The 55,046-nt window shown below is 69.5% G+C and carries 56 protein-coding genes, 1 pseudogene and 2 riboswitches (2 of these 59 running past the window's edge); of the genes and pseudogenes, 25 read left to right on the forward strand and 32 right to left on the reverse strand.

What is annotated here, in order from left to right:
• On the reverse strand, positions 1-634 hold the 5' portion of the coding sequence (locus AC2D10_RS05050) for a DUF817 domain-containing protein (protein ID WP_484710855.1). The gene continues 287 nt to the left of window position 1, outside the view; 634 of the gene's 921 nt are visible here — the first part of the coding sequence; it begins with the start codon at positions 632-634; its stop codon lies beyond the left edge, outside the window.
• A 67-nt stretch (positions 635-701) separates the two neighbouring features.
• A complete protein-coding gene (locus AC2D10_RS05055; RefSeq protein WP_484710857.1) occupies positions 702-1,577 on the reverse strand; it encodes a PHP domain-containing protein in 876 nt (291 codons plus the stop codon).
• Positions 1,578-1,677: 100 nt separating this feature from the next.
• On the opposite strand from AC2D10_RS05055, the gene AC2D10_RS05060 reads away from it, so the two are divergent.
• Positions 1,678-2,700 carry an endonuclease/exonuclease/phosphatase family protein gene (locus AC2D10_RS05060; protein ID WP_484710859.1) on the forward strand — a complete coding sequence of 341 codons (1,023 nt, stop codon included), beginning with the start codon at positions 1,678-1,680 and terminating at the stop codon, positions 2,698-2,700.
• A gap of 37 nt (positions 2,701-2,737) precedes the next feature.
• Entirely contained in the window at positions 2,738-4,171 is a 1,434-nt protein-coding gene (locus AC2D10_RS05065; protein WP_484710860.1) for an aminopeptidase P family protein, read from the forward strand.
• 42 nt (positions 4,172-4,213) lie between these two features.
• On the opposite strand, the gene AC2D10_RS05070 is transcribed toward AC2D10_RS05065, so the two are convergent.
• From AC2D10_RS05070 to AC2D10_RS05080, 3 genes are read right to left on the reverse strand one after another with little or no spacing between them, the layout of a single operon-like run.
• Entirely contained in the window at positions 4,214-4,864 is a 651-nt protein-coding gene (locus AC2D10_RS05070; RefSeq protein ID WP_484710862.1) for an alpha/beta hydrolase family protein, read from the reverse strand.
• Complete coding sequence (locus AC2D10_RS05075; RefSeq protein WP_484710864.1) at positions 4,864-5,526, reverse strand: DUF4870 domain-containing protein; 663 nt, start codon at positions 5,524-5,526, stop codon at positions 4,864-4,866. The genes AC2D10_RS05070 and AC2D10_RS05075 overlap by 1 nt, the downstream gene beginning before the upstream one ends.
• Positions 5,523-6,320, reverse strand: coding sequence for a YflT domain-containing protein (locus AC2D10_RS05080; protein ID WP_484710866.1), 798 nt, complete (start codon positions 6,318-6,320; stop codon positions 5,523-5,525). Before AC2D10_RS05080 ends, AC2D10_RS05075 begins: the two co-directional genes overlap by 4 nt.
• A gap of 87 nt (positions 6,321-6,407) precedes the next feature.
• On the opposite strand from AC2D10_RS05080, the gene AC2D10_RS05085 reads away from it, so the two are divergent.
• From AC2D10_RS05085 to AC2D10_RS05095, 3 genes are read left to right on the forward strand one after another with little or no spacing between them, the layout of a single operon-like run.
• On the forward strand, positions 6,408-7,676 hold the full coding sequence (locus tag AC2D10_RS05085; RefSeq protein ID WP_484710868.1) for a magnesium transporter MgtE N-terminal domain-containing protein: 1,269 nt from the start codon (positions 6,408-6,410) through the stop codon (positions 7,674-7,676).
• Positions 7,676-8,194, forward strand: coding sequence for a DUF1003 domain-containing protein (locus tag AC2D10_RS05090; protein WP_484710870.1), 519 nt, complete (start codon positions 7,676-7,678; stop codon positions 8,192-8,194). The genes AC2D10_RS05085 and AC2D10_RS05090 overlap by 1 nt, the downstream gene beginning before the upstream one ends.
• Positions 8,191-9,318 (forward strand): Mrp/NBP35 family ATP-binding protein, encoded by a 1,128-nt coding sequence (locus AC2D10_RS05095; protein ID WP_484710873.1) that lies wholly within the window; start codon positions 8,191-8,193, stop codon positions 9,316-9,318. The genes AC2D10_RS05090 and AC2D10_RS05095 overlap by 4 nt, the downstream gene beginning before the upstream one ends.
• Before the next feature lie 27 nt (positions 9,319-9,345).
• Here AC2D10_RS05095 and AC2D10_RS05100 read toward each other — a convergent pair whose 3' ends face one another.
• Positions 9,346-9,723 carry a twin-arginine translocase TatA/TatE family subunit gene (locus AC2D10_RS05100; protein WP_484710874.1) on the reverse strand — a complete coding sequence of 126 codons (378 nt, stop codon included), beginning with the start codon at positions 9,721-9,723 and terminating at the stop codon, positions 9,346-9,348.
• Between the two features lie 88 nt (positions 9,724-9,811).
• On the opposite strand from AC2D10_RS05100, the gene AC2D10_RS05105 reads away from it, so the two are divergent.
• A complete protein-coding gene (locus AC2D10_RS05105) occupies positions 9,812-10,450 on the forward strand; it encodes an O-methyltransferase (protein ID WP_484710876.1) in 639 nt (212 codons plus the stop codon).
• A 91-nt stretch (positions 10,451-10,541) separates the two neighbouring features.
• On the opposite strand, the gene AC2D10_RS05110 is transcribed toward AC2D10_RS05105, so the two are convergent.
• The 3 genes from AC2D10_RS05110 to dapE form a co-directional block, all read right to left on the reverse strand.
• A complete protein-coding gene (locus AC2D10_RS05110; protein ID WP_017203323.1) occupies positions 10,542-10,715 on the reverse strand; it encodes a DUF3117 domain-containing protein in 174 nt (57 codons plus the stop codon).
• A 95-nt stretch (positions 10,716-10,810) separates the two neighbouring features.
• A complete protein-coding gene (locus AC2D10_RS05115; protein ID WP_484710879.1) occupies positions 10,811-12,028 on the reverse strand; it encodes a hypothetical protein in 1,218 nt (405 codons plus the stop codon).
• Positions 12,010-13,083 (reverse strand): succinyl-diaminopimelate desuccinylase, encoded by a 1,074-nt coding sequence (dapE, locus tag AC2D10_RS05120; protein ID WP_484710881.1) that lies wholly within the window; start codon positions 13,081-13,083, stop codon positions 12,010-12,012. Before dapE ends, AC2D10_RS05115 begins: the two co-directional genes overlap by 19 nt.
• Before the next feature lie 90 nt (positions 13,084-13,173).
• On the opposite strand from dapE, the gene dapD reads away from it, so the two are divergent.
• Together dapD and AC2D10_RS05130 are read left to right on the forward strand one after the other, a co-directional pair.
• Positions 13,174-14,118 (forward strand): 2,3,4,5-tetrahydropyridine-2,6-dicarboxylate N-succinyltransferase, encoded by a 945-nt coding sequence (gene dapD / locus AC2D10_RS05125; RefSeq protein WP_484710883.1) that lies wholly within the window; start codon positions 13,174-13,176, stop codon positions 14,116-14,118.
• A gap of 242 nt (positions 14,119-14,360) precedes the next feature.
• Positions 14,361-15,743, forward strand: coding sequence for a DEAD/DEAH box helicase (locus AC2D10_RS05130; RefSeq protein WP_484710884.1), 1,383 nt, complete (start codon positions 14,361-14,363; stop codon positions 15,741-15,743).
• Positions 15,744-15,842: 99 nt separating this feature from the next.
• On the opposite strand, the gene AC2D10_RS05135 is transcribed toward AC2D10_RS05130, so the two are convergent.
• The 6 genes from AC2D10_RS05135 to AC2D10_RS05160 all read right to left on the reverse strand — a co-directional run bounded on the left by AC2D10_RS05135 (position 15,843) and on the right by AC2D10_RS05160 (position 20,347).
• The gene (locus AC2D10_RS05135; protein ID WP_484710885.1) at positions 15,843-17,138 is read right to left on the reverse strand and encodes a citrate synthase; all 1,296 of its coding nucleotides are present in this window, start codon (positions 17,136-17,138) and stop codon (positions 15,843-15,845) included.
• Between the two features lie 196 nt (positions 17,139-17,334).
• The gene (gene dapC, locus AC2D10_RS05140) at positions 17,335-18,447 is read right to left on the reverse strand and encodes a succinyldiaminopimelate transaminase (protein ID WP_484710888.1); all 1,113 of its coding nucleotides are present in this window, start codon (positions 18,445-18,447) and stop codon (positions 17,335-17,337) included.
• Between the two features lie 6 nt (positions 18,448-18,453).
• Positions 18,454-18,774: a ferredoxin gene (gene fdxA / locus AC2D10_RS05145; RefSeq protein ID WP_484710890.1), complete on the reverse strand. Its 321-nt coding sequence runs from the start codon at positions 18,772-18,774 to the stop codon at positions 18,454-18,456.
• Positions 18,775-18,783: 9 nt separating this feature from the next.
• Complete coding sequence (locus AC2D10_RS05150) at positions 18,784-19,269, reverse strand: histidinol dehydrogenase (RefSeq protein WP_484710892.1); 486 nt, start codon at positions 19,267-19,269, stop codon at positions 18,784-18,786.
• A 56-nt stretch (positions 19,270-19,325) separates the two neighbouring features.
• Entirely contained in the window at positions 19,326-19,640 is a 315-nt protein-coding gene (locus AC2D10_RS05155) for an AzlD domain-containing protein (RefSeq protein ID WP_484710894.1), read from the reverse strand.
• On the reverse strand, positions 19,637-20,347 hold the full coding sequence (locus tag AC2D10_RS05160; RefSeq protein ID WP_484710896.1) for an AzlC family ABC transporter permease: 711 nt from the start codon (positions 20,345-20,347) through the stop codon (positions 19,637-19,639). Before AC2D10_RS05160 ends, AC2D10_RS05155 begins: the two co-directional genes overlap by 4 nt.
• A gap of 101 nt (positions 20,348-20,448) precedes the next feature.
• On the opposite strand from AC2D10_RS05160, the gene AC2D10_RS05165 reads away from it, so the two are divergent.
• Positions 20,449-20,997, forward strand: a complete 549-nt coding sequence (locus AC2D10_RS05165; protein WP_484710897.1) for a helix-turn-helix domain-containing protein — start codon at positions 20,449-20,451, stop codon at positions 20,995-20,997.
• Positions 20,998-21,078: 81 nt separating this feature from the next.
• Here the strand turns inward: AC2D10_RS05165 and AC2D10_RS05170 are convergent, their stop codons facing one another.
• Both AC2D10_RS05170 and typA read right to left on the reverse strand, forming a co-directional pair.
• The gene (locus AC2D10_RS05170) at positions 21,079-21,984 is read right to left on the reverse strand and encodes an aggregation-promoting factor C-terminal-like domain-containing protein (protein ID WP_484710898.1); all 906 of its coding nucleotides are present in this window, start codon (positions 21,982-21,984) and stop codon (positions 21,079-21,081) included.
• 196 nt (positions 21,985-22,180) lie between these two features.
• Positions 22,181-24,094: a translational GTPase TypA gene (typA, locus tag AC2D10_RS05175; RefSeq protein WP_484710900.1), complete on the reverse strand. Its 1,914-nt coding sequence runs from the start codon at positions 24,092-24,094 to the stop codon at positions 22,181-22,183.
• 100 nt (positions 24,095-24,194) lie between these two features.
• Here typA and AC2D10_RS05180 point away from each other — a divergent pair, with 100 nt between their 5' ends.
• Complete coding sequence (locus AC2D10_RS05180; protein WP_484710901.1) at positions 24,195-24,980, forward strand: CPBP family intramembrane glutamic endopeptidase; 786 nt, start codon at positions 24,195-24,197, stop codon at positions 24,978-24,980.
• Between the two features lie 19 nt (positions 24,981-24,999).
• On the opposite strand, the gene AC2D10_RS05185 is transcribed toward AC2D10_RS05180, so the two are convergent.
• From AC2D10_RS05185 to AC2D10_RS05220, 8 genes and pseudogenes are all read right to left on the reverse strand, one after another.
• Positions 25,000-25,563 carry a PH domain-containing protein gene (locus AC2D10_RS05185; protein ID WP_484710902.1) on the reverse strand — a complete coding sequence of 188 codons (564 nt, stop codon included), beginning with the start codon at positions 25,561-25,563 and terminating at the stop codon, positions 25,000-25,002.
• Positions 25,560-27,239, reverse strand: coding sequence for a dipeptide ABC transporter ATP-binding protein (locus tag AC2D10_RS05190; protein WP_484710903.1), 1,680 nt, complete (start codon positions 27,237-27,239; stop codon positions 25,560-25,562). The genes AC2D10_RS05185 and AC2D10_RS05190 overlap by 4 nt, the downstream gene beginning before the upstream one ends.
• On the reverse strand, positions 27,236-28,180 hold the full coding sequence (locus tag AC2D10_RS05195; protein WP_484710904.1) for an ABC transporter permease: 945 nt from the start codon (positions 28,178-28,180) through the stop codon (positions 27,236-27,238). Before AC2D10_RS05195 ends, AC2D10_RS05190 begins: the two co-directional genes overlap by 4 nt.
• Positions 28,173-29,099 (reverse strand): ABC transporter permease, encoded by a 927-nt coding sequence (locus tag AC2D10_RS05200; RefSeq protein WP_484710905.1) that lies wholly within the window; start codon positions 29,097-29,099, stop codon positions 28,173-28,175. Before AC2D10_RS05200 ends, AC2D10_RS05195 begins: the two co-directional genes overlap by 8 nt.
• A gap of 101 nt (positions 29,100-29,200) precedes the next feature.
• Positions 29,201-30,838 carry a peptide ABC transporter substrate-binding protein gene (locus tag AC2D10_RS05205; protein WP_484710906.1) on the reverse strand — a complete coding sequence of 546 codons (1,638 nt, stop codon included), beginning with the start codon at positions 30,836-30,838 and terminating at the stop codon, positions 29,201-29,203.
• A 163-nt stretch (positions 30,839-31,001) separates the two neighbouring features.
• Positions 31,002-33,853 (reverse strand): annotated as a pseudogene (gcvP, locus tag AC2D10_RS05210) (aminomethyl-transferring glycine dehydrogenase).
• Between the two features lie 60 nt (positions 33,854-33,913).
• Positions 33,914-34,309, reverse strand: coding sequence for a glycine cleavage system protein GcvH (gcvH, locus tag AC2D10_RS05215; RefSeq protein ID WP_484710907.1), 396 nt, complete (start codon positions 34,307-34,309; stop codon positions 33,914-33,916).
• Positions 34,306-35,490 (reverse strand): glycine cleavage system aminomethyltransferase GcvT, encoded by a 1,185-nt coding sequence (locus AC2D10_RS05220; RefSeq protein WP_484710909.1) that lies wholly within the window; start codon positions 35,488-35,490, stop codon positions 34,306-34,308. Before AC2D10_RS05220 ends, gcvH begins: the two co-directional genes overlap by 4 nt.
• Positions 35,491-35,542: 52 nt before the next feature.
• Positions 35,543-35,641: riboswitch (glycine riboswitch) on the reverse strand.
• A gap of 1 nt (position 35,642) precedes the next feature.
• Positions 35,643-35,737, reverse strand: a riboswitch (glycine riboswitch).
• Positions 35,738-35,894: 157 nt separating this feature from the next.
• Between AC2D10_RS05220 and AC2D10_RS05225 the strand changes: the two genes are divergently transcribed.
• The 7 genes from AC2D10_RS05225 to AC2D10_RS05255 are packed head-to-tail and all read left to right on the forward strand — an operon-like array spanning position 35,895 to position 43,222.
• On the forward strand, positions 35,895-36,611 hold the full coding sequence (locus AC2D10_RS05225) for an NUDIX hydrolase (protein WP_484710911.1): 717 nt from the start codon (positions 35,895-35,897) through the stop codon (positions 36,609-36,611).
• On the forward strand, positions 36,608-37,942 hold the full coding sequence (gene nadA / locus AC2D10_RS05230) for a quinolinate synthase NadA (RefSeq protein ID WP_484710912.1): 1,335 nt from the start codon (positions 36,608-36,610) through the stop codon (positions 37,940-37,942). Before AC2D10_RS05225 ends, nadA begins: the two co-directional genes overlap by 4 nt.
• On the forward strand, positions 37,942-39,468 hold the full coding sequence (gene nadB / locus AC2D10_RS05235) for an L-aspartate oxidase (RefSeq protein WP_484711808.1): 1,527 nt from the start codon (positions 37,942-37,944) through the stop codon (positions 39,466-39,468). The genes nadA and nadB overlap by 1 nt, the downstream gene beginning before the upstream one ends.
• The gene (gene nadC / locus AC2D10_RS05240) at positions 39,468-40,319 is read left to right on the forward strand and encodes a carboxylating nicotinate-nucleotide diphosphorylase (RefSeq protein ID WP_484710913.1); all 852 of its coding nucleotides are present in this window, start codon (positions 39,468-39,470) and stop codon (positions 40,317-40,319) included. The genes nadB and nadC overlap by 1 nt, the downstream gene beginning before the upstream one ends.
• The gene (locus AC2D10_RS05245; RefSeq protein ID WP_484710915.1) at positions 40,319-41,455 is read left to right on the forward strand and encodes a cysteine desulfurase family protein; all 1,137 of its coding nucleotides are present in this window, start codon (positions 40,319-40,321) and stop codon (positions 41,453-41,455) included. Before nadC ends, AC2D10_RS05245 begins: the two co-directional genes overlap by 1 nt.
• Before the next feature lie 23 nt (positions 41,456-41,478).
• Positions 41,479-42,426, forward strand: coding sequence for a glycosyltransferase family 2 protein (locus tag AC2D10_RS05250; RefSeq protein ID WP_484710917.1), 948 nt, complete (start codon positions 41,479-41,481; stop codon positions 42,424-42,426).
• Between the two features lie 22 nt (positions 42,427-42,448).
• The gene (locus tag AC2D10_RS05255) at positions 42,449-43,222 is read left to right on the forward strand and encodes an SDR family NAD(P)-dependent oxidoreductase (protein ID WP_484710919.1); all 774 of its coding nucleotides are present in this window, start codon (positions 42,449-42,451) and stop codon (positions 43,220-43,222) included.
• Between the two features lie 23 nt (positions 43,223-43,245).
• Here the strand turns inward: AC2D10_RS05255 and AC2D10_RS05260 are convergent, their stop codons facing one another.
• On the reverse strand, positions 43,246-45,300 hold the full coding sequence (locus AC2D10_RS05260) for an ABC transporter ATP-binding protein (RefSeq protein WP_484711809.1): 2,055 nt from the start codon (positions 45,298-45,300) through the stop codon (positions 43,246-43,248).
• A gap of 207 nt (positions 45,301-45,507) precedes the next feature.
• Here AC2D10_RS05260 and AC2D10_RS05265 point away from each other — a divergent pair, with 207 nt between their 5' ends.
• On the forward strand, positions 45,508-46,983 hold the full coding sequence (locus tag AC2D10_RS05265) for an MDR family MFS transporter (protein WP_484710920.1): 1,476 nt from the start codon (positions 45,508-45,510) through the stop codon (positions 46,981-46,983).
• Between the two features lie 45 nt (positions 46,984-47,028).
• Here the strand turns inward: AC2D10_RS05265 and AC2D10_RS05270 are convergent, their stop codons facing one another.
• Positions 47,029-47,175, reverse strand: coding sequence for a hypothetical protein (locus tag AC2D10_RS05270; RefSeq protein WP_484710922.1), 147 nt, complete (start codon positions 47,173-47,175; stop codon positions 47,029-47,031).
• 97 nt (positions 47,176-47,272) lie between these two features.
• Between AC2D10_RS05270 and AC2D10_RS05275 the strand changes: the two genes are divergently transcribed.
• Entirely contained in the window at positions 47,273-47,866 is a 594-nt protein-coding gene (locus AC2D10_RS05275; RefSeq protein ID WP_484710923.1) for a 1-acyl-sn-glycerol-3-phosphate acyltransferase, read from the forward strand.
• A gap of 63 nt (positions 47,867-47,929) precedes the next feature.
• On the forward strand, positions 47,930-48,484 hold the full coding sequence (locus AC2D10_RS05280; protein WP_484710924.1) for a DUF6328 family protein: 555 nt from the start codon (positions 47,930-47,932) through the stop codon (positions 48,482-48,484).
• A gap of 6 nt (positions 48,485-48,490) precedes the next feature.
• Here AC2D10_RS05280 and AC2D10_RS05285 read toward each other — a convergent pair whose 3' ends face one another.
• Entirely contained in the window at positions 48,491-49,042 is a 552-nt protein-coding gene (locus AC2D10_RS05285) for a Dps family protein (protein ID WP_484710926.1), read from the reverse strand.
• Between the two features lie 90 nt (positions 49,043-49,132).
• On the opposite strand from AC2D10_RS05285, the gene AC2D10_RS05290 reads away from it, so the two are divergent.
• From AC2D10_RS05290 to AC2D10_RS05305, 4 genes are all read left to right on the forward strand, one after another.
• Positions 49,133-49,615: a GNAT family N-acetyltransferase gene (locus AC2D10_RS05290; protein ID WP_484710927.1), complete on the forward strand. Its 483-nt coding sequence runs from the start codon at positions 49,133-49,135 to the stop codon at positions 49,613-49,615.
• A 130-nt stretch (positions 49,616-49,745) separates the two neighbouring features.
• A complete protein-coding gene (locus tag AC2D10_RS05295) occupies positions 49,746-50,045 on the forward strand; it encodes a Fe-S cluster assembly protein HesB (protein ID WP_484710928.1) in 300 nt (99 codons plus the stop codon).
• Between the two features lie 87 nt (positions 50,046-50,132).
• A complete protein-coding gene (locus AC2D10_RS05300) occupies positions 50,133-50,801 on the forward strand; it encodes a hypothetical protein (RefSeq protein WP_484710929.1) in 669 nt (222 codons plus the stop codon).
• A gap of 84 nt (positions 50,802-50,885) precedes the next feature.
• The gene (locus AC2D10_RS05305) at positions 50,886-51,230 is read left to right on the forward strand and encodes a LysR family transcriptional regulator (RefSeq protein ID WP_484710930.1); all 345 of its coding nucleotides are present in this window, start codon (positions 50,886-50,888) and stop codon (positions 51,228-51,230) included.
• Between the two features lie 21 nt (positions 51,231-51,251).
• Here the strand turns inward: AC2D10_RS05305 and AC2D10_RS05310 are convergent, their stop codons facing one another.
• Both AC2D10_RS05310 and AC2D10_RS05315 read right to left on the reverse strand, forming a co-directional pair.
• Positions 51,252-52,913, reverse strand: a complete 1,662-nt coding sequence (locus AC2D10_RS05310; protein WP_484710931.1) for an ABC-F family ATP-binding cassette domain-containing protein — start codon at positions 52,911-52,913, stop codon at positions 51,252-51,254.
• A 66-nt stretch (positions 52,914-52,979) separates the two neighbouring features.
• Positions 52,980-53,708, reverse strand: coding sequence for an alpha/beta fold hydrolase (locus AC2D10_RS05315; RefSeq protein ID WP_484710933.1), 729 nt, complete (start codon positions 53,706-53,708; stop codon positions 52,980-52,982).
• A 145-nt stretch (positions 53,709-53,853) separates the two neighbouring features.
• Between AC2D10_RS05315 and AC2D10_RS05320 the strand changes: the two genes are divergently transcribed.
• Complete coding sequence (locus AC2D10_RS05320; protein WP_484710934.1) at positions 53,854-54,702, forward strand: transposase; 849 nt, start codon at positions 53,854-53,856, stop codon at positions 54,700-54,702.
• Between the two features lie 40 nt (positions 54,703-54,742).
• Here AC2D10_RS05320 and AC2D10_RS05325 read toward each other — a convergent pair whose 3' ends face one another.
• Both AC2D10_RS05325 and AC2D10_RS05330 read right to left on the reverse strand, forming a co-directional pair.
• Positions 54,743-55,045 (reverse strand): HigA family addiction module antitoxin, encoded by a 303-nt coding sequence (locus tag AC2D10_RS05325; protein WP_484710935.1) that lies wholly within the window; start codon positions 55,043-55,045, stop codon positions 54,743-54,745.
• A protein-coding gene (locus tag AC2D10_RS05330; protein WP_484710937.1) for a type II toxin-antitoxin system RelE/ParE family toxin crosses the window boundary here: on the reverse strand, positions 55,032-55,046 show its 3' end. 267 nt of this gene lie beyond the right edge of the window; only the last 15 of its 282 coding nucleotides appear in the window; its start codon lies beyond the right edge, outside the window; the stop codon is at positions 55,032-55,034. The genes AC2D10_RS05325 and AC2D10_RS05330 overlap by 14 nt, the downstream gene beginning before the upstream one ends.

Below are 55,046 nucleotides of genomic sequence, written 5' to 3' on the forward strand. Positions count from 1 at the left end.
TGCGCCGCCAGACGCGAGCGTGCAGCACGGTCCGTGCCCAGAGCACCAGGACGGCGGCGAGCAGCACCCAGCGCAGATCCCACCACCAGTGATGCGTGAAGAAGTTCAGGTAGATCCCCGTGGCCACGATCGCGGTCAGCCACCGTCGGGGGTACCGTACGAACCCCAGGTCGAACAGCCGGTACACACGCACCATGTACGAGCCGACCGCCGCATACATGAACCCGCTGAAGAGCGGCACTCCCCCGATCCGCAGCACGCCGTCGGCCGCGTACGCCCAGGAGCCGACGTCGGTCTTGAACAGCTCCATCACGGTGCCGGTCAGGTGGAACAGCACGATCACCCACAGCTCCCGACCGCTCTCGAGACGGAACACCAGCATCGCGACCTGGATGAGCACGGCCGCGATCGTGAGGGCGTCGTTGCGGGCGATCGCCGCGTCGTCGGGATACCAGAGGCGTGCGGCGACGATCACCGCGAGCAGTGCGGCGCCGAAGATGCACGCCCACGCCTGCTTGAGGAGGAACACCGCGACCTCGACCAGGGCCGCTCTGACGCCGTTCTCGGGGGCCTGGCGCAGCAGCCGGTGGGCGACCGCGTCGACGCGGCGTTCGAGGGAGGTCGCTCTCTGCATGCCTCGGAACGTATCAGCGCGTGCTGGGGAGCCGGCCGGGAGAGGCCTGACGATCGGCGAGGAGGCGTCAGGGGAAGCGCGGAGCAGAGCCGGTCGCGCGATCGATGATGCGCTGGACCATGGCGTCGGGGGTGGTGTTCTCGCCGGGGCGGTTGGGTTTGCCGCTGCCGTGATAGTCGCTCGAACCGGTCGTGATCAGGTCGTGGCGCGCGGCGATCTCGCGCAGCATCTTCTTGCCCGACTCGGTGTTCTCGCGGTGATCGACCTCGAATCCGCCCAGCCCCGCCGCGATCAGTCGCTCGATGAACGGCACGGGCATCATCCGGTCCCGCCCAGAGGTGACCGGGTGCGCGATGATCGCGACGCCTCCGGCTTCGGTGATGAGCCGTACGGCCGTGAGCGGGTCGGGAGCGTAGTGCGGCTCGTAGTACCCCTCACGCGGGTGCAGGATGCCGTCGAAGGCCGCGGTGCGGTCCGCCACGATCCCCCGAGCGACGAGCGCGTCCGCGATGTGCGGTCGCCCCACGGTGGCGTCTCCGATCGTCTGGGCGACCACGTCGTCCCAGTGCAGGTCGTAGTCGCGGCCGATGCTGCGGACGATGCGCTCGGCCCGACCGATCCGGTCGGTGCGGATGCGCTCGGTCTCGGCCGCGAGGGCGGTGTCGTCCGGATCGAACAGGTACGCGAGCACGTGCACGCTGCGCCACTCGTGCTTGGCCGACAGCTCCATGCCCGGCAGGAAGGTCATCTCGAGCGCGGTCGCCTGCTCGGCTGCCTCGCCCCAGCCCGACGTCCGATCGTGGTCGGTGAGCGCGACCGTGCGCAACCCGTACGCGTGCGCCTGGCGGACGACCTCGGCCGGCGACTCCGTCCCATCGGAGTGGTGGGAGTGCAGATGCAGGTCTGCGGGGCCCGCGAAACGGCGGGGGTGATCTTCGGACATCCTCCGAGCGTACCGAGGCGGAGCGCGCTCGGTCTCGGAGCAGGGAGCCACCGTCCTCGGCGGCAGGGACTTCACAGCGAATTCTCCTAGGCTGAGGGCGATGCTTCGACTCCTGGGGATCCTGTTCACCGTGCTGCTCGCGATCGCGACGGCGGTGGTCGTGTGGCCCCAGTTCTTCCAGCTGGAGCAGACCTATCCCTTCGCTCAGCTGGTGTCAGCCCGGGGGCTGGTGCTCGGGGGCCTGCTGGCGGCGGCCGTGCTCGCGCTGCTTCTGCTGCTGATCCGTCCGCTGCGGGGGTTCGCCGCCTCTGTGCTCATCGTCGCGCTGCTGGGCGCGGCCGCCACCGGAGCGATCGGCGCGAGCCGCGGTTTCGGCACCACGGCCCTTCCCGAGAAGACCGACGCCAGCGTGCGCGTGCTCACCTGGAACACCGCGGGCGAAGCCGTCGCCGCCGAGACCGTGGCGCAGGAGATCCTCACGCAGGGAGCCGACATCGTCGCCCTCCCCGAGACCACGGAGGCGGTCGGCGAGCGCATCGCTCTCATGCTGCGCGAACAGGGGCATCCGATGTGGGTGCACCACGTGCAGTTCCGCCCCGACGTGCCCGACGGCCCCCAGTCCTGGCAGACCACGGTGCTCGTCTCCCCCGCCCTCGGCGAGTACTCGGTGATCCAGTCATCCGAAGACGGCACGAGCAACACGGGATCGGTGCCGAGCGTGGTGCTCATGCCGATCGACGGCACCGGACCGACGGTCGTCGCAGTCCATGCGGTCGCTCCTCGCATGGAGGAGATGCAGCAGTGGAAGACCGACCTGAAATGGATCGCGGACCAGTGCCCCGCGGGCGACTTCATCCTCGCGGGCGACTTCAACGCGACGATCGACCACATGGCGTCGCTCGGCGTCGACGGCGGAGACATGGGGCACTGCCGTGACGCCGCCTCGCGCACGGGCAACGGGCTGGCCGGCACGTGGCCCAGTTCGCTGCCGGCGCTCGCGGGCGCGCCGATCGACCACGTGATGGCATCGCCGAACTGGGTGCCGTCGGGATCGATCGTGCGTGAGGACGCCGGTGGCAGCGACCACCGCGCGCTGATCGTGCAGCTCGAACCGGCCGGGTGACCTCCCGCGGCCTCATCCCAGGTGACAGACTGGAGGGATGAGCACTGCAGAACGCGACACGATCGCCGAGCCCACCGCCGAGCCCACCGCAGGACCCGTCGTGGAGAACAGCACGACGAACCGCAAGCAGCCCTTCCCCCGTGGTTTCCTCGAGACCATCTCCACCGGATGGGCCGATCGTCCTGAGACCCTGCCGGCTCCCCGCCCGCAGGCCGCGTTCGCCGCCGTGCGTCGGGCGGCCGTCTCTGCGGCCTTCCCCGGCAAGCGCCTGGTGATCCCGGCCGGCTCGCTCAAGCAGCGCAGCAACGACACCGACTACGTGTTCCGCGCGCACTCCGCATTCGCACACCTGACCGGATGGGCATCCGACGCCGAGCCGGACTCGGTGCTCGTGTTCGATCCCACCGCCGACGGCCACGACGTGACGCTGTACTTCCGCGAGCGCGCCGACCGCACCACGACCGAGTTCTACGCGGACGCCACCGTGGGTGAGTTCTGGATCGGCCCGCGTCCCTCCCTCGCCGGTGTCGCGGCGGACCTGGGGCTCGCCACCGACCATCTCGCCGAGTATCTTCCGGCCGAGGGCGAGTTGGTGCTCGACGACGACGACGACCTCACCCGCGTGGTGTCGGAGCTGCGGCTCATCAAGGACGAGTTCGAGATCGCCGAGCTCCGCCGCGCCGTCGACATCACCGCCGCCGGCTTCGACGACATCATCCGCGAGCTCCCCGCCGCCGTCCGCCACGCCCGCGGTGAGCGCGTCGTGGAGGGCGTGTTCCACCGCCGCGCCCGCGAGGACGGCAACGGCGAGGGCTACGACACGATCGCCGCCTCCGGGCCGCACGCGTGCTACCTGCACTGGACGCGCAACGACGGCACCGTCGTCCCCGGCGACCTGATCCTGGTCGACGCCGGCGTCGAGACCGACAGTCTGTACACGGCCGACATCACCCGCACGCTCCCGGTCTCCGGAACCTTCACCGACGTGCAGCGTCGGGTGTACGAGACGGTGCGCGAGGCAGCCGACGCCGCGTTCGCCGCAGCGCGTATCGGTGTGCGCTTCCGCGACGTGCACGCTGCCGCGATGACCGTGATCGCGCAGCGCGTGGCCGAGTGGGGTCTGCTCCCGGTCACGGCCGACGAGGCGCTCGATGCGGATGCCGGCGGACAGCACCGTCGCTACATGGTGCACGGCACCTCCCACCACCTCGGCATCGACGTGCACGACTGCGCGCAGGCGCGGCGCGAGATGTACTACGACGGAATCCTGGCGCCGGGCATGGTCTTCACGATCGAGCCGGGTCTCTACTTCCAGATCGACGATCTGACGGTGCCTGTGGAGCTGCGCGGCATCGGCGTCCGCATCGAGGACGACATCCTGATGACCGAGGACGGCCCGGTGAACCTCTCGGCCGACATCCCGCGTACGGCCGACGAGGTCGAGGCGTGGATCGCTCGGACGCAGGCCTGATCAGCTCTCGCCTCCCCGAGCGCCGCGGCGGGGGGGCGAGGGTCAGCGGCGGACGAAGTCTGTGACGATCGGCGCGAGCGAGGCGCCGACCTCTTCCGCGGGGCGCTTGCGGCCTTTCACCTCGAAGCTGTGCCCGCCGCCCTCGATCCACACCACCGCGGCATCCCGGCAGGTCTCGATCACACGCGCGAACTGGTCGAGCGGCTGGATGAACGGATCAGTCGATCCCTCGATGAACAGCTGCGGAACAGGGATCGCGGGAAGATGCTCGGCGCGGGGCTTCTCCGGCTTCCCTGGCGCGTGCAGGGGGTAACCGAGGTAGACGAGACCGTCGACGACCAGACCCTCCGCTGCGGCCATCGACGCCATCCGCCCTCCGTAGGACTTGCCGGTCGCCCAGATCCGCGCGTCGGGATCGGCCGCGCGAGCGAAGGCCACGACCGCGTTCCAGGTCGCCACGGCGTGTGCAGCCGGTCCCGGCATCCGCCGCCCCTGCTCGACGTAGGGGAAGTTGAACCGCAGCGTCGACAGTCCTTGGGCTGCCAGCGCCTCGGCGAAGCCCACCAGGAACGGATGGTCCTTGCCCGCTCCGGCACCGTGGGCGATGATCACCGTCTCGCCTGTCGTTCCCGCCGTCCAGTCCGCCGAGACGGCGGTCGGTCCGGTCGGAAGCTCGACGGGGATAGACGCCATCAGCCGCGAAGGAACGGGATCGCGACGGGGACACGCATGACCTTGCCCGCCGAGGCGCGCACCGATCCGACGATCACGATCACGACGTGCGCGAGGGAGATGACGACGTACCCGGTGAGCGGGATACCGAGCGGATAGAACCCGGTTCCCGGGCCCTCCGCGGTGAGGACGAACAGCAGGACGAAGTGCATGACCAGCAGCGCCGTCGAGAGGAACAGGTATGTGAGTCCCCAGTTCAGTGCCGCACGAGCGTTCTCGCGTGCCGTTCCGCCGGCTCGGCGCGAGGCGCGGCCGCTCACCGCCATCGCGATACCCGACGCGACGCCGCCGACGAAGGGGAACGGCACCAGGATCAGCAGGCCGAGCACCCAGGGGAGTAGTCCGCGCGGCGGAACCGGCTGCGCGTACACGGGAGCGCCGTAGGCAGGAGCGCCATAAGCAGGCGCCCCGTAAGCGGGAGCACCGTAGCCGGGGGCCACGTGAGCGGGGGCGCCGTAGGCGGGTGCGCCATAGGCGGGTGCGCCATAGGCGGGTGCGCCATATGCGGGTGCGCCGTATCCTGCCGGCGGAGCGGGAGGTGCCGGCGGGGCGGGAGGTGCCGGCGGCGCGGGAGGCGGCGGAACGTCTCCGCCGGGGAACGAGGGCTCGACCGGCTGGCTCATCGGGCGGTGCCCGGCTCGCCGTCGGGAAGCGACGCGACGTCGGGACCCGGCGCCGGGTGGGCGTCACCCACGTCGGTTCCCGGCACGGGAGGTGCAGCCGGACGCGGGGGCACGGCGCCGTCTTCCGGCGCGGGACCGGTCGGCGGAGCCGGCGGCATCGTCGGCGGCTGGGCCGCCGGAGGTACAGGAGTTGTCACCGGAGGCGCGGGCGCGGTGACGGGCGGTGCCGGTGCTGGTGCCGGTGCTGGCTGCGCACCTCCGGCTGCGGGGACACGCTCGCCGTAGCGGGGCGGCTCGTCGAGGTCGACGGGCGGACGCACGGGCTCGGGGCGACCGCCGCCGAGAACCTGGCGCGCCTTGTTCAGCGACGATGCGACCACGGTCACCTCGTAGTGGTCGGCCGCGAACTGGGTGACGCTGGCGAAGTCGCGGCGACGACGGACGATCGCGTACGTGACGAGGCTGAGCAGCATGCCCAGCGCCACGCCGATGAAGACGAACCCGACGAAGAGCTGGATCGGCACCTCGGGGTTCCCGAGCACGAGGATCGCCGAGAGGAACAGACCGATCAGCACTCCGTTGATCGCGCCGGACCGCGCCGCGGCCGCGTAGCCGAGCTTGCCGGTGACGCGTTCGATCGTGCGGACGCTCTGCCCCACGATCGCGATGTCCCGGGCGGGCACCTCCCCCGCGATCAACTGGGATACGGTCTTCTGCGCGGCCTCGTAGTCGCGCATCGACGCGACGATCTCGCCGGTGTCGGTGCTGTTCGCTGGTCGATTGAGCATGCTCATCCGGCTATTCTCCCACGCTCCCCCCTCGCCGCGTCGTGAACCGATTCCGGGGAGCTCGCCGGGACCCCCGCGCACTACGCTGGACGGGTGAGCACACAACGGGTATTCGCCGCGCGCCTGGCCGGGTGCGCCGTCTTCGACCCCGTAGGCGACCGGCTCGGCAAAGTCCGTGACGTCGTCATCGTGTACCGAAGTTCCGCGGCTCCGCGCGTGATCGGCCTCGTGGTCGAGATCCCCGGGCGTCGGCAGGTCTTCCTCTCGATCGGACGCGTGACGTCGATCCGCTCGGGTCAGGTCATCACCACCGGGCTCATCAACGTGCGCCGCTTCTCGCCGCGCGCCGGAGAGGTGCGCGTGCTCGCCGAGATGCTCGGGCGCCGCGTGTCGTTCGCCGACGGCAGCGGGTCCGCCGTGATCGAGGACGTGGCGGTGGAGCCGAACCGCCTGGGCGAATGGGCCGTCAGCCAGCTTTTCCTGCGCCGACCCAAGACCAGCGCCTCGCCGTTCGCGAAGGGACCGACCACCTTCGCCGCCTGGAGTGAGGTCGTCGAGCAGCGAGCCCCGGGCGAATCGCAGTCCGCCGAACAGCTCGTCGCCTCGTACTCCGAGCTGCACGCGGCCGACCTCGCCAACACGCTGCTCGATCTGCCCCAGCAGCGCATGATCGAGGTGGCCGAGGAGCTTTCGGACGACCGGCTCGCCGACGCCATGGAGGAGATGCCCGAGGACGAGCAGGTGCACATCCTCGACCGCCTGGGCGATGAGCGCGCCGCTGACATCCTCGACCAGATGGAGCCGGATGACGCGGCCGACCTGCTCGCCCAGCTCGCCCCCGACCGCCTGGAGCACCTGCTCGAGCTGATGGAGCCCGAAGAGGCCGAGGACGTGCGCATGCTCCTCCGCTACGGCCCCGACACCGCGGGTGGGCTGATGACGCCCGAGCCGATCATCCTGTCGGCCGACGCGACGGTCGCCGAGGCGCTGGCGCTGATCCGTCGACACGAGCTGCATCCGGCCCTCGCCGCCGCCGTGTTCGTCACCCTGCCCCCGTTCGAGACGCCCACCGGCCGACTGCTCGGCATGGTGCACTTCCAGCGCATGCTGCGCTATCCGCCGCACGAGCGACTGGGGGCGATCGTCGACGACAGCCTTGAGCCTGTGCCGGTCACCGCGTCGGCCGCTGAGGTGGCCCGCATGCTGGCGAGCTACGACCTGGTCTCGCTGCCCGTGATCGATGTCGCCCGCCGCCTCGTCGGCGCGATCAGCATCGACGATGTGCTCGACTACCTGCTGCCGGACGACTGGCGCTCGCACGACGCCGATGAGACCGTCGCGCCGACGACGGAGGTGCGCTGATGGCTCGCGCTCCTCGGCTCGACGCCCCGCTCGGTCGCGGCACCACTCGCTCCCGTCCGACGTCGCGTGACCGCTTCGGCCGCTTCACGGAGTGGGTGGCCCGCGCCATGGGCACACCCGCGTTCCTGCTCATGCTCACGCTCTTCTGCGTCGCTTGGATCCTCTGGAACACGCTGCTGCCCGACGAGGTGCGCTTCGATGACGCCGCTCTCGGCTTCACCGCTCTCACGCTCATGCTCTCGCTGCAGGCCTCGTATGCCGCCCCGCTGATCCTGCTCGCGCAGAACCGTCAGGACGACCGCGACCGGGTGCAGATCGAGCAGGACCGTCAGCGCGCCGAGCGCAATCTCGCCGACACCGAGTACCTCGCCCGTGAGATCGTCGCCCTGCGCATGTCTCTCGAGGAGCGCAACAACCAGGTGGTCACGCGTGATGTGCTGCGTCACGAGCTGAAGGCACTGCTCGCGGAGCTCGAGGAGCCCGACGAGAGGCCGTCGCCCGACGGCGCCCCGTCATGACGGCCGCCGACAGTGTCAGGGCGGCGGTCTCGGCCGTCAGCGATCCGGAGCTGCGGCGCCCGATCGGCGAGCTCGACATGGTGCGCGACATCACGGTCGACGGAGGGAGCGCGCGCGTCGGCATCGTGCTGACGATCGTGGGCTGCCCGGCGGCGAACCGCATCGAGTCCGAGGTGCGCGCTGCCGCCGCCTCCGTGGCCGGCATCACCGACGTCGACATCGAGGTCGGCGTCATGACACCCGACGAGCGCAAGGCCCTCACGGAGAAGCTCCGCGACGGACGCCCGGCGCGGCAGATGCCCTTCGGCCCCGACTCTCTCACCCGCGTCATCCTGGTCTCCAGCGGCAAGGGCGGCGTAGGGAAGTCCACGGTGACCGCCAATCTCGCGGTCGCCCTGGCCGAGCAGGGTCTGGCGGTCGGTCTGGTCGACGCCGACGTGCACGGGTTCTCGATCCCCGGGCTTCTGGGGATCCCCGCCGGCACGCAGCCCACCCGGATCGACGACCTGATGCTGCCGCCGGTCGCGTACGGGGTCAAGACGATTTCGATCGGCATGTTCCTGCGTGACGGTGAGGCCGTGGTGGCCTGGCGCGGACCGATGCTGCACCGCACCGTGTCGCAGTTCCTCACCGACGTGTTCTTCGGCGACCTCGACATCCTCCTCATCGACATGCCTCCGGGTACCGGCGACATTGCGATCTCGATCGGGCAGCTGCTCCCCCATGCCGAGGTCCTCGTCGTGACGACACCGCAGACCGCGGCGGCCGACGTGGCCATCCGCAGCGGCCTGGTGGCCCGTCAGACCGGCCAGCGCGTCATCGGCGTGATCGAGAACATGGCGGCCTTCACGCTCCCGGACGGCACCGTGGTCGATCTGTTCGGCTCCGGGGGCGGTGCGGCAGTGGCCGCCGCGCTCTCCGAGTCCGGCGGATCCGATTCCGTGCCGCTGCTCGCCTCGATCCCGCTCAGCCCTGCGTTGCGCGCCGGAGGCGACGCGGGCGAGCCGGTCGTGCTGAGCGACCGTGACGATGTCGCGGCGACGGCGATCCGCGACGTGTCCCGGTCGCTCGCTCGTCAGGGTCGCGGACTCGCGGGTCGGTCGCTGCCGCTCTCGCTCCGCTGATTCGAGCCGGACCAGAGCCGGCCGGGCTCACGTGGCTTCGACGTCGTACGGGGGCTTGTTCGTCGCGGAGAACACCTGCGGTGCGCGGGAGAGCGGAGGCTCGGCGATGGTGGTCTGCGCGGTGGCCGCAGCCGCAGCGGCGGGGGCCGGGGTGTCGAGCAGGGCCTCACGGATGATGCGGCGAGGGTCGTACTGACGCGGGTCGAGCTTGCGCCAGTCGACGTCGTCCATCTCGGGGCCCATCTCGTCGCGCATCTTCGACTTGGTGTCGCGAAGATACTCGCCGGCCTTTCGGACCATGCGCGCGAACCCCTCGGCGACCTGCGGAAGACGATCCGGGCCGACGATGAGCACCACGATGAGACCGATAAGCAACAGCTTCTCGAAAGTGAGCCCGAACTGCATCTGTCCAGGCTACCGCCGCGCCTGCGCTGCCGGTGCACACCGAACGAATATCCTGGAAACACTCACCGTCCAGCTAGGAGACTCAGGCATGAGCGAACATGACGCGAACGCGCGGTTCATCCGCGAGTCCATCGTCGAACCCGACGCCATCGCGCGCGCTCGCGCCCACGCGATCGAGCTCGGCGCCGCCCCGGTGAGCCCCGCCGTCGGCTCGCAGATCGCCGTGCTGGCCGCCGCGACCGGCGCCAGATCGATCGTCGAGATCGGAACCGGCGCCGGCGTGTCGGGCCTGTGGATGCTGCGCGGCGCGCCGCAGGCGGTCCTCACCTCGATCGACAACGAGCGCGAGCACCTGGCGGCCGCCCGTCAGGCGTTCGCGGACGCGCGGGTGCCCCCGACGAAGGCGCGGTTCATCACCGGGCGGGCGGCCGACGTGCTCCCCCGCATGAACGAGGCCTCATATGACATCGTCCTGGTCGACGCCGATCCTGAGAACGTGATCGAATATGTGGAGCACGGACTGCGACTGGCCCGCGCCGGCGGCATGGTCCTCGTGCCCCGCGTGCTGGCCGGAGGCCGCGTGGCCGACCCGGTGCAGCGCGACGAGATCACTTCGGCGTACCGCTCCCTCGTGCAGGAGACCCAGGAGTCCTCGGCCGTGCTCGCCACGGTCTCCACTTCCGGCGAGGGACTGCTCCAGCTGGTCAGCCTCGCCTCACGGAGCTGATCGGCCCCCGGCACCGGGCGCACACGAAGAAGGGCGATGGATCGGATGATCCATCGCCCTCTTCGGATCCGTCAGGAAGGATCCAGGTACATCAGGCCGGAGCCACGACGGCGGCAAGCACGTCGTGAAGCTCCTTGGCCTCGGCGTCGTTCACGGAGACGACCAGTCGGCCGCCGCCTTCGAGCGGAACACGCACGATGATGAGTCGCCCTTCCTTGACGGCCTCCATGGGTCCGTCTCCGGTCCTCGGCTTCATCGCTGCCATCGTGGCTCCTTTTCCCTCGGTGGTATGTGATGAGTTTATCGGGTACAACGCGACCCTGGATGTCACGTGTGAAGAAATGCACCCGCGCGTCACCGTCAGGGCACCTGCCAGAAAGTGTTGCCGAGCGCGTACATGTGGTAGATCCAGAGCCATTGACCGGCGAGACCGACCACCAGCACGCCGATGCGCCACGCCGTGGATCGCGGAACCGCTACCGCTCCCCAGAGCGGACTGATCGGCAGCAGCAGTCGGAACGTGCTCGACTGCGGGAAGAACACGGCGAGCAGGTAGAGCAGGTAGCTCGCGCTCCACAGTCGCAGGTCAACTCCGAGCGCACGCACCTGCGGCGAGCGCAGCAGGGCGAGCCCCGCGGTGGAGACCAGCAGGACGAGCGCGACGGGCCCCGCCCAGGTCGGCAGGCCCCACTGCCCGAACCAGAACTGCGACGCCTGCACCCATCCTTCGAAGGGCAGGAAATGCTCGACGCCGCCGACCACCCAGTGCCGACGCCACGCGAGCTCCGTCTCGAGGTAGGCCCCGGCATCGCCGGTGACGATGCCGGCGATGATTTGCCAGGAGAACCCGGCCACGGTCGCCAGCGCACCGAGCGTGACGATATGCACGGCCTCGACGGAGCGCAGCGGCTGCTCGCGCCGGCGAACCCAGCGCAGGACGCCGTGGAGGCCCAGATACAGAGCGAAGGCCAGGATGCCGGGGCGCGTGAACGCCATCACCGGAACGAGCAGGTAGAGCCAGACGTAGCGATGACGGGCGACGGCGTCGAGCGCCAAGAAGAGGAGCATCAGGAAAAGGGTCTCGGCGTAGCCCACCTGGAACATCGCGGCCAGCGGGCCGAAGGCGAAGAACACCACGGCCCACGTCGCCGCCCCCGCGCCGATGCGATCACGCAGCAGACGGTGCAGGGCGAGGCAGGCGAAGTACCCCGCCACGAAGGAGACCAGGAAGGCGCCGACGCCCCACGAGCCGAAGACCAGACCGACCGCCTTCGCCACGAACGCGAAGACCGGCATGAAGGCCCAGGCGTTCTCGGCCACGTCGCCCGACTCGGTCACCGGCAGGTCGCTGGGGTACCCGCTCTCGGCGATCAGCCAGTACCACTGCGCATCCCACGCCAAGACGAAGTCGCCCAGGCCGGCGCCGACACCGATCCGTGAGAGCGACGTCGACAGAGTCGCGGCGAGCACGAAGAACAGACTCGTGACCACGCGCGCGGCGAGGTAGAGGATCGCGATGCGGACGGCGAGGGGCAGCTCTGCCCAGCGGCGGATGAGGGTCAGCGCGCGGTGAGCCATGCGCGAAGGCCGTGCTCGACGGCGTCGATCTGCGCCACCGGGACACGCTCCTCGTCGTGGTGGGCCAGATGCGGGTCACCGGGGCCGTAGTTGACCGCGGGGATGCCGAGGGCCGAGAACCGCGCCACATCGGTCCATCCGTACTTCGGCTTCGGCACGGCGCCGACCGCGGCGACGAACTGCTGGGCGATGGGAGCGTCGAGCCCCGGACGCGCGCCTTCCGCGGCATCGGTGATCTCGAGGTCGAAGCCGGCCAGGACAGCCCGCACGTGCGCCTCGGCGTCGGCGGCGGACTTGTTCGGGGCGAAGCGGTAGTTGACCTCGACCTCGCAGGCGTCGGGAATGACATTGCCGGCGACGCCACCCGAGATGCGCACGGCACTCAGGCTCTCGCGATACAGCAGGCCCTCGACCAGGACCTCTTTCGCACGGTACTCCGCCAGGCGCGTGAGGATGGGGGCGGCACGGTGGATGGCGTTCTCGCCGATCCAGGCGCGGGCGCTGTGGGCGCGGACTCCGACGGTGCGCACGATCGCGCGCAGCGTGCCGTTGCATCCCCCCTCGACCTCGCCGTTGGACGGCTCCCCCAGGATGGCGAAGTCCGCCTCGAACAGATCGGGTCTCACGGCGGCCAGCAGACCCAGGCCGTTCTTCGACGCCTGGACCTCCTCGTTGTCGTACCACATCCAGGTGATGTCGACCACGGGATCGGTGATCTCGGCGGCGAGCTTGAGCTGCACCGCGGTGCCGGCCTTCATGTCGACCGTGCCCCGGCCCCACAGGTACCCGACGCCGTCGATCTGGGTGTCGCGCGTCGGCAGATTGTGGTTGATCGGCACCGTGTCGATGTGCCCGGCGATCGCGACCCGCTGAGCGCGGCCGAGGTTCGTACGAGCCACGATGGTATTGCCGTGGCGGATGACCTCGAGGTGAGGAAGCGGACTGACCGCCGCCTCGATCTCGTCCGCCAGGCGCTTCTCGTCACCGGAGACGCTGGGGATGTCGCAGATCGCGCGCGTGAGGTCGAGCGAGGAGGCAGTGAGATCGAGCACCATGCCCCCAGCCTAGTTGCGGCCCCTCGGCGCCCTCCCGGACACGTCGTCATGCGGCGGTGGCGGCGCCGGGGTTCGAGATAGCGTGGAGGCATGACTGAATCGCGCAGCGTCTGGGGTGTCGGACTGACCACGATCGCCGAGAACGGCACCGTCCTGGATGCCTGGTACTCGCAGCTGGGATCGGGCGCGCTGCCGGATGACGACGCCGCCTCCGCTCTCTCCTCGCTCGCCGGCTCGGACGCGCGTCGTGCCGTGACCGTCGAGACGGTGGCATTGCAGATCGATCTGGATGCCGCGCCGGCATCGACCGCCGACGCCTACCTGCGCCTGCACGCCCTCTCGCACCTTCTCGTACGGCCGAACGAGCTGAACCTCGACGGCATCTTCGGTCACCTGCCGAACGTCGCCTGGACGAACGCCGGCCCCGTGCACCCCGACGACGCGAACCGTTTGCGTCCGCAACTGCAGCGCGCCGGGATCCAGGTGCAGGGACTCGACAAGTTCCCGCGCCTCACCGACTACGTGCAGCCGGCCGGCGTGCGGATCGCCGATGCCTCGCGCGTGCGTCTCGGCGCACACCTCTCCCCCGGCACCACCGTGATGCACGAGGGCTTCGTCAACTTCAACGCCGGCACGCTCGGCGCCTCGATGGTGGAGGGACGCATCTCGCAGGGCGTCGTGGTCGGCGACGGCAGCGACATCGGCGGCGGCTCCTCGATCATGGGCACCCTGTCGGGCGGCGGCACCCACCGCGTCTCCATCGGCGCCCGCACGCTCCTCGGCGCGAACGCGGGAATCGGCATCTCCCTCGGCGACGACTGCGTCGTCGAGGCCGGACTCTACGTCACCGCAGGCACCAAGATCGTGCTGGTCGACGGCCCGACCACGGCCGACGGCGGAAAGAAGACCGTCAAGGGCGGCGAGCTCTCTGGTCAGAACGGACTGCTCTTCCGGCGCAATTCGCTCAGCGGGGCTGTCGAAGCCGTCCGCCGTGCGGGCGTCGGCGTCACCCTGAACGAGGCCCTGCACGCCTGAGAACACCCGAACGAGCCTGTGCGGCGCGCGCTGAGTGCGGCGCACAGGGTCCGTCCGGATGGGCGTGGTACTGTCGAGATGACGCTCCTCGCGATGCGAGACGTCTGCGTCGTCGACACGCTCCCGTGCCACTCATCCGGTTCTGGCCATTTCGAACGGCGAAACGATGCGCGATCCCGCGCCGTCGCCCACCTTCCCGCACCCGGCACTTTCGTCCGTGCGTGCAATCTCGGAGATACTTCATGACTTCCTTCCTCGATCTCGGCGTGCCCGCCGACCTCGCCGCCGTTCTCTCGAAGGACGGCAAGACCGAGGCGTTCGCGATTCAGCGCGACACGCTTCCCGACTCGCTCGCCGGCCGTGACCTGCTCGGTCGCGGTCGCACCGGCAGCGGAAAGACCATCGCCTTCGCGCTTCCGCTCGTCTCGCGCCTCGCCGCCTCGTCGCGCTCCAGCCGCGCCGGCCACCCGCGTGGTCTCGTGCTCGCTCCGACCCGCGAGCTCGCCACGCAGATCGCCGCGACCATCGCGCCTCTCGCCGCGGCCAAGGGCCTGCGCGTCACCACCGTGTTCGGCGGCGTCAGCCAGCGTCCGCAGGAGCAGGCCATGCGCAGCGGCGTCGACATCGTCGTGGCATGCCCCGGCCGTCTCGAAGACCTCATGAAGCAGAAGGTCGTCCAGCTCGACGCCGTCGAGGTCACCGTGCTCGACGAGGCCGACCACATGGCCGACCTCGGCTTCCTGCCCGGCGTCACCCGCATCCTCACCGCGACCCCGGCCGGCGGACAGCGTCTGCTGTTCAGCGCCACGCTGGACCGCGGCATCGACACGCTCGCCCGCCGCTTCCTCTCGAACGCGGTCAGCCACGAGGTCGACGAAGAGAGCGTGCCCGTCGGCGAGATGACGCACCGCGTGCTCGTCGTCGACTCGACCGACGACAAGACGGCCCTGGTCCGCGAGCTCGCCTCGGGCACCGGACGTCGCATCCTGTTCACGCGCACCAAGCACCAGGCGAAGAAGCTCGCCAAGTCGTTGACCGCCGCGGGCATCCCCGCCGTCGACTTGCACGGCAACCTGTCGCAGAACGCCCGCGAGCGCAACCTCAGCGCCTTCTCGTCGGATCCCGACGAGGGTGGCGTGCGCGTGCTCGTCGCCACCGACGTCGCCGCCCGTGGCGTGCACGTCGACAACGTCGATCTCGTCGTCCACGTCGACCCGCCCATGGAGCACAAGGCGTACCTGCACCGTTCGGGCCGTACGGCTCGCGCGGGTGCTGCCGGCACCGTCGTCACCGTCGTGCTCCCCGAGCAGCGTCGCGATGTGAAGGACCTCCTGCGCAAGGCGGCCATCACGGCGGCACTCGAGAACGCCACGACCGAGGCCATCACGGGGCTCGTCCCCGAGCGCGCCCCGCACGTGCGTCCGGCTCCGGTCCAGGCGCAGCAGCCGCAGCGTGCCGCGAAGCAGCGCCCTGCCGGTGGCGAGCGCTCCAGCGCGACCACTCCCCCCGCCCGTCGTCGCCGTCCTCGTGCCGGTGGCCAGGGTGGCGGCCAGGGCGGACAAGCCGGCTTCTCGCGTCAGGGCGGCCCGAGCCGTCAGGGCGGACGCAGCGCTCAGGGTCGCTGACCCGCGACGCTCACCACGAACGCGAATGCGGCGTGTCTCCTCGGGGGCACGCCGCATTTCTTCTGCGTGGGGACGTCTCCGACGCCAGACCGCCGATGGTCAGCGGGTCGGGAAGTCGCGCGCAGGCGAGCCCGTGTACAGCTGCTGCGGGCGACCGATCTTGGTCTGCGGGTCGAGCTGCAGCTCGCGCCACTGAGCGAGCCAGCCCGGCAGACGGCCGATCGCGAAGAGCACCGTGAACATGCGCGTGGGGAAGCCCATCGCCTTGTAGATGACGCCGGTGTAGAAGTCGACGTTCGGGTACAGGCGACGCTCGCGGAAGTAGTCGTCGGCCAGTGCGAGCTCCTCGAGCTCCTTTGCGAGGTCGAGCAGCGGGTCGGTCACACCCAGCGACGAGAGCACCTCGTCGGCGGCGTCCTTGACGAGCTTGGCGCGGGGGTCGTAGTTCTTGTAGACCCGGTGCCCGAAGCCCATCAGCTTCACGCCCTCTTCCTTGTTCTTCACCCGCTCCACGAAGCGCGAGACGCTCTGGCCGGAGTCGCGGATCTGGCCGAGCATCGTCAGCACGGCCTCGTTGGCGCCACCGTGCAGCGGGCCGGAGAGGGCCTGGATGCCGGCGGAGATCGAGGCGAACTGGTTCGCCCCCGTGGATCCGACGAGACGGACGGTCGAGGTCGACGCGTTCTGCTCGTGGTCCTCGTGCAGGATCAGCAGCAGCTCGAGCGCCTTGGTCATGACCGGGTTGATCTCGTACGGCTCGGAGAGCACGCCGAAGTTCAGCTTGAGGAAGTTCTCGACGAACCCGAGCGAGTTGTCGGGGTACAGGAACGCCTGCCCGACGCTCTTCTTGTGCGCGTAGGCCGCGATCACCGGGAGCTTCGCGAGCATGCGGACCATGTTCAGCTCGACGTGCTCGGGGTTGTGCGGATCGGTCTGGCCCTCGTAGTAGGTCGAGAGGGCGGCGACAGCCGACGACAGCACCGACATCGGGTGCGCGGTGTGCGGCAGCGCCGAGAAGAAGCGCTTGAGGTCCTCGTGCAGCAGCGTGTGACGACGGATCTTCTCGTCGAACTCGGCCAGCTCCGACGCCGACGGCAGCTCGCCGTAGATCAGCAGCCAGGCGACCTCGAGGTAGCTGGTGGTGCCCGCGAGCTGCTCGATGGGGTAGCCGCGATAGCGCAGGATGCCCTGATCGCCGTCGATGAAGGTGATGTCGGACTTCGTCGACGCCGTGTTGACGAAGCCGTAGTCGAGCCCGGTGTACCCGGTCTGACGGGTCAGCGTCGAGAAGTCGATGCTGCTGTTCCCGGCCGTGCCGTGCACGAGCGGGAACTCTGCGGTGGTCTCGCCGATGGTCAGCTTCGCCGTAGCCTGCTGGTCTGCCGCTGCACTCACGCGGACCTCCTGGGTCGTCTCTGACCGCCCGCGTGTCGCGTCGGTGTCAGCCAAATCTCATCTCATGCCGGAACTGGCGATGTCTCGGCACGAATGCCGCATGGTCGGAGCACGACCGAATCGCTCTTACAGCCTAGTAGGCGCTCAGGCCTACTGTGACATCCGCCAAGCGGACGCGCGGCGCCGCTGAGGAAAGCTACAGGCGCGTGTCGTCCAGGCGACGGGCGGCCTCCGCGACCCGGTCGGTGGGCGCCGTGAGGGAGAGGCGGATGTGCTCTGCCGAATCCGCCCCGTAGAAGGGGCCGGGGCCGGCCAGGATGCCGAGGTCGGCGAGCCGTGCGAGGGATTCCCACGCGTCGCGGCCTTCGGTCGCCCAGAGATACAGGCCCGCCTCGGAGCCGTCGATGCGGAAGCCCGCCGACTCGATCGCCGGGCGCAGCAGGGCGCGACGCTCGCGGTAGAGCTCCTTCTGCGCGGCCACGTGGCCGTCGTCGCCGAGGGCGACCGCCATCGCGTGCTGAATCGGTGCGGGAGGCATGAGGCCGAGGTGCTTGCGGGCCGTCAGCAGCTCACCGACAATGCGTGCGCACCCGGCGACGAACGCCGCCCGGTAGCCGGCGAGGTTCGACTGCTTGCTCAGCGAGTACACGCTGAGCAGGTTCGAGCGATGTCCGTCGGTGACCCGCGGGTCGAGGATCGACGGCACGGGCTCCGACGCCCACGGGCCGTCCCAGCCGAGCTCGGCGTAGCATTCGTCGCTCGCGAGCACCGCCCCGAGTTCACGCGCGCGACGGACGGCGGCCGCGAGCTCGTCGACCGTCCAGGTGCGTCCGTCGGGGTTGCCGGGGGTGTTGATCCAGATGAGCTTGGTGCCCTCGGGCCAGGTGGCAGGATCATCGGCCGCGAGCGGGATGGCACCGGCCGTGCGGGCGCCGACCTCGTAGGTGGGGTACGCGACGCGGGGGTGCACCACGATGTCGCCCTCTCCCAGTCCGAGGAGCGTGGGAAGCAGGGCGACCAGTTCCTTGGAGCCGATCGTCGGCAGGACGTTGTCGACCGTCAGGTCCGGCACGCCGCGGCGCCGCGCGTACCACTCGACGATCGCCTCACGGACGGCCGGCGTACCGACGGTCTGGGGGTAGGCATGCGCGTCGGTCGCCTCGGCGAGAGCACGCCGGATGACCTCGGGGGTCGGATCGACCGGAGAGCCGATCGACAGATCGACCAGTCCGTCGGGATGCTGCGTCGCGCGCTCACGGAACGGGACGACGGCGTCCCACGGGTAGTCGGCCAGGTCACGGACGCTCACGAGCGCCTACTCGCCCTGAGGAGGCAGCGCAGCGATGACCGGGTGATCGAACGCGTACACGCCGACCTTCGCCGCCCCACCGGGCGAGCCGATCTCGGAAAAGAACTCCACATTGGCCTTGTAGTAGTCCTGCCACTCGTCGGGTAGGTCGTCCTCGTAGTAGATGGCCTCGACGGGACACACCGGCTCGCACGCGCCGCAGTCGACGCACTCGTCCGGGTGGATGTACAGCGACCGCTCGCCCTCGTAGATGCAGTCCACAGGGCATTCGTCGATGCAGGCACGATCCTTCACATCGACACACGGGAGGGCGATCACATACGTCACCCCACCAGTCTACGACTCGCGGACGCCGCTCTCCTGCGAAGACGCTCCCGGGATCGCGCCCGGAGCGCCGGGAACCGCGGTGATCACCGGTGCATCCTCAGCGGGCGCGACGGGCAGCGCGGCTTCGGTGCGGGCGGGAAGCCGCGAGAACGACGGCCAGGCCACCACGAGCAGCACGAGCCCGGCCACCAGATACGTCCAGATGCGCCCGGCAAGGGTGTCCTCCACGACCACGGATCCTCCCGGGCCGACGCCCGAGATGACCAGAAGCATGCCGATCATCCCCAGACCGGCGGCCAGCGCGGCGCCTCGATCATGCGTCAGGGCGCGGACGGCGATCAGGATCGCGGCACACGCGATCGCCCCCACGATCAGCCCTACGGGGATGATCCCCCAGGTGAGGCTGTGGGCGATGGTGCCGGCGATGCCGTACACGCCGCCGACGAGGGCCGCAGCGACCCACGACAACACCTTGGACCACCAGCTGACGCGCACGGGTCGATTCTACCGGCGTGGCCCCGGCGACACCTGCGCGAGTGACCGGCGGCCGCTCAGACAGCCAGCCCGAAGAGTCGCAGCAGAGCCGCGACCAGCGCCGCGGCGACCACCACGACCAGGAACGACTGCCGCAGCCACAGCAGACCCGCCGCGACGAGGAGGGCGGGCACCCGGGCGTCGACCATGATCGCCTGCCCCGCACCCAGGGTCTGCACGGCGACGAGCGCGGCCAGCAGCGCCACGGTCAGCAGATCGGAGATGCGGGCCGGCCGCGGCGCCTCGAGAACCTTCGGCGGGACCAGGTAACCGACGGCCTTCAGGCTCAGGCAGACGAGGGCGGCGAGAAGGATCGCACTCCACACACTCACGACGTCGCCACCCGGCCGACGGTGGATGTCTGCGGCGGACGCCCGAGCCAGTTGAACCACCCGACGACGATCGCCACGACGGCGGCGAGCAGCACCGGGAGGCCCGGCATCAGGAACGGCGTGAGCGACGCGGCGACGACGGCGGCCGCGATCCCCACCGCGATGGCCTGGCGCTCTTTCAGCCGCGGCCACAACAGCGCCAGGAATGCGGCGGCGGCCGCGGCATCCAGCCCCCAGGCGCGAGGATCACCCAGCACGTCTCCGACGAGCGCACCGATGAGCGTGGTGATGTTCCAGCCTAGAAAGATTCCCACGCCGGTGACCCAGAACCCCACGCGGCGCAGACGCGGATCATTCTGAGAGATCGCGACCGCGGTCGACTCGTCGATCGTGAAGTGCGCCGCCGCAGCCCGGCGCAGTGCTCCCCCGCCGATCATCGGCGACATGCGCATACCGTAGGCGACGTTGCGGACGCCGAGCAGCACGGCCGAAGCGATGGCCGACGGGAGCGCCGCGACGCCGCCCGCCGCGAACACGCCGACGAAGGCGAACTGCGATCCACCGGTAAACATCAAAAGGCTCAGCACACACGTCTGCCAGACGTCGAGACCCGACGCGACGGCGAGTGCCCCGAAAGAGACCCCGTAGGCGCTGGTGGCGAGGACCACACCGAGCGCTTCGCGCCACACCTCGCGCTCAGGCGTCATGGCGCACCACTCTTTCCGTTCGATCCGCTGAACACATGATGATCATTCTGAACAGCGGCAGATGCATAGTCAAGCGAACGATCGTTTGGCATGATGAACGAATGGAGGATCTCCGCACTCGCATCGCCCGCACCCTTCGCCGAGAGCGCGAGGCTGCCTCACTCTCGGTGTCGGAGCTCGCCCGGAGAGCCGGCATCTCGAAGGCGACGGTCTCGCAACTCGAGAGCGGAGCCGGCAATCCGAGCGTCGAGACGCTGTGGGCCCTGGGAGTCGCGCTCGGCGTGCCGTTCGCCGTGCTCGTCGACCAGCAGGCGAACGCACCGACGCTCATCCGGGCGGCCGACCTCGCCGGAGTCCCCTCGTCTGCCGCCGCCTACAGCGCGAGCCTGCTGTCGGCCAGCCCGCCGGGCGCGCGGCGCGACCTGTACGTCATCCAGGCCGAACCCGGCGACCCCCGCCGCTCTGACCCGCACCACGCGGGCACCACCGAGCACGTCATCCTGATCGCCGGAGAAGCACGGATCGGCCCCGTGGACGCGCCGATCGTGCTGCGTCCCGGCGACTACCTCTCCTACCCCGGCGATGTGCCGCACATCTTCGAGGCGACCGTCGCCGGCACCAGCGCCGTGCTCATCTCGGAACTGCGCTGAGACGACGAGAGCCCGCCCCGGTCGGGGCGGGCTCTCGTCGTGTCGCGGGCGTCAAAGCCAGATGTTCACGGTCGAAGGCACTCAGTACCAGTTCATGGCCTGCGAGTGGCCCCAGGCGCTGCAGGGCGATCCGTAGGCGCGGTCGATGTAGTCGAGCCCCCACGAGATCTGCGTGGCGGCGTTGGTCTGCCAGTCGCTGCCGGCCGATGCCATCTTGCTGCCGGGCAGCGCCTGCGGGATGCCGGTGGCACCGCCGTCGGAGTTGTACGCCTGGTAGTTCCAGCCCGACTCCTTGTTCCACAGCGAGCTGAGGCACGAGAACTGGTCGGAGCCCCAGCCGTAACGGCTCGACGCCAGATCCCGAGCGGTCGCCTTGGCTCCCTCGACAGTGTTGCCCGCAGCGAGAGCGGCCGCGGCCGCAGCGGCCTGCTCGGCGGCGGCGCGCTCCGCGTCTTGGGCAGCCTTCTGCGCCTGCGCGGCGCCGAACACCTGCTGCAGGACGGCGGTGCGCGTCTGGATGTCGACGGTGTCGGCGACAGCATCCTCGGTCAGGTCGCTCAGCACCAGAGGCGGCACCTCCGAGCGATCGGCGAGTTCCTCGACATCGCTCCTGAGTCCCGCCGTGTCGATCGTCGTCGGAACCGTGCCCAGCGGAAGACCGGCCGCTGCGACCGCAGCGGTGAGGGCGTCCGCCTCGGCGACCGTCCGGGCGGCCTCGGCGTGCGCTGTCGCAGCGGCGTCGGAGATCTCGCGCAGCGAAGGTGCCGTCGACGACACGGAGGCGACGGCGAGTTCGGCCGGTCCGCCGCTGGCACGCTCAGCGGCTGCCGCAGGCGCGGAGACGGCGCCCACAGTCAGCGTGACGCCGAGGAGGGCGCCGGTGAGGGTGGTGAGAAGCAGCATCGGGCGTCGGGCGCGGACGGCGGAGTGGGCGTCCGCCATCGCGACGGCGCGCTGAGAAGCGCGGGTGTGGTGATGATGAAGCACAGAATCGACTTTCGGGTCGTCGAGCGCTCGGACCTGCGGGCAGGGCGACTCATCGGGAGCCGACTCGCCGAGCGCAAGTGTTCGATTCTGCCGCATGAACCTGAACGAAATATATCCCTGACCTGGGCATTCCATGAGAAGAGGGCCCCACCAACGCCGAATCGGCGGGATGGGGCCCTCTGCACTGCGGTTCAGATCAGGCGTTGGCGTCCTGCTTCTTGAGACGCGAGGTCTCGCGGGCACGCGTGTTCGCGTCGAGGTTGACCTTGCGGATGCGGACGACCTCGGGGGTGACCTCGACGCATTCGTCGTCGCGCGCGAACTCGAGGCTCTCCTCGAGCGTGAGCTGACGCGGCGGCGTCATCGACTCGAACGTGTCGGAGCTGGCTGCACGCATGTTGGTGAGCTTCTTCTCCTTGGTGATGTTCACGTCCATGTCGTCGGCGCGCGAGTTCTCGCCGATGACCATGCCCTCGTAGACCTCTTGCGTGGGCTGCACGAAGAACGACATGCGCTCCTGCAGGGCGATCATGGCGAACGGGGTGACGACGCCCTGACGGTCGGCGACGATCGAGCCGTTCTGACGCGTCGTGATGGAACCTGCCCACGGCTCGTAGCCGTGCGAGATCGCGTTCGCGATGCCGGTGCCGCGGGTCGTGGTGAGGAACTCGCTGCGGAAGCCGATCAGGCCGCGCGACGGGACGATGAACTCCATGCGCACCCATCCGGTGCCGTGGTTGGTCATGTTCTCCATGCGACCCTTGCGGTTCGCGAGCAGCTGGGTGATCGCGCCGAGGTGCTCCTCGGGTGTGTCGACCGTGAGGTGCTCGAACGGCTCGTGCGTCTTGCCGTCGATCTTCTTGGTGACCACCTGCGGCTTGCCGACGGTGAGCTCGAAGCCCTCGCGACGCATGTTCTCGACGAGGATGGCGAGGGCCAGCTCACCGCGGCCCTGCACCTCCCACGCATCCGGGCGTCCGATGTCGACGACCTTGAGCGAGACGTTGCCGATGAGCTCCTTGTCGAGACGGTCCTTGACCATGCGCGCGGTGAGCTTGTGGCCCTTGACCTTGCCCATCAGCGGCGAGGTGTTGGTGCCGATCGTCATCGAGATGGCGGGGTCGTCGACCGTGATCGCGGGGAGCGGGCGGACGTCGTCGGGGTCGGCGATCGTCTCGCCGATGGTGATGTCGCCGAAACCGGCGATCGCGACGATGTCGCCGGGGCCGGCCGAATCGGCCGGGTAGCGCTCGAGCGCGCGGGTCTTGAGGAGCTCGGTGATACGCGCGTTCTGGTGGGTGCCGTCGGCGCGGACCCAGGCCACGGTCTGGCCCTTCTTCAGCGTGCCGTTGAAGACGCGGAGCAGCGCGAGGCGACCGAGGAACGGGCTGGAGTCGAGGTTCGTGACCCAGGCCTGCAGCGGGTGCTCATCGTCGTACGAGGGAGCGGGGACGTGCTGGAGGATCGCCTCGAAGAGCGGCTCGAGGTCGTCGTTGTCGGGAAGCGACCCGTCGGCGGGGCGGTTGCGCGAGGCGGCGCCGGCGCGGCCGGAGGCGTACACGACGGGGACATCGAGCAGCGCGTCGACATCGAGGTCGGGCACGTCGTCGACGAGGTCGGAGGCGAGTCCGAGAAGCAGGTCGTGTGCCTCTTCCTCAACCTCGGCGATGCGGGCATCCGGACGATCGGTCTTGTTGACCAGCAGGATGACGGGGAGCTTCGACTCGAGCGCCTTGCGCAGCACGAAGCGGGTCTGGGGCAGCGGGCCCTCGCTCGCGTCGACGAGCAGCACGACGCCGTCGACCATGGACAGGCCGCGCTCGACCTCGCCGCCGAAGTCGGCATGGCCGGGGGTGTCGATCACGTTGATCGTCACCTCGCCGTCCGTGGCGTGGACGCCCTTGTAGGTGATCGCCGTGTTCTTGGCGAGGATCGTGATGCCCTTCTCGCGCTCCAGGTCGTTCGAGTCCATCGCTCGTTCGTCGACGTGGGCGTGTTCTCCGAAGGAGCCGGTCTGACGCAGCATGGCGTCGACGAGGGTGGTCTTGCCGTGGTCGACGTGCGCGACGATTGCGACGTTGCGGAGGTCAGAGCGAAGGGCGTGCGCCATGCAGATGTCCTAAAAGTGTGGGGTTTTGCCGAGAAGCCGACGTTCCAGACTATCGTATGCGGACGACTCGTTCCTGAGCGCGCGAAGTACGATCGTCATCGTGACCACCGTCGACCTCACCCCCGCTCCCTCGCGACGTCGCCTGTGGTGGGAGATCGCGATCGTCCTCGCGCTCGGTCTCGGCCAGTCCGCGGTGTACGCCGTAGTGCAGCTCGCGTATCGACTGACCGACACGACCCCGCTGGCAGATCAGACGGCGACGCTCAACCCCTCGCGCAGCGATCGTGAGATCTTCGACCTGATCTACCAGGTGCTGTCGATCGGCTTCTCGCTCGTTCCCGTCGTGCTCGTCTGCTTCCTGCTGTGGCAGGCACGCCGCCCGCATCTGCAGCAGCTCGGGCTCGACGGCACGCGCGTCGGCGCCGACACCGGGCGCGGTGTGCTGCTGGTGCTGGCGATCGGCGTCCCCGGGCTCGGCCTCTACATCGTCGGTCGCGCGCTCGGACTGTTCGTCGCCGTCAATCCGGCCGGTCTCGACACGCACTGGTGGACCGTGCCGATCCTGCTGCTCGCCGCCGCACGCGCGTCGCTGCAGGAGGAGTTCGTGGTGCTCGGCTACCTGTTCGCGCGCCTGCGCCAGCTCGGCTGGGGTCCGTGGCCGATCATCATCGCCACCTCGGTGCTGCGCGCCAGCTACCACCTGTACCAGGGCCCCGGCGCCTTCATCGGCAACCTCGCGATGGGACTGCTCTTCGGATGGCTGTTCCAGCGCTCCGGACGGCTGATGCCGTTCCTCGTCGCGCACTTCCTGATCGACGCGACGGTCTTCGTGGGCTACCCGTGGGCGGCGGCGACCTGGCCGGAGTTGTTCGGGCTCCCGGGCTAGGCGCGGGCTCGGACGCAACTCACGCGCCGGCGATCAGCACGGCAGCGACAGCCCAGGCCGCGAGCACGCAGAGGGCGATCAGCGCCGGGCCGTCCCAGCCGCGGCGGATCGGCGCGTCGGCACCGGTCGCCTCCTGCCAGCGATCACGGATGTCCGTGAGGTCGCGGATACCGGCCGGCGCCTTCGGAGTCTCCTCCGCCTCGCGCATGCGGCTGCGCGTCGGACGGGCGCGCGCGGGTCCGCCGTAGCAGGCGATCGTGCGGCCGTCGTCGAGCGAGAACTCGAGTTGCCAGCGCAGGTCGATGTCGCGCACCCGCGCCCAGCCGAACGTGGTGCGACGCAGCATGTTCTGCACGGTCACCCCGTCGTCGTCCACGCGCACGTGCGACACGAAGCTTAGCTCGTACACCGCCCACAGCGCCAGCAGCACCCACGGCGCGACCAGCAGCAGCTGCGCGAGGCTGCCCCGAACGGCGGTGTCGCCGAGCAGGAACAGCGCCAGCAGTGAGGTCAGCACCATCACCACCGGCCCGGAGGACGCGCGATACGTGTGCGCGCCCTCCGAGCGATCCGGCGAGGTCACTGTCCGTGACCGCCGAGGGTGATCGAGGCACCGGGGATCGCCTTCAGCAGACGATCCGTGTACTCCTGCTGCGGGTTGGCGAAGATCTCGTCGACGGTGCCCTGCTCGACGATCTTGCCCTTCTCCATGACGCACACGAGGTCGCTCGACACGCGGACGACGGCGAGGTCGTGCGTGATGAACAGGTACGTGAGCCCGAGCTCCGACTGGAGCTCGGCCAGCAGCTGCAGCACCTGGTCCTGCACCAGCACGTCGAGCGCCGACACGGCCTCATCGAGGACGATGATGTCGGGCTTGAGCGCGAGCGCGCGGGCGATCGCGACGCGCTGTCGCTGACCTCCGGACAGCTCGTTCGGGTACCGGGTGGCCAGCACACGGGGCAGCGAGACCTGATCGAGGAGCTCCTCGACCCGCTCGCGCTGCGACGCGCGGTCACCGACGCCGTGGATCTGCAGGGGCTCCGAGATCGTGTTGCCGATGTTGCGCAGCGGGTCCAGCGACCCGTAGGGGTCCTGGAACACCGGCTGCATGCGGCGACGCAGGCCGAACGCCTGGGCGTTCGACAGCCGCGACACATCCTGACCGTCGATCTCGATCGTGCCGCTGGTGGGCTCCTCGAGCTTGAGCACCATCTTGGCGACGGTGGACTTGCCCGAGCCGGACTCCCCCACCAGCGCCAGCGTCTTGCCGCGCGGGATCTCGAAGTTCACGTCGTCCACGGCACGGAAGTCTTCGCTGCGGAAGCCGCCCTGACGGATCTTGTAGTCCTTCGTGAGCCCGGCCACGCGCACCGTCGGCGGGATGTCGGCGAGATCCTCGAGCGTCTCGATGCCCCGGTCCTCCACCACCGCCTGGATGCGCTGCGAGGCGACGCTGGGCGCCGCGGCGACCAGACGCTTCGTGTACGGGTGCTGCGGGTTCTCGAGGATCTCCCTACTGGGGCCCGCCTCGACGATGTTGCCACCGTTCATCACGATGATCTTGTCGGCGCGCTCGGCCGCGAGGCCGAGGTCGTGCGTGATGAGCAGCACCGAGGTGCCCTTGTCTCGCGTGAGCGAGGCCATGTGATCGAGGATCACACGCTGCACCGTGACATCGAGCGCCGAGGTCGGCTCATCGGCGATGAGCAGCTTCGGGTCGGCCGCGAGGCCCATCCCGATCAGCGCACGCTGACGCATTCCGCCCGAGAACTGATGCGGGAACTGGTGCAGACGTCGTTCGGCGTCGGCCAGACCCGCCTGCTGCAGCACCTCGACCGTGCGGGCCTTGGCGGCAGCGCGCCCCTGAGCGATGCCGTTCGCACGGATCGCCTCCTTGACCTGGAAGCCGATGCTCCAGACGGGGTTGAGGTTCGACATCGGGTCCTGCGGCACGAAGCCGATGTCGCGACCGCGGACAGCCTCGATCTCGCGACGGCCGAGCGTGGTGAGCTCGCGTCCGTCAAGGGTGACCGAGCCGGCCGTGATCTGTCCCGTACCCGGAAGCAGGTTCACGATGGCCGTGGCCGTCGTGGACTTGCCCGATCCGGACTCGCCCACGATCGCGACGGTCTCGCCGGGCATGACGTCGAAGCTGATTCCGTGGAGGACCTCACGCAGCCCCTCCTGCGTGCGGAACGCGACGGTGAGGTCGCGGATGCTCAGCAGCGGGGTCTGTTCGGTGATGCGCTCGCTCATCGGCGTGCCCTCGCCTTCGGGTCGAGGGCGTCTCTGATGAGCTCACCCAGGGTGACGAACGCCAGCACCGCGAGAGTCAGCGCGATCGACGGATAGATGAGTGCCATCGGAGCGACCCGAAGCGAGGCCTGAGCCTTGCTGATGTCATTGCCCCACGACATCACGTCGCTGCCCAGACCGACTCCGAGGAACGACAGCGTCGCCTCGGCGACGATCGCCGCGGCGAGCCCCAGCGTCGAGACCACCAGCAGCGGCGCGATCGCGTTGGGGACCACGTGGTTCAGGAGGATCTTGAACTTCGACTGTCCGAGCGCCTGCGAGGCCATGACGAAGTCCGCCTGGCGCACGCGGAGCACCTCTGCGCGCACGACTCGAGCCGTGGACGCCCAGGCGAACCCGCCGATGGCGAGCGCAAGGGTCCAGACCGAGCGGGAATCCTTGAACACCGTCATCACGACGACAGCCGCGAGGATGTACGGGATCGCGAAGAAGATGTCGCCGACGCGCGAGAGGACCGAGTCGAGCCATCCGCCGTAGAAACCGGCGAGGGCTCCCATGATCAGACCGAGGGTCGATGCGATCAGCGTGGCGATGAGGCCGACGGCCAGCGAGGTCTGGGATCCCCAGACGATGCGGGCGTAGATGTCGCAGCCCTGGAACGTGAACCCCAGCGGATGCCCGTCGGTCGGACCGCCGTTGCTGTTCGACAGCTGGCAGTCCGCGTTCGGCGGCGTCGAGGTGAACAGCGTGGGCCACAGCGCCATCACCAGGAAGACGAGGGCGAGCACCACCGAGAACCAGAACAGCGGACGGCGACGCAGATCCTGCCACGCATCGCGCCAGAGGTTGCTGGGCTTGTCGGAGATGCGAATGGCGTCGACCGCGATCGACTCCGTCTCGACGGGAGCGACGTAGTGCTTCTGAGTGGTGGGATCAGGCATAGCGAATCCTCGGGTCGAGCAGACCGTAGAGCAGGTCGATGAACAGGTTGACCAGCACGTACAGGATGACGAACACCGTCACGAACGAGACGACGGTCGGTCCTTCACCACGGCGGATGGCCTCGAAGAGCGTGTTGCCGACGCCGGGCACGTTGAAAATGCCCTCGGTGACGGTCGCGCCGACGAGAAGCACTCCGAAGTTGGTGGCCGAGTTGGTGATCACCGGGATCAGGGAGTTGCGCAGCACGTGCACGGGGAGCACGCGGTTGCGCGAGAGGCCCTTGCTGTACGCCGTGCGGACCCAGTCCTGATTCAGGGTGTCGATGACCGAGCTGCGCATCAGGCGCATGCTCACGGCGTAGAGGCTGAAGCCGAGCACGATCGCCGGCAGCCAGAGGCCGCCCCAGTCATTGTCGGCCCCCACGGTCGGCTTGAACCAGCCGAGCTGGATCGCCAGGAAGTACTGCGCGAGGAATGCGACGACGAAGATCGGGATCGCGATCGCGACGAGCGCCACGATGAGCGACACGTTGTCGAACAGCTTCCCCTTGCGCAGCGCCGAGACGGTGCCGATGACGATGGCCAGCACGAACTCGATGCCGATCGCCATGATCGCGAGACGGCCGGTGACCGGAAGCGTCGCGGCGAGGACCGTGGAGACGGGCCGGCCGGAGTAGGTGGTGCCGAGGTCACCCTGGAACACACCGGTGATGTAGTACCAGTACTGCACGATGAACGGATCGTTCAGGTGGTACTGCTCGCGCAGTTGAGCGACGACCGCCGGGCTGGGGGTCTTGTCGCCGAACAGCGCGAGGATCGGGTCGCCGGGCATGGCGAACACGAGGAAGTAAATGAGCAGGGTGGCTCCGAAGAAGACCGGGATCACCTGCAGAAGACGTCTCAGAATGTAACCGAGCATCCGCTTGTCCCTTCTTGAGGGGAAAGAAAGCGACGTGAACACAAGCCTGTGAGGCGGTGACGACGAATCGTCACCGCCTCACAGGTGGAGTGCCGTCAGACTTACTCGCCGGCCTTCGTGATCTCGTAGTACAGCGGAACCGAGTTCCAGCCGAACGTGACGTTGTCGACGTTCTCGCTGAAGCCACCGGTCACGTTGGAGTACCACAGCGGGATCGCGGGAAGGTCCTGGAACAGGATCTCCTGAGCCTTCGTGAAGTCCTCGATCTGCGCGTCGGCGTCGGGGTTGCTGATGCCAGCCGAGATGAGGTCGTCGAACTCAGGGTTCGTGTAGTCACCGTCGTTGGAACCGGCGCCCGTGGCGTAGAGCGGTCCGAGGAAGTTGTACAGACCCGGGTAGTCGGCCTGCCAGCCCGAACGCGCAGCGGTGGTGATGCTGCGGTCGTTGATCTTGGTACGCAGATCCTGGAAGGTCGGGTACGGGTCACCGGATGCCTCGATGCCGAGCGTGTTCTTGATGCTGTTGCTCACTGCGTCGACCCAGGCGTCGTGTCCGCCGTCGGAGTTGTAGGCGATCTTGAAGTCACCCTCCCACGGCGAGATGGCGTCGGCCTCGGCCCACAGGTCCTTTGCCTTCTCGGGGTCGTAGTCGAGAACCTCGCTACCGGGGACCGAGTCCGACCAGCCGGCGATGACCGGCGAGGTGAAGTCGGCTGCCGGGGTGCGGGTGCCCGAGAAGATGGTCTCGGTGATCTCTTCGCGGTTGATCGCCATCGACAGCGCCTGACGACGCAGCTGGCCCTCTTCGCCGCTGAAGTGCGGGAGGAACTGGCCGATGGTGAACGACTGGAACACGGCAGAGGGCTGGTTCACAGCACGCTCGCCGAGCTCGTCGGCGAAGACCGGGAGCGAGTTCGTCGGGATCGCGTCGATGACGTCGACCTCGTTCGACAGCAGGTCGGCGTAGGCCGCTTCCTGCGTGGCGTAGAACTTGATCGTCAGACCGCCGTTGGCGGCCTTGCGTCCGCCGTCGTAGTCGTCGTTGCGCACGAGGTCGATCTGCACGTCGTGCTGCCACGCGTCGGCGCCGTCGATCATGTACGGGCCGTTGCCGATCGGGTTCTGGCCGAAGGCCTCCATGTCCTCGAACGCGACGTCCGGGAGCGGGTAGAACGCCGAGTAGCCCAGGCGCAGAGCGAAGTCGGAGGCCGGCTTGTTCAGCGCGATCGTGAAGGTGTAGTCGTCGACCTGCTGCAGACCCGTGAGCTCTGAGTCCTCGTCGTAGCTGAAGCCCTCGATGTCCTCGAAGAAGTAGCTCGAGAGGTGAGCGTTCGAGAGCTTGGCGCCCTCGTTCCACGCCTTGATGAAGTTGTCGGCGGTGACCTCTTCACCATCGGTGAAGGTCAGGCCTTCCTTGATCTTGACGGTGAGGTTCTGCGGGTCCTCGGTCGTGATCTCTTCGGCCACGTCGTTGACGGGCTTGCCGTCGGCGTCGTAGTAGATGAGACCGGCGAAGATCTCGTCGAGGATCTTGCCGCCGCCGACCTCGTTGGTGTTGGTCGGGATCAGCGGGTTCTCGGGCTCGGAGCCGTTCGTGGTGATGATGGCGTCTGCGTTTGCCGCAGCGCTGGCGTCGTCACCCGAGTCGTTGCCGTTGCCGCCACTCGCGCAGCCCGCGAGCGCCAGGGCGCCGATCGCGAACAGCGCGGTGCCCGCAAGGGCGATCTTGTTGCGCTTCACTATTGTGTCCTCCTGGACTGTCGAACAATCTGCGCGCTCATCGTCGAGCGCGTAGGGATATCTGAGCGTAACCCGGGGTTTCACGGACGTCCCATTCGGCTAATCAACCGTTACTGAGTGGTGACCAACGTTAACGTCCGTGAAACACGCCGAGATGCTGTGCTCAGGCGAAGGCCTCGATCGGCGGGCACGCGCAGACCAGGTTGCGGTCGCCGTACGCCTGATCGATCCGGCGCACCGGCGGCCAGTACTTGCCGGCGACCAGCGCATGCACCGGGTAGGCGGCATCTTCGCGCGTGTACGCGTGGTCCCACTCCCCCGAGATCAGCGAGACCGCCGTGTGCGGCGCGTGCACGAGAGGGTTGTCGTGCGCAGGCCACCGACCTGCCGCCACGGCGTCGGCCTCGGCCTTGATCATGATCATCGCCTCGATGAAGCGCTCGATCTCAGCGAGGTCCTCCGACTCGGTGGGCTCGACCATGAGGGTGCCCGCGACGGGGAACGACATCGTCGGCGCGTGGAAGCCGTAGTCGATCAGGCGCTTGGCCACGTCGTCGACCGTGATGCCCGTGGCCTCCTTGAGCGGACGCAGGTCGAGGATGCACTCGTGCGCGACGCGATCGTTCTCGCCCGCGTACAGCACCGGGTAGTGATCGGCCAGGCGCGCGGCGATGTAGTTGGCCGAGAGCACGGCCGCCGCGGTGGCACGACGCAGCCCATCGGCGCCCATCATGCGCACGTACGCCCACGAGATCGGCAGCACGCCGGCCGAGCCGTAGGGAGCGGCCGAGACGACGCCGCCATCGAACACGAATCCGCCCGCGTGCTCGGCGCGCTGCGCGAGCGGGTGCGAGGGCAGGAAAGGGGCGAGGTGCGCCTTGGCGGCCACGGGACCGACGCCGGGTCCGCCGCCGCCGTGCGGGATCGCGAACGTCTTGTGCAGGTTGAGGTGCGAGACGTCGCCGCCCAGATCGCCGAACCGGGCGTACCCGAGCAGGGCGTTCAGGTTGGCGCCGTCGACGTACACCTGTCCTCCGGCATCGTGCACGGCGGAGGTGATCTGGACCACGTCCTGCTCGTACACGCCGTGGGTCGAGGGGTACGTGATCATGAGCGCGGAGAGCTGCTCGGCATGCGCGGCGATCTTCGCGCGCAGGTCGTCGAGATCGACGTTGCCCAGGTCATCGCAGGCGACCACAACCACCTTCATGCCCGCGAGCACCGCGGAGGCCGCGTTCGTGCCGTGCGCGGACGACGGGATCAGACACACGGTGCGCTGGTCGTCGCCGTTGGCGAGGTGGTAGCCGCGGATCGCCAGGAGCCCGGCGAGCTCGCCCTGCGACCCGGCGTTCGGCTGCAGCGAGACCGCGTCGTAGCCGGTGACCTCGGCCAGCCACGCCTCGAGCTGATCGATCAGCTCGAGGTAGCCGGTGACATCGGATGCTGGGGCGAACGGGTGGATGCCGGCGAACTCCGGCCACGTGATGGCGGCCATCTCGGTCGCCGCATTGAGCTTCATCGTGCACGAGCCCAGCGGGATCATGCCACGGTCGAGCGCGTAGTCGCGGTCGGCGAGGCTCTTGAGATACCGCATCATGGCGGTCTCGCTGCGGTGCGCGTGGAACACCGGGTGCGTGAGGAACTCCTCCTCGCGCCGCAGCTCGGCCGGGAGCGAGTCGTATCCGTCGCCGAAGCCGAAGACGCGCTCCTGCGCTCCGCCGAAGACCATCGCGACCCGGTGCAGCTCGGCGGTCGTCGTGGTCTCATCGACCGCGATGCCGACCGTGTCGGCGTCGACGGCGCGCAGCAGGATGCCGTGCTCATCATGTGCCTGTGCCACGAGAGCGTCGGACCGACCGGACGTCCGCACCTGCAGCGTGTCGAAGAACGCCTCGTGCACGACCTCGGCTCCGGCCTCGACCAGCCAGTCGCGCAGCAGTGCCGTCTTGGTCGCGACCTCGCGCGCGATCGCCTGCAGCCCGTCGGGGCCGTGGTACACCGCGTACATCGACGCCATCACGGCGAGCAGCACCTGCGCGGTGCAGATGTTGCTCGTCGCCTTCTCACGACGGATGTGCTGCTCGCGCGTCTGCAGCGAGAGGCGGTACGCGGGCCGGCCGTCGGCGTCGACCGAGACGCCGACCAGGCGACCCGGCAGCTGACGCTCGAGCCCGGCGCGCACGGCCATGTAGCCGGCGTGCGGTCCGCCGAAGCCCATCGGCACGCCGAAGCGCTGCGTCGTGCCCACGGCGACATCGGCGCCCAGCGAGCCGGGCGAGGCGATCAGCGTGAGCGCGAGCAGATCGGCCGCGACCACCGCGAGACCGCCGGCGAGGTGCGCGGCGTCGATGACGGCCGCCGGGTTCCACACGCGACCGGACGCACCGGGGTACTGCACGAAGACGCCGAACAGCTCGGCCGGCAGCTCCTCGCCCGCGGCGAAGTCCACCGGCACGAGCTCGACGCCCACTGCGTCGGCCCGGGTCGCCAGCAACGCCTTGGTCTGCGGGAGCGCGTCGGCGTCGACCGCGAACACGGCGCTCTTCGACTTCGAGGCGCGGCGCGCCAGCAGCATCCCCTCGGCGACGGCCGTGGACTCGTCGAGCATCGACGCGTTCGCGGTCGACAGGCCCGTCAGGTCGGCGACCATGGTCTGGAAGTTGATGAGGGCTTCGAGCCGGCCCTGCGAGATCTCCGGCTGGTAGGGCGTGTACGCCGTGTACCAGGACGGGTTCTCGAGCACGTTGCGCTGGATCACCTGCGGGGTGATGGTGCCGTAGTAGCCGAGGCCGATCATCGGGCGGTTGACGGTGTTCTGCGCGGCGAGTGCACGGAGCTCCTGCAGCGCCTCGGTCTCGCTCGCGGCAGCGGGGATGATGCTCTGCTCCCCGAGCCCGAGCCCGATGCTGATGCGGGGTTCGGGGTGAAGATCGAGGCGGGCACGGCCTGGCGCATCAGCGCCTCGACCGGCTCCCACTCCTCGAGCCCGGCGTCGAACCCGAGGGTGTCGAGCATTCGGCGCTGGGCGTCGGCGGTGGTTCCGATGTGACGATCGGCGAAGGAGACCACGCGGGATCAGCCCTCCGTCAGCGCGACGTACGCGTCACGGTCGAGGAGTCCGTCGAGGGCGCCGTCGGCGACCGAGACCTTGATCAACCAGCCCGCGGCGAACGGCTCGGAGTTCACCAGCGACGGGTCGTCGACCACGGCGTCGTTGATCTCGACGATGGTGCCGGAGACGGGTGCGTAGAGCTCGCCGACCGACTTGGTCGACTCGATCTCGCCGACCACGGAGCCGGCCGTGACCTCGGTGCCGACCTCGGGCAGTTCGACGAAGACCACGTCACCGAGCTTGTCGGCCGCGTAGTCGGTGATGCCGACGGTCGCCACCTGGGTCTCTGAGCCCGACGAAGGGTCCGCGGCGATCCACTCGTGCTCGTCGGTGTAGTGCAGTGCGTTGAGATCGGTCATTTCGTCCTCCGGTAGAAAGGCAGAGCGGTCACGGTGGCGGGGATCCTGGTCCCCCGCACATCCAGGAATACGGCGGTTCCCTCGTCGGCGGACTCGGGCGAGACGTAGGCCATCGCGATCGGATGACCGAGGGTGGGACTCAGCGCGCCGCTGGTGATCTCGCCGAGCGGATCACCTGACTCCGAGACGACCGCGTAACCCGCCCGACCCGCGCGCTTTCCCTCGGCGACGAGGCCGACCAGCACGGGAGCGTCGGGATCCGCGGCGGCGGCGTTCTTGCCGACGAAGCTCGGCTTGTCGGCGGCGACCACGCGGCCGAGGCCCGCCTGCGCGGGCGTGGTCTCGCGACTCAGCTCGTGTCCGTAGAGGGGCATTCCCGCCTCGAGGCGCAGAGTGTCGCGGGCGGCGAGTCCCGCCGGCACGAGTCCGTGCGGGCGGCCGGCCTCGAGCACCGCGTCCCACAGCGCGGTCGCGTCGTCGGCGCGCACCAGGAGCTCGAAGCCGTCCTCGCCGGTGTAGCCCGTCCGGGCGATCAGCAGATGCGCACCCCGGAACTCGGCCTCGGCCCAGGCGTAGTAACGCTGGTCGGCCCAGGGCACGCTCAGCGCGTCGATGCCCGCGGTCTCGGCGAGGATGCGCTCCGCCGCCGGACCCTGCACGGCGATCAGGGCGAACGCATCTGACACGTCCTCGACGTCGACGCCGCGGTCTCCGAGGAATCCGGCGAAGCTGCGCTCCTCCCCTTCGGCGCGCTCAGGCGTCTCGCGCTCGAGGATTGACGGGAACGAGCGCACCCGCGACGCGAAGGCCGCATCGACGAAGCCGCGGTTGCCGGCGTTCGCGATCACGAGGTAGCGGTCGTCGGCCAGACGGTAGGCGATGACGTCGTCGATGATGCCGCCGTCGTCGGCCAGGACCAGCGAATACTTGGCCTTGCCGACGGGCATCGTCGAGATGCGGCCGGCGAGGGCGTAGTCGAGGAACTCCCCGGCGAAGTCGCCCGTGACCTGGAACTCGGCCATGTGGGAGATGTCGAAGATGCCGGCGGCCTGGCGGACCGCGTGGTGCTCGGCGAGGTCGGAGGTGTAGCGCACCGGCATCTGCCACCCGCCGAAGTCGGTGAACGAGGCGCCGAGCGCGTCGTGTCGCTCGCGGAGCGGGGTGTAGCGGGGGTCTGACATGGAGTTCTCCCGTGCGGTCGGGCGGCACAGCGATACGGCTGTCCCTCGGAACTCCCCCTCTGTCATGGGCCTGAGAGTTTCACCCGTGCGCGGAGGCGGGGCTTTCACCGTCGGCGGACCCCGATGACATCGGGATCGCTTTTCAGAGTGGCCGGAACCGCGCGGTACGCATACCTGAGAGATTGGCGGGGAGGCTTGCTCCTTCGGTGCCCGGCTGCGTTCGCCGGGGCTCTCCCGCGGGGGTCATTCGGCCTGTCTTCAGTTGTGCGCTCAGTCTAGCGGGATGCTCCGTCGCGACGAGAGCCGATCTCGGCGAGTTCGGCGGCGCCTGTCACCATATGACGTCATCTGCGCGCACTAAGGGTCGGCATGACACTAAGATCGAAGCGGAGGTTAAGGTGTCTATGACTCGAACTGAGGAGATCCGCGTCGCCGTGTCGACGGTGATCCTCACGCTGCGCGCGTCGGCGACGGGCGAGACGCAGCTGTCCCTGCCGCTCGTGCGCCGCACACGCGAGCCGTTCGCCGACCGGTGGGCGCTTCCCGGCGGCTGGTTGACCGCGGCCGAATCACCCGTCGACGCCTCCGCGCGCACGCTGGCCGAGACCACGGGCCTCGCTCCGAGCTACCTGGAGCAGCTCTACGCCTTCGGCGCCGTCGACCGCTCCCCCACGCGCGTCGTGTCGATCGTCTACTGGGCGCTACTGCGCCAGGACGACGTCGTCGCGCAGAGCGCCGCGCACCTGGCATCCGGCCGCGCCCCCGAGAACGTGCAGTGGTTCGACCTCGACGACCTGCCGCCCCTCGCCTTCGACCACGCCCAGATCATCGAGTATGCGCTCTGGCGGCTGCGCAACAAGGTCGGCTACAGCCGCGTCGCCCACGGTTTCCTGCCCGCGGAGTTCACACTCGCCGAGCTGCGCGAGGCCTACGAGGCGATCCTCGGCCGACACCTGGACCCGGCGAACTTCCGTCGGCAGGTGGAGTCGACGGGGAATCTCCTGCCGACCGACCGCTTCCGCACCGGCAACCACCGCCCCGCACGCCTCTACCGCTATAACACCGATGTCGAGCTGGCCGACCGCGGCCCGCTCGGCTCCGAAGAAACGAGCACCCGATGAGCATCACCGTCGTCCCCACGCCGTCTGTTCGTCCTACGGACGCCTCCGTCGACCACGCGATCCAGGACATCGTCGCCGGCGTCTCGACCGACGCCACGTGCACGACCGACCTCGCCGCCGGCCCCTGGGACTTCGACGTGCGCCCCGGCTACGGACCCGGCTCGTCGATGGGCGACGTCATCCCGACCGGAGCACCGCGCCAGGGCGAGCTTCCGGCGACCTACCGCGACGCGTCCGAGGAGGAGCTCGACGCGCGCGTCCGCGCCGCCAAGGCCACCCTCGGCGAGCGCGTCGTGATCCTCGGGCACTTCTACCAGCGTGAAGAGGTCGTGCGCCACGCGGACTACGTCGGCGACTCGTTCCAGCTGGCGACGGCCGCGAAGGATCGGCCGGATGCCGAGGCGATCGTGTTTTGCGGCGTGCACTTCATGGCCGAGACAGCCGACCTGCTCTCGGGCCCGGAACAGGCCGTGATCCTGCCGAACCTCGCCGCCGGGTGCTCGATGGCCGACATGGCCGACATCGACCAGGTCGAGGACTGCTGGGAGCAACTGGCCGACGTGCTCGGGGACCTCGACGCCGTGGATGCCGACGGGCGGGTACCGGTCGTGCCGGTGACGTACATGAACTCTTCCGCGGCGATCAAGGGCTTCGTGGGGCGGCACGGCGGGATCGTCTGCACGTCCTCCAACGCGCAGACCGTGCTCGAGTGGGCGTTCGCGCGCGGCCGTCGAGTGCTGTTCTTCCCCGACCAGCACCTCGGTCGCAACACCGCCAAGGCGATGGGCGTGCCGCTCGAGCAGATGCCGATGTGGAACCCGCGTCGTCCGCTCGGCGGCTCGAGCGCCGAGGAACTGGTCGACTCGCGCGTGATCCTCTGGCACGGATTCTGCTCGGTGCACCGGCGCTTCACCGTCGCGCAGATCGACCAGGCGCGCATCGAGCACCCGGGCGTCCGCGTCATCGTGCACCCCGAGTGCCCGATGGAGGTCGTGGATGCCGCGGACGAGGCCGGGTCGACCGAGTACATCCGCCGGGCGATCGACGCGGCCACGGAGCCGACCTCGTTCGCGGTGGGAACCGAGATCAACCTCGTGCGCCGGCTCGCCGCACAGTATCCGCAGCACGAGATCTTCTGCCTGGACCCGGTCGTCTGCCCGTGCTCCACGATGTACCGCATCCACCCCGGCTACCTCGCGTGGGTGCTGGAGGAGCTCGTGGCCGGCCGCACCCCGAACCGGATCACCGTGAGCGTCGACGTCGCCGATCCCGCCCGCGTGGCACTGGAGCGGATGCTCGCCGCGAAGCCGCCCGTCGCGGTCGGTGCGTGATGCACGCGATCGTCGTGGGGTCGGGCATCGCGGGTCTCACCGCCGCCCTGCACGCGCACGAGGCCGGACACACGGTCACGGTCGTCACGAAGGGGGCGACGGGCGAGGGCAGCACCGGGTACGCGCAGGGTGGCGTCGCCGGGGTCTACGGGCCCGGTGACTCGGCCGCGCAGCACGCCGCCGACACGGTCACGGCGGGCGCGGGACTCTCGGACCTCGCGGCGGTCGACGTGCTCGTCGCCGATGGAGCCGCGCGCATCGCGGAGCTGATCTCACGCGGCGTCGCCTTCGACCGCGGCGCAGACGGCGCGCTGCTGCTCGGGCGCGAGGCGGCACACAGCCACGCGCGCATCGTGCACGCGGGCGGGGATGCCACGGGAGCCGCGATCGCGCACGCCCTTGCTCTCGCGGTGCGCGCGGCAGGCATCACCGTCGTGGAGCACGCCGTCCTGCAGGAGCTGATCGTGGCGGACGGGGTCGTGCGCGGCATCCGGATCCTGCGCGACGGACGCACGCGCGCGCTCGATGCCGACGCCGTGATTCTGGCCACGGGCGGGGCCGGTCACCTGTACGCGCACACGACGAATCCTGTCGGCATCACCGGTGACGGGATCGCCGCCGCTCTGCGGGCGGGAGCCGCGGTCGACGACCTGGAGTTCGTGCAGTTCCACCCGACGATCTTGGGCGCGGGTCCGGCCTTCCTCGTCTCGGAGGCCGTGCGGGGCGAGGGCGCGACGCTGGTCGACGACGCCGGACGCCGGTTCATGTTCGACGTGCATCCGGACGGCGAGTTGGCCCCGCGCGACGTGGTGGCCCGGGCGATCGCACGTCAGTCCGCGGCCCAGGGCTCGCCCGTGCGACTCGACGCCACGATGCTCGGCGCGCAGCAGTTGGCGCAGCGGTTCCCGACGATCAACCGGGTCACTCGTGAGCGCGGCTTCGACTGGTCGCGTGAGCCGGTGCCGGTCACGCCCGCCGCGCACTACCTGATGGGCGGCATCCGCACGGATCTCGACGGACGCTCCACGCTCCTCGGTCTCTTCGCGGTCGGCGAGACCGCGCGCACGGGTGTGCACGGCGCGAACCGGCTCGCCTCGAACTCGCTGCTCGAGGGCGCGGTCTTCGGTGCGCGTGCCGCCGCAGCCGTGGCTCGACCCTGGCCATCGGCATCCACCCCGGCGTTCCGGTCGCGATTCGCGCCGCCTGCGACGTCCGCGAGCGGCAACAACTGCGACCGGAACCTCGGTGAGGGGCGGGACGCCTTCTCGCGGAAGGCACTGCAGCGGCTGATGTGGGATCAGGTCGGGCTCATCCGCACCGACGAGGGGCTCCTCGACGCGCAGCACACCCTACGGGCGTGGCGTGCGACCGCGCCCTCTCCGCTGACGGTCGCGGAGCACGAGGACGCGAATCTGCTCCTGCTCGCCGAGGCCACCGTCGCGGCCGCCCTCGCGCGCACCGCATCCGTCGGCGCGCACTTCCGCCGCACCGAGTCCGTCGAAGCACCACTCCTGGAGACCGTCTGATGCTCACGCCCGCCACCCTCACCCGCGTCGTCGGCGCTGCCCTCGAGGAGGATGCTCCGTGGGGCGACCTCACCAGCACCACGCTGATCCCCGCCGACGCCGCCGCGACCGCCGACCTCGTCGCGCGCGAAGCCGGGGTCTTCAGCGGCGGCGAGGTGTTCGCCGCCGCTTTCACTCTGACGGACCCGGGCGTCGTGGTGGATCTGCATGCGGGAGACGGTGACGCCTTCGCCGCGGGCGATGTGCTGGCCTCTGTCAGCGGCTCCGCCCGCAGCATCCTGACCGCCGAGCGCGTCGCTCTCAACTTCACGCAGCGCATGAGCGGGATCGCGACGCTTACCGCCGCGTACGTGCGCGCGGTCGAGGGGACTTCAGCCCGCATCGCGGACACCCGCAAGACCACGCCGGGTCTGCGCGCGTTCGAGCGGCATGCGGTGCTGTCGGGCGGAGGGCGCAACCACCGCGCCTCCCTTTCCGACGCGGTGATGGCGAAGGACAACCACCTCGCCGTGCTCACACGGTCGGGCATCGATGTGGCGTCTGCGCTGCGCGACGCGCGGTCACGTCTGCCTCACACCACACATGTCGTGGTCGAGGTCGACCGACTCGACCAGATCGACGCGGTGCTCGATGGCGGCGCACACACCGTGCTGCTCGACAACTTCTCACTGGCTGACCTGCGCACAGGCGTCGCTCTCATCGCCGGGCGGGCGACCGTCGAGGCGTCGGGTGGGGTGTCGCTCGAGACCGTGGGCGAGATCGCCGCGACGGGCGTCGACGTGATCTCGGTGGGGGCGCTGACGCATTCGGCCCGCGCGCTCGACCTCGGATTGGATGTGCGGATCTCCTGATGCTCTACCTCGATCACGCCGCGACGTCTCCGGTGCGGGCGGAGGTGCTCGACGCGATGCGCCCCTTCCTGACCGGGGTGTTCGGCAATCCCTCGAGTCACCACACGGCCGGCGAGGCTGCGGCGAGCGCACTGGATCAGGCCAGGGCGGAAGTCGCGGCGGTGCTGGGTATGCGCACGGGAGATGTCATCTTCACGGCGGGAGGCACCGAGGCGAACAATCTCGCGATCAAGGGCATCACGCTGGCGGCGCTCGCGCGCGGTCGGCGGCACGTCGTGGTCTCCCCCGTCGAGCACGAGTCGATCCTCGAATCCGCGGAGTACCTGCGCCGATTCCACGACGTCACGATGACCGCGGTGGCGGTCGACAGCGCCGGGCGCATCACCCCGGCGGCTCTCGACGCTGCCGTTCGCGACGACACGGCGGTCATCTCGCTCGGGCACGCGAACAACGAGATCGGCACCGTGCAGAATGCTGCGGACCTCGCCGCGGTCGCCCGTGAGCGCCGCGTGCCGCTGCACCTCGACGCGGTGCAGTCGGCCGGATGGCTCGATCTCACCGGCACCGGCGCCGACGCGATCTCGATCGCCGGACACAAGCTCGGCGCACCCAAGGGCATCGGGGCGCTCGCCGTGCGCGGCCGCGTCGCACTCGAGCCGCTGCTGCACGGGGGCGGTCAGGAGCGGGGGCGACGTTCGGGCACCGAGAACGTGGCCGGCGCCGTCGGGCTGGCGACGGCCCTGCGCCTCGCCACGGCTGAACGCGATGAGACCGTCGCTCGTGTCGGAGCGGCCACCGCGCGGTTCGTCCGCGCGGTGCTGGCCGCTGTGCCCCAGGCGGAACTGACGGGCGATCCGCAGCGCCGACTGCCCGCCACCGCGAGCTTCACCTTCGCGGGAACCAGCGGCGAGGCGGTGCTCCTCGAGCTCGAACGACGCGGCGTGATCTCCTCCAGCGGGTCCGCGTGCGCGGCCGGCAGCGACGAGCCCTCCCACGTGCTGATCGCGTGCGGCATCCCGCCCGAGGTCGCCCAGACCTCGGTGCGCTTCACGTTCGGGCGAGAACCGCTGCCCGACGATGCTCCCGAGCGCCTCGCCGCGCTCGTCGCCGACGCCGTGCGGGCGGTCTCGGGCTGACCGCGTCGGCCTAGAATCGGCTCGTGACCGCATCCGACCCGATCGTGACGATGATCGTCCCCGGGCGGGACATCGCCCCCTTCGCCCCCGCCGCGCTCGCCTCGCTGCGTGCACAGACCGAGCCCCGATGGCGTGCCGTCCTCGTGGACGACGGCTCGACCGACGGCACCGGTCGGATCTTCGCCGACGCCGCGGCCACCGACCGGCGGTTCACCCTCGTGCAGCACGACGCGTCTCGCGGCCTCGGGGCCGCCCGCAACGTCGCCCTCGATCTCGTCGACACCCCTCTGCTCGGCTTCCTCGATGCCGATGACGAGCTCACCCCCACCGCTCTCGCCCGTCTCACGGGCACGCTCGCCCGCACCGGAAGTGACTTCGTGGCCGGCGCCTACGTGCGCACACGACTGCAGGGCGATGACTACGTCGCCGGCCGCGTGCAGCCCTGGGTGGCCGCCGCGACCGCTCCGGAGCGCCTGCGCACCACACTCGCGGAGCACCCGCAGGCGTCCGCGAACATCGTCTCGTGGTCGAAGATCAGCCGCACCGAGCTGTGGCACGACCTGCGCTTCCCCGAGGGAGTGGCGTACGAGGACCAGATCGTCGCGCAGCTGATGTACACGCGTGCTCGTGCCTTCGACGTGATCCCCGACGTGGTCGTGCGCTGGCGCGTGCGCGCCGACGGCACCTCGATCACGCAGAGCAAGGCGCAGCTGTCCGTGCTGCGCGACTACATCGGGGCGCTGCGCGGCGGGATCCACGTGCTGCACGACGCGGGGGCTCGCGCGGCAGTGACCGCGAGACTCGACCTGATCCTGGCGATGGACATCCCCCCGCTGCTCGAGATCGCGCACGCGCACGCCGACCCGTCGTATGCGATCGAGGTCGACGCCTTCATCGCTGAACTCCGTGCTCTCCCCGAGCACGCCGACGCCCTTCCCGACCCGACGCTCGCCGCCGCGCTGGCGTGGTGAGAGCGGAACCGAGAGCAGAACCGTGAACGCATACCTCTCCGACCTCTTCTCCCTCGAAGGCCGCACGGCCGTCGTGACGGGCGGCAGCTCGGGCATCGGCCGCGGCATCGCGACCGCCCTCGCCCGGGCCGGTGCATCCACCGTGATCGTCGCGCGCGGCGAGGAGCGCATCGCCGAGACCGTCGCCGAGCTGCAGACCCACGGATGCCGCGCGGCCGGTGTCGTCGGCGACCTCAGCACCCGCGCGGGCATCCACGCCGTCGCGGCCGCCGCGCTCGAGCCGTTCGGCGAACCCGACATCCTAGTCAACTCCGCCGGCATCAACATCCGCCCGCCCTACGCCGAGATCACGGAGGAGGACTGGGACGCGACGATGACGGTCAACGCCCTCGCCCCCTTCCTGCTCGGGCAGCGTTTCGCGGTCGGGATGGCGGCCCGCGGCTTCGGCCGCCTCATCCACATCAGCTCGCAGCAGGCGCACCGGGCATTCGTCTCGAGCGGCGTCTACGGCGCCTCGAAGGGCGCGGTGGAGTCGCTGATGCGCTCGGAGGCCGAGGCGTGGGGCGGCACCGGCGTCACGAGCAACACGCTCGTGCCCGGCTTCGTGCTCACCCCGCTGAACGCGCGGCTGCAGCAGGATCCGCAGAAGGTCGCCGACCTCGCTGCGCGCACCATGATCGGACGCAACGGTGTGCCGGAGGACTTCGCCAGCGCTGTGGTGTTCCTCGCCGGCGTCGGGTCGAGCTACATCACGGGCCACTCGCTGTTCGTCGATGGCGGCCTGTCGGTGCACTGAGGCTTCACTCCGATCCGATGCGGTCAGGCCTCGTGCGGATACACCCGCTCGTCGGGACGCGGCTGATCCAGCAACGGCACCGATGCGGTCAGGGTGGCCACGGCATCGGCACCGGCCGAGTCGGCGGGTGCCCGGTCGGCACGTCGGTCGGCGAACGCCGCCCGCACCCCGCCGGTGACCTGCTCTTCGACGACGGCCTCGGTCGTGAGTACGCGTGACGCCGCGACCTGCTGCGCGGCGAGCTCGGCATAGAGACCGCCCCGGGCGAGGAGCTCGGCGTGCGTGCCCGACTCGACGATCAACCCGGCCTCGAGCACGTGGATGACATCGGCGCCCATGACGGTGGAGAGCCGATGCGCGATCGACAGCGTGGTGCGGCCGCGGGCCGCTTCATCGAGAGCCACCTGCACCACGCGCTCCGACACCGTGTCGAGCGCTGACGTCGCCTCGTCGAGCAGCAGCACCGGCGGATCCTTCAGCAGCACGCGGGCGATGGCGATGCGCTGCTTCTCGCCGCCGGAGAGCCGGTAGCCTCGCTCGCCGACCACGGTGTCGTAGCCGTCCTCGAACCCGGCGATGATGTGATGGATGTTCGCGGCGGTGCAGGCGGCGATGAGTTCGGCTTCAGTGGCATCGGGCTTGGCATACAGCAGGTTCTCGCGGATCGTCGCGTGGAACAGATACGTCTCCTGCGAGACGATGCCGACGTCGTCGATGATGGACTCCTGCGTGAGGGTGCGCACATCGGCACCGGCGAACAGCACTGATCCGCTGTGGGCCTCGTACAGCCGCGGCGCGAGGTAGAGGACCGTGGTCTTTCCCGCGCCAGAGGGCCCGACGAAGGCGACGTGCTGACCCGGCTCGGCGGTGAAGGAGATGCCCTGCAGGGTCGGGCGCGCGTCGTCGCCCGCATCCGGGTAGCGGAACACGACGTCGGCGAACTCGATGCGGCCCCGCGGCCCCGGCGCCTGGTCGACGCGGATCGCGTCGGGAGCATCCGAGATCTCCGGCACCAGGTCGAGGTACTCGAAGATGCGCGCGAACAGCGCTGACGACGTCTGCAGGTCGAGCGAGACCCGCATCAGTCCCATCAGGGGCTGCAGCAGCCGCGCCTGCACGGTGGTGAACGCCACGACGGTGCCCGCCGTGATCGCGCCCGCCCCGCCCGAGATCAGGTAGCCGGAGACCAGGTAGATCACCGCCGGGACGCTCGCCATCAGCACCTGGACCACCGCGAAGAACCCCTGACCGCTCATCGCCCGGCGCACCTGCAACCGGACCTGATTGCGGTTCTCGGCCTGGTAGCGCGCCGACTCGGTGCGCTGCCGGTTGAACGCCTTCGACAGCAGCATTCCCGACACGCTCAGGGTCTCCTGCGTGATGGTGGTGAGCTCCGACAGCGACTCCTGCGTCTCGCCGGCGATGCGCGCGCGCACCTGTCCGACACGACGCTGCACGATGATCAGGAACGGCATCATGACGACGGCGATCAACGTGAGACGCCAGTCGATCAGGATCATCGCGACCAGCGACGCGATGACCGTGACCACGTTGCCGAGGATGCTGGTCACCGTGTTGGTCAGGACGCCTGACACCCCACCCACGTCATTCTGCAGACGCGACTGGATCACTCCGGTCTTGGTACGGGTGAAGAAGCCGAGCTCCATCGCCTGCAGGTGCTCGAACAGACGCACGCGCAGGTCGCCGGTGACGCTGTTGCCGACCGTCGAGGTCAACCACGTCTGGCCTACGCCCAGCACGGCCGAGAACAGGAACAGCCCGACCATGATCGACACGAGCCAGATCAGCAGCGGGATCTGAGGGCCGCTGCCATCGACCGGGAACAGCGCGTCGTCGAAGATGCGCTGCACGAGCAGGGGCGGGACCACGGCGATCGCGGCACCCACGACCACCAGGATGCCGGTGAAGACGATGCGCATGCGGTAGGCGCTGAACAGCGCGATCACGCGACTGCCGAGTCCGGGGATGCGCGGAGCGTCGGCGTTCTCGCGGCGCTGCGCCGCCTCGTCCACCCCACGGAAGCCGCCGCGCGGTCCGCCGCCCATCCCACCACCCATGCTCATCCCGCCAGCGTAGTCATCCCCTGCGACACCGGCTCGGCTTCCCTTCGCCGAGAAAAGCGCCGCCGAGAATAGCGCCGCAAGCAAGCGCGGCCGAGAGATTCCCCTGAGACGGGAATGAAATGTCTGACAGCGCCGTTACGCTGAGTGGTCCCCGCGCACTCTCGCGCTCCTCCCCCTTTTCTCTCGCGCCCAGGAGGCCGTATGTCTGCCGTCGATACCGGTACGATCAAGACCCCCGCTCCCGCGGCCGGCACCATCTCCCGATCCGATATGCGGGTCATCTGGCTGCTGCTCGTCGCCGCTTTCGTCGCGATCCTGAACGAAACCACGATGGGGATCGCGATCCCGCATCTCAACACCGACCTGGGCATCCCGCCCGAGCTCGGACAGTGGCTGACCAGCGCGTTCATGCTGACGATGGCCGTCGTCATCCCGACGACCGGCTTCATCCTGCAGCGGTTCACGACCCGCCAGGTGTTCGCCGCGGCCATGATCGCCTTCTCGATCGGCACGCTGGTCTGCCTGCTCGCCCCGGGCTTCGCCGTGCTCCTCGGCGGACGCGTGATCCAGGCCGCCGGCACGGGAATCATGATGCCGCTGCTGATGACGACCATCATGAACGTCGTGCCGCCGCAGTCGCGCGGTCGCATGATGGGCCGCGTCGGCCTCGTGATCTCGCTCGCCCCCGCCATCGGCCCGACCCTCGCCGGCGCCGTCCTGCACGTCGCGAGCTGGCGTGCGCTGTTCGCCATCATCCTTCCGATCGCCCTGATCGCCCTCGCGATGGGTGTGAAGTGGATGACGAACCTCGGCGAGACCCGCAAGGTTCCGCTCGACGTGCTCTCGATCCCACTCGCCGCACTCGGATTCGGCGGCGTCGTCTTCGGCCTCAGCCAGTTCGGCGGCGAGGGCGGATCCGGTCAGACCGCCGGCATCCTCTCCCTGGTCGTCGGCGCCGTCTCGCTTGGACTGTTCGTCTGGCGTCAGCTCCTGCTGCAGCGCGCCGACGACGCTCTGCTCGACCTGCGCGTCTTCCGTTCGCGCAACTTCACGATGTCCGTCATCATCATGTCGATCCTGGCGCTGTCGATGTTCGGCACGCTCACCCTGCTGCCGCAGTACCTGCAGAACGTCGCCGGGCTCGACCCGCTTCAGGCCGGTCTGATCCTGCTGCCCGGTTCGCTTCTGATGGGTCTGCTCGGTCCGGTCATGGGCCGTGTCTACGACGCACGCGGCACGCGCCCGCTGCTCATCCCCGGCACGATCCTGGTGTCGTCCGCACTGTTCTACTACTCCACGGTCGGCGAGCACACGGTCTGGTGGGTCCTGATCATCGTGCAGACGGCCATGTCGGTCGGTCTGGCGATGTCGTTCACGCCGTTGTTCTCCGCCTCGCTCGGATCCCTCCCCCGCCGCCTGTACTCGCACGGTTCCGCCGTGCTGAACACGCTGCAGCAGGTCGGTGGCGCCGCAGGTGTCGCGCTGCTCCTGGTGACGTACTCCTCGATCCTGCACGCCGGTGAGCAGGAAGGTCTCTCGACCGCTGCGGCCGGCGCCCCGGGTGCTCGAATGGCGTTCCTGATCGCGGCGATCATCTCGCTCGCGACCGTGGCGCTGAGCCCGTTCATCCACAAGCCCGCCGACGACGCGGGCGGAGAGTTCCACGGCGGTCACTGACCACGGGCGGATCCTCTGATCCGCTCCCGGCGCGGCGTCTGCTGCTTACGGCTTCTTCGGAGCCGGGAAGTGGCAGACGCCGCCGCTGCAGTAGCCCGCGGCAGCGTCATCCAGCAGGTTCAGGGCACCAGGCAGCGGCGCGAGCCCATGGGGCGCATCCTGCTCGGGAACATCCTGCTCCGTTTTATCCATCTCTCGATGCTACGCCTGTCCTGGGGCAGTGGCGTCGCCGCTCAGACGACGTCCGCGTCGAGCGGTCGACACACGCCCGATCGCCTACGGTTGAGGCATGCTCCGACGATCCCTCGCCCGCCTGTTCTGGGCCTTCAGCCGCTGGACGCTGGTCGGGCACGACGCCGTGCCGACCCGGCCGACGATCCTGATCGGCGCCCCGCACACCTCCAACTGGGACTTCGTCCTGATGCTGGCGATCTCGTGGCGTCTCGGCATCGACGTGCACTGGCTGGGCAAGAAGAGCCTGTTCCGCGGTTGGCGCGGACCCGTCATGCGACGCATCGGCGGCGTGGCCGTCGACCGCGCCGATCCCGGACGGGTCGTGGCCGAGGTCGTCAGCCAGGTGCATGCCGGCGACGTGTTCGGCCTCGTCATCACCCCTGACGGCACCCGCGGCGGCAACGAATACTGGAAGTCGGGGTTCTATCGCATCGCCCGCGAGACGGGCATGCCGGTGACGCTCGGCTTCGTCGACCGCACCACGATGACCAGCGGCCTCGGCCCCACACTCGAGCTCACGGGCGACGTGAAGGGCGACATGAATCGTATCCGCGCCTTCTACGCCGACAAGACCGGCCTACGCCCCGAGCGCCGCACTGAACCGCGCCTGCGCGAAGAGAACACAGACGCGGCCCCCACCGCCGAATGACACTCCGAACGCCACCGACGCAAGAGCCTGGACACCCGAGAACCTCGCCCCGAGACTGGACCCATGAGCACTGATGCCCTGCCCGACCCGGTCGACCACGCTGGCCACGACGCCCGCCGCGACGGACGCGACGAGACGAGGAACGAGCGCGCCGACCGCAACTGGGAAGAGCTGATGCAGGAGCTGCGGGTGATGCAGACCGGCACGCAGATCCTCACCGGATTCCTGCTCGCCGTCGCGTTCCAGCCGCGCTTCGAGGACATGGACGAGCTGCAGCGCGACGCCTATGTCGTGCTGGTGATCCTCGCTGCACTCGCCACCATCCTGGCGCTCGCCCCTGTCGTGATGCACCGTGCGCTGTTCGGACGCCGACGCAAGCCCGAGCTCGTGCGTGTGGCCGCACGCATCGTGCGCGCCGACCTGATCGTGATCGCCGCATTGACCACCGGCGTCACGGCGCTGATCATCGACTTCACGGTCAACCGCGCCGCCGGTGTCATCGCCCTGATCGCATCGGTGATCGGGGTGGCGCTGCTCTGGCTGGCACTGCCGCACTTCGTGCGGCGCAGCTTCCAGAGCAGCGACCCCGATCGGAACAGCGATCCCGACGGGAGCTGACCCGGGTCAGCGCCCCGCGGGGGTCCGGTTCTCGGCGCTCACCATCCACGCGAACTGCTCGAGTCGCTCGATGACCGCATGCAGGATGTCGGCGGACGTGGGGTCTTCCTCGTCGACATCATCGTGCACACCGCGCATCGTGGCGACGGTCGCGTCGAGACGCTCGGTGATCAGGTCGATCGTCTCGGACGTCGAGACCTCCCCCGCCGGGAACTCCGGCAGCGAGGTCTTCGCGGCGATGGTGGCGCTGCGCCCGTCCGGCACCGCATGAAGTGCGCGCATGCGCTCCGCGACGGTGTCACTGAAGGCGCGTGCCTCGTCGATGATCTCGTCGAGCTGGCGGTGGGTGTCGCGGAAGTTCTGTCCGACGACGTTCCAGTGCGCCTGCTTGCCCTGCAGCGCGAGCTCGAGCAGGTCGACCAGAACCACCTGGAGGTTGCCGGCGAGTTCCTTCGATGCGGTGAAACCACGCTCCGCGTTCTGGCGTCCGGTGGTCTTGGACCCCCGCGATGTCGAGGCGGACTTGGTGGTCGTCTTCGTGTTCGTCTTCTCAGCCATGGCCCCGACGTTAGCGTCTGATCGGCCGCTGCCCGAGGGGGTTGACACGGTCAGCCGCCTGCCCGGAAGGTGGCACCCGGAAGGAGAACGATGAGCACTGCGAAACCGAACACCGAGGTCACCATCGATCCGCTCACCGAGGCGGATGCCGGGGAGGTGATGACCCTCCAGCGCGCGGCGTTCGTGTCGGAGGCCCAGATCTACGGCAGTGCCGACATGCCGCCGCTCACGCAGACGCTCGAGCAGGTCGCGGCGGAGCTACGGGACAGCGAGTCCCTCGGCGCGCGCAACGGACACCGGCTGGTCGGCGCGATTCGCTACCGCATCGATGGCGATCTCCTGCTGATCGGGCGGATCGCCGTGGCACCGGATCAGCAGGGCGAGGGCATCGGACGCATGCTGCTCACCGCCGCAGAAGAGCGCTCCTCCGCAGCGGAGGCCGAACTGTTCACGGGCAGTCTCAGCACGGCCAACATCGCGCTGTACGAGCGCTGCGGCTACGTCGTCAGCGAGCGCGTTGACGAAGGCGACGGCACCGAGCAGGTGTTCCTGCGCAAGCGCCTGCGTTCCTGACGCCGACGCGACGGTGTTCTTGAGAGGTTCCTCCGAACCCGCGCGCTGGGCTTGATCCGCTCCTCTCACTGAGGAATCGTGGCCCGGACGTGCCGCGACCGCGGCATGCCCCGAACGGAAGGAGAGCCATATGCTCACCCTCACCGACAACGCCACCGCCATCGTCACGACGCTCGTCAGTCGTCAGATCGACGCGCCTGACGCCGGGCTGCGCATCCACTCCACGGCGGAGCAGGAACCGGGTGCCGCAGCGCGTCTCGCCGTGCTCGTCACCGCAGATCCCGAGCCGCAGGACCAGGTCGTCGAGGTCTCGGGCACCCGTCTGTTCCTCGACGAGGCCGCCGCCTCTGCGCTCGGTGACAAGATCCTCGACGCCGGCGTCGACGACGAGGGCTCAGTGTCCTTCGCGGTCCTGCCTCAGGTCGACTGACCCCAGGGACTTTTCGGATGCCGCGGCCCGGTGGGTCGCGGCATCCGCCGTTCTTGCGGGCTCGGTCGACGTCAGTATGCTCTCGTTGTGACCCATCGCTCGCTCAAGACCATTGCCGCTGTGCTCGTCCTCACTGCTCTCGCAACCGGCACGGTGGCCTGTACACCGACGCCGTCCGCGTCGCCGACGCCGAGCATCTCGTCAGAGAGCAGCACACCGACAGTCGCGCCCACCGGGACGTCGACGCCGACACCTGCCGCCGCCCAGCACACCGTGGCTCTCTCCGTCGACGGAATCCGAATCGACGGAGGCGAACTCTTGCCCCGCAACGCACCTGACCAGACGTTGTCGGCACTCGAGGAATTGTTGGGGGAACGCCCGGAACGCGAGCAGCCGGATGGGGCGTACGACATCGTCTTCTACCGATGGGACTCCCTCTCTGCCTCAGTGTCGAGCGGTTCGACAGTCTCCCTCTCGTTCGGTCCCTCCGAGGTTCCCGGTCTGGCCGTCGTTCTGGAGAGCGGCGTCGGACTCGGTTCCACCCGCGACGAGGCCATGGCCACAGGCGCTGTGCCGGGCTGGGACGAAGACGGAGACGGAGTCGCCGACTATCTCTCCATCGAGCGGCGCGAGGTGCCTGGAACGAACTCTCTCTCGCGTCCCGGCGAGGTCGGCGTCGAATACATCGAGCTGAAGATCGTCGACGACATCGTGACCGGTGTCGGCAACGGCGGTAACGACTTCAGCGATCTCTGATCTTCAACGGCAACCACGACAGGATCCGCCACCGCGTACCCTGGAAGACGCCCCGCACTCCGCGTCGGGCATCGAAGGGTTCCCGTGAAGATCGCTCTGCTCCGCCGTTTCGTCGTCCTCGCCGACGAACTGCACTTCCCGCGTGCCGCGGCCTCGTTGGGGATTCCGCTGGCCTCCCTGTACACCTCGATCGACAAGATCGAAGAGGAGATCGGGCACCCGGTCATCCACCGCGAGGGCACCACCCGGCTCACTGCCGTGGGCGAGCTGCTGCTGGTCGAGGCGCGGGAGACGATCGCCGGGGCACCGGAACCTGTGGCGAAGAAGCCGGCTCCGGCCGGCGGCAAGGCCAAGGCGTCGAAGGGCAGAGGGCGCGCGCCGATCGTGAAGGGGCAGCCCAAGCCCTACAAGAAGCGCCAGGGCCGGTAGAGCGTCAGGGCCGGTAGCGCGTCAGCGTTCGGTGACCTGGCCCTGCTCGACCTGCCAGCGCCGGTCGATGCGCACGGTGTCGAGCATCCGTCGATCATGCGTCACCAGCAGCAGCGTGCCCTCGTACGACTCGAGCGCCTGCTCGAGCTGTTCGATCGCGGCGAGGTCGAGGTGGTTGGTGGGCTCGTCGAGCACGAGCAGATTCACCCCGCGCGCCTGCAGCAGCGCCAGCGCCGCACGTGTGCGCTCGCCCGGCGACAGGGCGTCGACCGGGCGCGTGACGTGGTCGGCGCGCAGGCCGAACTTCGCCAGAAGCGTGCGCACCTCCCCCGATGCCATCTCCGGCACCAGCGCCTCGAACGCGTCGGCGAGAGCGGTCGTTCCGGTGAGCTGCGACCGCGCCTGATCGATCTCGCCGATCTCCACGCTCGCTCCGAGGCTCGCCGAGCCCTCGGCGGGATGCTGTCGACCGAGCAGCCCGCGCAGCAGGGTGGACTTGCCCGCCCCGTTCGGTCCGGTGATTCCGATCCGGTCCCCGGCGTCGACCTGCAGCGAGAGCGGTCCGAGGGTGAAATCGCCCTGCCGGAACACGGCGGCGCTCAGCGTCGACACGACCGCACTCGACCGCGGGGCGGAGCCGATCGTGAACTCCAGCTGCCACTCCTTGCGGGGCTCCTCGACCTCGTCGAGCCGCGCGATCCGGCTCTCCATCTGGCGCACCTTCTGCGCCTGCTTCTCGCTCGACTCCGTCGCAGCCTTACGCCGGATCTTGTCGTTGTCGGGCGACTTCTTCATCGCGTTGCGCACGCCCTGACTCGACCACTCCCGCTGCGTGCGCGCGCGGCCCACGAGATCGGCCTTCTTGTCGGCGAACTCGTCGTACTTCTCGCGCAAGTGCCGGCGCAGGGTCGCGCGCTCCTCCAGATACGCGTCGTAGCCGCCGCCGTACACGCGGTTCGTGTTCTGCGCGAGGTCGAGCTCGAGCACCCGCGTCACCGCGCGCGCCAGGAACTCGCGGTCGTGACTCACGAGCACGACGCCACCGCGCAGTCCGCGCACGAACGCCTCGAGGCGTTCCAGACCGTCGAGATCGAGGTCGTTGGTCGGCTCGTCGAGCAGCACGATGTCGAAGCGCGACAGCAGCAGCGCGGCCAGACCGACACGTGCCGCCTGACCACCCGACAGTGCCGTCATAATCGCGTCGGCAGGGGTGCCGTCGAGCTCGAGCCCCAGTTCGGCGAGCACGGCCGGCAGTCGATCGTCGAGATCCGCCGCGCCACTGGCGAGCCACCGGTCGAGCGCGGTCGAGTAGGCGTCTCCGGGGTCTTCCCCCGCGGGTGCGAGTTCCGGGTCCGCGAGAGCGGCTGCCGCGGCATCCATCTCGGCGGTCGCCTGCGCGCAGCCGGTGCGGCGCCCGATGTATTCGGCGACGGTCTCGCCGGCGACGCGCTCGTGCTCCTGCGGCAGCCAGCCCACGAACGCATCCGAGGGGGCGAGCGAGACACTACCGGCGGCGGGGGTGTCGACTCCCGCGAGCAGGCGCAGCAGGGTGGACTTGCCGGCGCCGTTGACGCCGACGACGCCGACCACGTCTCCGGGCGCGACCGTGAGGTCGAGTCCCTCGAACAGGATGCGGTGCCCGTACCCGCCTGCCAGATTCTGGGCGACGAGGGTCGCGGTCATCGTGTCTTCCTGTCTCGAGAGCCGGGTCTCTCCGGTCTCGGATTCAGCGCGCGGTGGGGCGCGTGATCAGTCCCAGTCGAGGTAGTCCTCGATGGCCCACGACGTCGCGCCCATGTGGGTGAACGGGAACAGGTAACCACCGCCGTCGACCGACACGACGCTGACCCGGTCGGGGGCGGCCTGCTGCAAGGCCTCGCCGTTCGCCGGGGGCGTGATGCGGTCGTCGGTGCCCTGGATGATCAGCACCGGGAGTCCTTCGGCAAGCGGCGCCGGGGCTTCCCAGGCCGCGGTCTGCAGCGCCTCGACCTCGGCATCGCGCAGGTGAGAGGGCACCTCCGCGGAGGCGTCGGCAGCCTGCTCGGACGCTTCGACGCCGAGCAGCAGCACGCCGTTCACGCGGTCGTGGTGGTCGAGTGCGACGACGCGCGCGACCGAGCCGCCGAACGCGTGGCCGCCCACCCAGGCATCGGTCACCGCGACGTGGTCCATGACATCGACGACATCCTGCGCGAGGTCATGCAGCGAGACGGCGGCGTCATCGGCGGCGGCGTCGGCGGGGCGGCGCGAGCCGATCCGCACGACGCGGAAGTCCTCCTCCGAGACCGAGTGCGAGAGCAGCCCCAAATAGTCGATCGTGAGGCCCTTGCCGGCGATGAGCACCAGCGCCGGTCCCTGCCCCTCCACGGCATACGGGATCGCGCGGCCATCGGGTTCGAAGATCTGGGTGTCGGCCATTTTCTCGGCACTCTCCTCGGCGGGTTCGTTGTCAGGGATGTCAGCGGGCACGTCGTTCACGGCCCAGAAGCGAGGGGACGGCCGAACGGACCGCATCCAGCGTATCTGCCCGGCTCTGTGCGGCGCATGTCGGCGTCCCCGTGCGCGGCCTAGACTCGGTGCCGCACGCGCACCGTGCCGCACGGCCCAGTGGAGGACGGAGACGATGATGGCGGATGCCACGCTCGACACGATCGCCGCCGAGCTCTATGCGACAGCACCCGACGACTTCGTGAAGACCCGCGACGCCCGTGCCAAGGAGGCGAGCGGTGCCGACCTGACCGCCGCCATCAAGGCGCTTCGCAAACCCTCGGTCGCCGCCGGCGTCGTGAACCTCTTCGCTCGGGAGCGCGCCGAACAGCTGGGCGAGGCGCTGCAGCTGGCGCAGGAGCTTCGTGAGGCGCAGGCCGACCTCGACGCGGCGACGCTGGCGAAGCTCGGACGCGAGCGGCGGGCACTCACGCATCGCCTGGCTCAGAACGCCGCCGAGCTCGCCCGGGCCCGCGGCGAGCGCATCACGCCCTCGACGCTCGACGCCGTGCAGCAGACGATCTCGGCCGCGTTCTTCGATCCGGATGCCGCGGCTGCCGTCGCCTCCGGCCGACTCGTGCGCGAACTCGAGCCGTCCGCGACGATCGACCTGAGCATGGTGGTCGCCGGCGGCGCGCCCGGAGCTCCCGTCGTGAAGGCCGCGCACGCCGACGAGGTCGGAGCCCGACGCCGGCGCCGCGAGGCCGAGCACGCCGTGCGCGAAGCCGAGAAGGCGCGTGCCCAGGCAGAGCGCGAGCAGCAGAAAGCCGAGAAGGCACATGCGTCCGCGATCGCTCGCGCCGAGGAGCTCGCCGCCCGGGTCGCCGAGCTGGAGGCGGAGCTGGCTCAGACGCGCAAGGACGCCGAGCAGGCAGCAACGGATGCCGCGACCGCCGACGAGCGACGCGCAGATGCCGCGGAGGACCTCGCCGCGGCCGAACGCGCTGCCGACGAGGCGCAGGGCGCGCTAGATCAGCTGGACTGACGCCGACGCACGAGGAGGCGGAGCAGACGGGCGGCTCCGCTCAGGCGACGCGAAGCGGCGTGATGGCGTCGATCTGTCCCGTGAGGCGATCTTCTGCACAGTCGAGGTCGTAATGCGTCTGCAGGTTGAGCCAGAACTCGGCCGAGGTTCCGAAGAATCTTCCGAGTCGCAGCGCAGTGTCAGCAGTGACGGCACGTTTTCCGTGAACGATCTCGTTGATCCGGCGCGGCGGCACGTTGATCGAGACGGCGAGCTTGTTCTGAGTGATGCCAAATCCTTCGATGAAGTCCGCCATGAGGACTTCGCCCGGATGAATCGGCGCGAGCTTGTCAGTGATAGTCAAC

It is taken from the genome of Microbacterium sp. PI-SA-G (genome assembly GCF_057215335.1).

Excerpts from the sequence above, each read along its gene's own strand:
- AC2D10_RS05055 (WP_484710857.1), bottom strand. The coding sequence starts at position 1,577 with ATGTCCGAAGATCACCCCCGCCGTTTCGCGGGCCCCGCAGACCTGCAT.
- AC2D10_RS05060 (WP_484710859.1), top strand. The coding sequence starts at position 1,678 with ATGCTTCGACTCCTGGGGATCCTGTTCACCGTGCTGCTCGCGATCGCG.
- AC2D10_RS05065 (WP_484710860.1), top strand. The coding sequence starts at position 2,738 with ATGAGCACTGCAGAACGCGACACGATCGCCGAGCCCACCGCCGAGCCC.
- AC2D10_RS05070 (WP_484710862.1), bottom strand. The coding sequence starts at position 4,864 with ATGGCGTCTATCCCCGTCGAGCTTCCGACCGGACCGACCGCCGTCTCG.
- AC2D10_RS05075 (WP_484710864.1), bottom strand. The coding sequence starts at position 5,526 with ATGAGCCAGCCGGTCGAGCCCTCGTTCCCCGGCGGAGACGTTCCGCCG.
- AC2D10_RS05080 (WP_484710866.1), bottom strand. The coding sequence starts at position 6,320 with ATGAGCATGCTCAATCGACCAGCGAACAGCACCGACACCGGCGAGATC.
- AC2D10_RS05090 (WP_484710870.1), top strand. The coding sequence starts at position 7,676 with ATGGCTCGCGCTCCTCGGCTCGACGCCCCGCTCGGTCGCGGCACCACT.
- AC2D10_RS05095 (WP_484710873.1), top strand. The coding sequence starts at position 8,191 with ATGACGGCCGCCGACAGTGTCAGGGCGGCGGTCTCGGCCGTCAGCGAT.
- AC2D10_RS05100 (WP_484710874.1), bottom strand. The coding sequence starts at position 9,723 with ATGCAGTTCGGGCTCACTTTCGAGAAGCTGTTGCTTATCGGTCTCATC.
- AC2D10_RS05105 (WP_484710876.1), top strand. The coding sequence starts at position 9,812 with ATGAGCGAACATGACGCGAACGCGCGGTTCATCCGCGAGTCCATCGTC.
- AC2D10_RS05110 (WP_017203323.1), bottom strand. The coding sequence starts at position 10,715 with ATGGCAGCGATGAAGCCGAGGACCGGAGACGGACCCATGGAGGCCGTC.
- AC2D10_RS05115 (WP_484710879.1), bottom strand. The coding sequence starts at position 12,028 with ATGGCTCACCGCGCGCTGACCCTCATCCGCCGCTGGGCAGAGCTGCCC.
- dapE (WP_484710881.1), bottom strand. The coding sequence starts at position 13,083 with ATGGTGCTCGATCTCACTGCCTCCTCGCTCGACCTCACGCGCGCGATC.
- dapD (WP_484710883.1), top strand. The coding sequence starts at position 13,174 with ATGACTGAATCGCGCAGCGTCTGGGGTGTCGGACTGACCACGATCGCC.
- AC2D10_RS05130 (WP_484710884.1), top strand. The coding sequence starts at position 14,361 with ATGACTTCCTTCCTCGATCTCGGCGTGCCCGCCGACCTCGCCGCCGTT.
- AC2D10_RS05160 (WP_484710896.1), bottom strand. The coding sequence starts at position 20,347 with ATGACGCCTGAGCGCGAGGTGTGGCGCGAAGCGCTCGGTGTGGTCCTC.
- AC2D10_RS05165 (WP_484710897.1), top strand. The coding sequence starts at position 20,449 with ATGGAGGATCTCCGCACTCGCATCGCCCGCACCCTTCGCCGAGAGCGC.
- typA (WP_484710900.1), bottom strand. The coding sequence starts at position 24,094 with ATGGCGCACGCCCTTCGCTCTGACCTCCGCAACGTCGCAATCGTCGCG.
- AC2D10_RS05190 (WP_484710903.1), bottom strand. The coding sequence starts at position 27,239 with ATGAGCGAGCGCATCACCGAACAGACCCCGCTGCTGAGCATCCGCGAC.
- AC2D10_RS05195 (WP_484710904.1), bottom strand. The coding sequence starts at position 28,180 with ATGCCTGATCCCACCACTCAGAAGCACTACGTCGCTCCCGTCGAGACG.
- AC2D10_RS05200 (WP_484710905.1), bottom strand. The coding sequence starts at position 29,099 with ATGCTCGGTTACATTCTGAGACGTCTTCTGCAGGTGATCCCGGTCTTC.
- gcvH (WP_484710907.1), bottom strand. The coding sequence starts at position 34,309 with ATGACCGATCTCAACGCACTGCACTACACCGACGAGCACGAGTGGATC.
- AC2D10_RS05220 (WP_484710909.1), bottom strand. The coding sequence starts at position 35,490 with ATGTCAGACCCCCGCTACACCCCGCTCCGCGAGCGACACGACGCGCTC.
- AC2D10_RS05225 (WP_484710911.1), top strand. The coding sequence starts at position 35,895 with ATGACTCGAACTGAGGAGATCCGCGTCGCCGTGTCGACGGTGATCCTC.
- nadA (WP_484710912.1), top strand. The coding sequence starts at position 36,608 with ATGAGCATCACCGTCGTCCCCACGCCGTCTGTTCGTCCTACGGACGCC.
- nadB (WP_484711808.1), top strand. The coding sequence starts at position 37,942 with ATGCACGCGATCGTCGTGGGGTCGGGCATCGCGGGTCTCACCGCCGCC.
- nadC (WP_484710913.1), top strand. The coding sequence starts at position 39,468 with ATGCTCACGCCCGCCACCCTCACCCGCGTCGTCGGCGCTGCCCTCGAG.
- AC2D10_RS05245 (WP_484710915.1), top strand. The coding sequence starts at position 40,319 with ATGCTCTACCTCGATCACGCCGCGACGTCTCCGGTGCGGGCGGAGGTG.
- AC2D10_RS05260 (WP_484711809.1), bottom strand. The coding sequence starts at position 45,300 with ATGGGTGGTGGGATGGGCGGCGGACCGCGCGGCGGCTTCCGTGGGGTG.
- AC2D10_RS05265 (WP_484710920.1), top strand. The coding sequence starts at position 45,508 with ATGTCTGCCGTCGATACCGGTACGATCAAGACCCCCGCTCCCGCGGCC.
- AC2D10_RS05270 (WP_484710922.1), bottom strand. The coding sequence starts at position 47,175 with ATGGATAAAACGGAGCAGGATGTTCCCGAGCAGGATGCGCCCCATGGG.
- AC2D10_RS05275 (WP_484710923.1), top strand. The coding sequence starts at position 47,273 with ATGCTCCGACGATCCCTCGCCCGCCTGTTCTGGGCCTTCAGCCGCTGG.
- AC2D10_RS05280 (WP_484710924.1), top strand. The coding sequence starts at position 47,930 with ATGAGCACTGATGCCCTGCCCGACCCGGTCGACCACGCTGGCCACGAC.
- AC2D10_RS05285 (WP_484710926.1), bottom strand. The coding sequence starts at position 49,042 with ATGGCTGAGAAGACGAACACGAAGACGACCACCAAGTCCGCCTCGACA.
- AC2D10_RS05290 (WP_484710927.1), top strand. The coding sequence starts at position 49,133 with ATGAGCACTGCGAAACCGAACACCGAGGTCACCATCGATCCGCTCACC.
- AC2D10_RS05295 (WP_484710928.1), top strand. The coding sequence starts at position 49,746 with ATGCTCACCCTCACCGACAACGCCACCGCCATCGTCACGACGCTCGTC.
- AC2D10_RS05310 (WP_484710931.1), bottom strand. The coding sequence starts at position 52,913 with ATGACCGCGACCCTCGTCGCCCAGAATCTGGCAGGCGGGTACGGGCAC.
- AC2D10_RS05320 (WP_484710934.1), top strand. The coding sequence starts at position 53,854 with ATGATGGCGGATGCCACGCTCGACACGATCGCCGCCGAGCTCTATGCG.